Here is a 55,282-nt window from a genome sequence, read left to right as displayed (position 1 = left end):
GTTGAAGGCGGCGCGCGAGGCCAGGCCGGTCAGCGCGGACGGCATCATGTCGCTCATCTGCTGCAGCCAGCGGGCCGGGGCGAGCGAGGACCGGTCCTTGATCAGGCGCATCGCGTCGCGTACCGCCATCAGGCGTTCCAGCGGGTCGGCCACCTGGGTGGCCAGCGTGGTGATCATGATCGTCACCTGGTTCCCGGTCCGCCGGTCCCCGGGGGTGCGCAGCGAGAACGGCACCCCGGCGACGAGCGGCTGGTCGGGCAGCGCGTCGCGCTTGAGCAGCCACTGGCGCAGCGCCCCGGCGCACAGGGCCATGACCACGTCGTTGACGGTGACGCCGAGGGCGTTCTTGACGAGCTTGACGTCCTCCAGCGGCAGGGTGGTGAAGGCGAACCGGCGGTGCGCGCTGATCCTGCCGCTGAACGGGGTGCGGGGGACGACCATGCGGGGCATCGCGGGCACCTCGGCGGCGGTGCCGGCCACCAGGCCGACCAGGTGGCGGGTGGCCCGCGAGATCGTCCGGGCGCCGGGCATCTGGGAGACCAGGGGGATCTCGTCCAGGTGCGGGATCGCGCCGGCCAGGAAGCGCACCGTGTTCGCCGGGTTGGTCACGGCCTTGGCGATCCCCCTGGCGAGCATCTCCCGGGTGTCGATCGCTCCCTCCCCCTCACCCGGCTCGCCCGGCGCCGGCGACCCGGGCTCCGCGGGCTCCGCGGGGCCGGCGAGTTCGGGAGGCTCGGGGGAGGTGTCCAGCAGGCCGGCCAGCACGTCGGCACCGGTGACGCCGTCGACCGCGGCGTGGTGGACCTTCATGTACAGGGCCGTGCGGCCTCCGGCCAGGCCGTGGATGAGGTACATCTCCCACAGCGGCAGCCGCCGGTCCAGCCGGCGGGCGTGCAGCCTGGCCACCTGCTCCCCGAGCTGCTCGTCGCTGCCGGGCGCGGGCAGCGCGAGCTCACGCACGTGGTAGTCCAGGTCGACCGCGGGTTCCTCGGTCCAGTAGGGGTGGTCCAGGCCGAGCGGGACCGGCACCAGCCGCATCCGGAAGGGGGCCGCCAGGTGGAGCCTGCGGGCCAGCAACGCCACCAGGTCGGCGCGCGACAGCCCGCCCGACAGGATCGCCAGCCCCCCGATGTTCGCGACGTTCGTCGAGGTCTCGAAATTCAGGAACTGCGTGTCCACCGCGTTGAGCTGCCGCACCGTCTACCTCCGGGAAGTCGTCCTCCCATCCTGCTCCCGTGAGGTCGTCAGGGCCAATCCGGCGAGCGCGAGGAGGACGATCACCGACACCATGACCAGTGACAGCGGGATGAGAGCGAACACGACGAGAACGGCCATGATCTCACCGATCAACTGCGACACCGGGAAGCCCTGCCCGGATCCTCCGGTCGTTACACCGCGTTCCAGCGTCCGAGCTTCAGCGCGAGATGGAGTTCTAACCTGTGGGTCCCGTTCTTGAGGTCGCGGTCGGCCAGTTGCTCGATCCTGGCGAGCCGGTAGTAGAGACTGGTGCGGTGCAGGTGGAGCAGCCGGGCGGTCTCCTGGGCGTCTCCCCCGCTGTCGAGGTAGGTCTCCAGGGTGACGACGAGGCCGGGGTGCTCGCGCAACGCGTCCAGCGGGCCGCCTGACCGGTCGGGCGGGTCGGTGAGCTGCTCGGACAGCAGCCGGTACACGCCCAGGTGCGGCCAGCGGGCCACGGGCCCCAGCGCCGGTTCGGCCGCCGCGGCCCTCGCCGCGACGAGCGCCTCGCGGTGCGCGCGGGCGGCCCACTCCAGCCCGGGGTGGGGGGCGCTGACCCCGGCGCCCGCGCCGGTCCGCGCGGCCAGCCGCTCCCCCAGCGCCACCGCGTCCTCGCCCCGGTTGAGCAGCAGCACGGCGTGCCGGTCCAGCATCGTGAAGGCCGGCGGGCGGAGCGTCCTGGCCAGCTCCGCGCCGACCGCCTCGCGCAGGCCCGTCGGCTCCCCCCGGAGCACGAGGACGCGCAGCGGCCCCTCGCCGAGGACGCCGGCCGCGCGCCGCACCCCGATCTCGCCGCCGATGAGGTGGGCCAGGGTGTGCGAGCTGCCGCCGTCGTCGAGCAGGGCGGCGATCGCGGCGGCGTCGCGGACGGTCCTGGCCCGCTCCTGCGGGCTCAGCGGGCCGTCGCCCTCGATGACCCAGAGGTAGCCGACCCGGCGGTCCTGGTGGAGCAGCGGCACGCAGAGCCGGCCGACCATGCCCAGGGCGGCGTTCTCCGGGACCCGGACCGGCTCGCGCGCCCCGATCACGCCGTGCGCCTCCTGCCAGGCGTTCACCTCGGCCGGGACCGACCGCGACAGGATGGCGTGCGCCCTGACCGGGTCGGCGTCGCCGTGGTGGGCGCTGTGCGCGACGACCCGGCCCTCCAGGTCGTCCACGGACATGCCCCGGCCCACCGCAGCCGCCAGCGACTCCAGCAGTTCCTGAACATCGTCCGCGATCATGCGTTAATCCTACAGATGTAGGAAGGATCTCCACCGGCGGGACGATGACTGACCACCTCGTGCACCGTAACGTCACAGTATTCGTTCGCGGAAGCACACCCGTGAAAGTCCGGGATCGCACCCGTGAGAGCCGCCCCGCGGCCCGGTGAGAGGAGACCCCTTGGTGGAGCGCAGCCGCGTCGCCCCGTGGGCCCCGCCCCGGGCACAGCTGCGCCTGGCCGAGCTGGAGTCGGAGGTGTCCGGCCTGGGCCTGGACGCGGTGACCCGGCTGGTCGACGCGGTGCTGGCCGAGCACCGGGGCCGCCTCGACGAGGACGGCGTGGTCCTGTACGCGGGCACCAACACGATGAGCGAGCGGGCCAGGGCCGCCCACGAGATCTCCATGGGCTGCCGCCCGTCGATGGGCTGGCCGGGGGACAAGTACCAGACCGGCCTGGACGAGCTGGACGTGCTGGAGGTGCTCGTCCCGCTCCAGGTCGCCGCGCTGATGGGCGGCGAGTTCGCCGAGGTGCGGCTGCAGAGCGCCACCCTGGCCAACCTGGCCTGCTACAGCGCGTTCACCGCCCCCGGCGACACGATCGCGGTGCTGCCCGAGGACGCCGGGGGCCACGTCCAGCACGCGCGGGCCGTCGCCGGCATCCGGGGGCTGCGGGTCGCCGACCTGCCCTACGACGCCGACCGGCTCGACGTCGACCACGACGCCCTGCCGGCCTTCCTGCGCGAGCACCGGCCCGCGCTGGTGGTGGTCGGGGCGGGCCTGATGCTGTTCCCGTACGACGTCGGGCGGGTCCGGGCGGCCTGCGACGAGGTCGGCGCCCTGCTGGTGTACGACGCCTCGCACGTGGCGGGCCTGATCGCGGGCGGCCGGTTCCAGCGCCCGCTGGACGAGGGCGCGCACCTGCTGACCATGTCCACCTACACCTCCTTCGGCGGCCCCCCGGGCGCGGCCGTGGTGACGCGGGACGAGGAGCTCGCCCGCCAGGTGTCGGCGGCGGCCTACCCGGGCCTGACCGCCAACTACGACGCCTCCCGCCTCGCGCCGCTGGCCGTCGTTGCCGCCGAGCACGCCGCCGGCGGTCCGGCCTACGCCGACCGCTGCCTCGTCAACGCCCGGTCGCTGGCCTCGGCGCTGGACGCGGAGGGTTTCGACGTCTTCGCCGCCGACCTGGGCTGGACCGCCTCGCACCACGTGGCGGTGGACGCCGCCGCGTTCGGCGGCGGGGACGCGGCCGCCAGGCTGCTGGCCGAGGGCGGCGTCTACCTCAGCGGCATCGGCCTGCCCGGCAGGCCCCGCACCGAGCCCATGCGGGGCCTGCGGATCGGCACCCAGGAGGTGACCCGGCGGGGTTTCCGCCCGGACTCCATGGGCGCGATCGCGGTCCTGATGCGCCGCCTGCTGATCGACGGCCAGGACCCCGCCCGGGTGCTCCGGGACGCGATCGCCCTGCGCCACGCCACCCCGTGATCCCGGACCGGCCCGCTCGACCCCCGGAGGTCCGCCTCCCGGCGGGCCGGTCCGCCTTCCCCGTCCTGCTCCGTACGGCGGGCCGGCCCGCGTCCCCCTGACGGACCGGCCCGCTCCCCCGACCCCGGCCCGCGTCCCCCTGACGGACCGGCCCGCTCCCCCGACCCCGGCCCCGGTCGCACGGGGCGGGACCGGGACGGCTCAGAACGCCCGGTGGTACTGGTCGGGCCAGCGGGCGGCGGCCGGGGCCAGCTCGCGGGCGGCGAGGTTGGGCCAGTAGGGGTTGCGCAGCAGCTCGCGGCCGAGCAGGACGGCGTCGGCGCGGCCGGAGGTGATGATCTCCTCGGCCTGCCGGGGGTCGGTGATCTCCCCGACGGCCGCGACCGGCAGGTCGGTCTCGGCCCTCACGCGGGCCGCGAACGGCACCTGGTAGCCGGGGCCGGTGGGGATGCGCACCTTCGGCACGTTGCCGCCGGAGGAGACGTCGAGGAGGTCGACGCCGTGGGCGAGCAGGTCCTTGGCGAGGCGGACGGTGTCGTCGACGCCCCAGCCCTCGCGGTCGTCGGCGGGGTCCTCGGCCAGCCAGTCGGTGGCCGAGACGCGGAAGAGGACGGGGAGCTCCTCGGGCCAGACCGCGCGCACCGCGTCGACGACCCGCAGCGCGAACCGTACCCGGTTCTCGTAGGAGCCCCCGTAGGCGTCGGTCCGACGGTTGCTGAACGGGGAGAGGAACTCGCCGATCAGGTAGCCGTGCGCGCCGTGGATCTCGGCCACCTGGAAGCCCGCGGCCAGGGCCCGCCGCGCCGAGGCGGCGAAGGCCTCCACGAGCCGGTCGATGCCGTCGGCGTCCAGCTCCGCGGGCAGGTGGTGGCCGTCGGCGAAGGGGATCGGGCTCGGGGCGACCGGCTGCCAGCCGTGCTCACCGGGGCCGGTGGGCCCGCCGCCCTGCCACGGGCGGCGGGTGGACGCCTTGCGCCCGGCGTGCGCGAGCTGGACGGCGGGCACGGCGCCGTGCCCGGTCAGGAAACGGGCGATGCGGGCGAACGCCTCCTGCTGGCGGTCGTTCCACAGGCCGAGGTCGGCCGGGCTGATACGGCCCTCCGGCGTCACCGCGGTGGCCTCGGTCATGACGAGCCCGGCACCGCCCACCGCGCGGGCGCCCAGGTGGGTCAGGTGCCAGTCGGTCGGCACCCCCTGCTCGGGCCCCTCCTCCGCCGCGCAGTACTGGCACATCGGAGACATCCAGATCCGGTTGGGGACGGTGAGGCTGCGCAACGTCAGGGGCTCGAACAGGGCGCTCACGGCCGTACTCCTTCTCACGCGGGGGCGTCGGGGGCGATGCGAGACGGTGCGGGGCGGGCGCCCCGGTGCACACTCATACGATAAACGACGTACTACGACAGATGTCAAACTACGATCACTCTCGTACAATCAGGACGACCCGTGAGAAGGGAGATCCCGTGCCGACCGCCCCCGTCAGGGTCCTGGAACACCCCGCCCCGGAGGAGATCACGCTGGAGGGCGTGCTGCACGCCCTGTCCGACCCGACGCGCCTGCGGATCGTGCGTTTCCTGTGGCGGCTGGAGGAGGACGAGGGGGCCCCCTGCTCGGCGATCGAACTGGAGATCACCAAGTCGACCACCACCCATCACTTCCGGGTGCTGCGCGAGGCGGGCGTGATCAGTCAGGTCTACCGCGGCACCGCCAAGATGAACGCGCTGCGCCGCCGCGACCTGGGCGCGCTCTTCCCCGGTCTGCTCGACGCGATCCTCGCCGCCGACGCGGCCCGGCACGAGCGCGAGGACGTGCCCGCGCGCTCCCCCGCGTGACCCCGGCCGAGCTCCCGGCGCCTGTCCGGGGCCGGTACCGCCGCGCCCCGGAGACCACCGAGGGGGCCGGCGGCGCGCCGCCGGCCCCCTCGGCATGGACCGGTGGGCGGCTCAGTCCGTCCGCGCGAACGGTCCCGGCCGCTCGTCGGTCCAGCCGATCGTCCGGTACGAGGTGGAGTGGCTGATCTCCACCTGCCGCCCGTCCGCGAGCCTGGTCACGTACGTCTGTATTTTGGTGAGGGGCAGGCCGTTGCCGGGATCGACCACGAGACGGAAATCGCTGAACACGCCGGGCCCCACCTCGGCCCGGTAGCCGAGCGCCTGCCCGCGCCGGCCCAGCGGGTCCGTGACCTCCCCCTCGGCGCGCATGCCGGGCAGGGACGCGAGGACCCGGTAGGCGGAGGCACGAGCCTCGGGTGACACCGGCAGGGTGCTGATGATGTCCATGCAGGCCGCTCGCACGAGGCGGTCCATGTCCTTCTCCCAGCCCGGCGCGACATCCGGGTCCGCCGTCAGTTCCCGGGTGATGCGCTCCTCCAGGTAGGCCCGGAGCCTGTCCGCCGCAGAGCTGATTCGACTTCACGCCCGGCGACGACGGTACCGGCGGGACGACGACCGGGGGGCGCGCCCGGGGCCCGCGCGCCCTGCCGTGGCCCGCGCCCTGCCGTGAGGGCGCCGATGGCTCACGCGCGCCGGATCGGGGCGAGGCGGCGGGCGGATCGTCGGTGGCACGCAGTACGGTCCTGCCATGTGCCGGAGTATCAAGACCCTTCGTGAGCCCTACGTCAGCGACGTGACCGAGGAGGACGTACGAGCGGCGGCGCTCCAGTACGTCCGGAAGATCTCGGGATTCCGCTCCCCGTCGGCGCGCAACGCCGAGGCCTTCGACAGAGCCGTGGAGGAGGTGGCCGCCGCCACCCGGACCCTCCTCGGCGACCTGCGGCTGAAGCAGGCCTCCCGGGGCTGACCGGGGCTGACCGGGGCTGACCGGGGCTGACCGGGCGGGTGGAGCCGGGTGGGCGGTGCCCGATGAGCGGGTCCTTACGGGGCCCGGGTGGGCGGTGCCCGGTGAGCGGCGCCCGATGAGGATGAGCGGGTCCCATGAGCGGGGGCCGGGTGAACAGGGCCGGGTGAACAGGGCCGGGTGAACGACGCCGGATGAGCGGGGCCGCTCATCCGGGCGTCCCGGTCAGTCGCGCGTGTTCGAGGAGCTGAGGAGCCGGCTCACGAACATGACCACCACGCCCACCAGGCCGATGATCAGCGCCCACTTGAGGAGCGTGAAGAGGAAGCCCAGAACCGAGCCCAGCAGGAGGAAGGCGATCACCACGGCCGCCACGATCAACAGAATTCGTCCCATGCCCTCCACGCTAGGCCCCGCCGCCGTCCGGCGGCAGGGCCTGGCACCGATGTCAGGGACAAGCCAGGGTTCTCCCCCAGGGAGGTCCCGGGCTCACCGGCGGCCGGAGGTCAGCCGAGTTCCGGCCGGCCGCCGACGAGCGGCAGCCGTACCGAGGTCCGGCCGGGCTCGACCGAGACGCCGGTGCCCGGGGGCAGCCGCAGGGTGAAGTCGCGGTCGGTGGAGAGCAGCACGACGCCGATGCGGTGACCGGCCTTGAACACGTGGTCGTTCGGCTGGAGGTCGAAGCGGAAGTCGTAGGAGCGGCCCTCGGTCAGCAGTTCGGTGCGGGCGGCGGAGTGGCGGTTGCGGACGTCGATCCAGCCCCTTGTGACGATCTTGTAGGGGGCGGTCACGGTGATGTGCTTGGCCAGCAGCGCGCACCCGGTGTCGCCGGGCACGCCCTGGCCGTAGCAGACCTGGGGCTCGTCGTAGACGACGGTGCCGGAGGCGCGGGTGTCGGTGCCGTAGTCCACCAGCAGCGCCGTCAGGTAGGGCGAGCGCCCGCCCTCGAACGCGGCCCTGACCGAGATCTCGGGCGTACCGGACAGGCGCGTGTCCCGGGTCAGCGGGGCCGAGAGGTAGGCCAGGCGGTTGGGGTCGGTGGCCTCGGCGTTCTCGGTGAGCTGCTCGGCGGTGCGGGTGTTCTGGTCGACGAAGGACTCGACGGTCCGGCCCGGGGAGCGGCGGAGGCCGAGGGTGCCGTTGCGGCCGCCGGAGCCGGGGGCCAGGTGGAAGCGGACGTCCCGGGTGCCGGGCAGCGGCCACGAGGCGTGCTGCGCCCACTGCTCGGGCCCGTACTCCACGTCGGCCTGCGGCTCGTTCATGATGCCGTTGCGCAGGCCGTACAGGTGGAAGTCGAACCACCGGTGCAGTTGGCGCAGCCACTCGGCGTTGCGCCCGGCGTAGGAGAACGGGTTGAAGTGGCCGCCCTGGTGGAGCCAGATCTTGCGGGGCACGTTCCGCTTCGCCAGCGCGTCCCACCACTGCACGGCCTGCTTGGTCTTGACGTTCCAGTCGTTGAGGCCGTGCACCAGGAAGACGGCCGCGCGGACCTTGCGCACGTCGCCGAGGTAGTTGCGCCGGTCCCAGAAGTCGGAGTAGTCGCCGGTGACGCGGTCCTGGTCGCGTTCGATCGCGTCGACGAACGCGCCGCAGGCCTTCTGCGCGTCCGCGCGGGTCAGCACGTAGCGGGCCAGCACGTCGGCGTCCTCGCCCTGGTAGCCGCCGGGAGCCAGCACGCCACCGCCTGCGCGGTAGTAGTCGTACCAGGAGGAGATGGCCGCGATCGGCACGATCGCCTTGAGTCCCTTGACGCCGGTGGCGGCGACCGCGTTGGGCAGCGTGCCGTTGTAGGAGACGCCGATCATGCCGACGTTCCCGGTGGACCAGCCGGCCTTGACCTCCTTGCCCTCGGCGTCGAAGGCGCGGGCGCGGCCGTTGAGCCAGTCGATCGCGGCCTTGGGGCCGGCGGTCTCGTTCGGCAGGCCGGTCGTGGGGCAGCCGGTCGCCCGCCCGGAGCCGAGGTTCTCCACCAGCGCGACCGCGTAGCCGCGCGGCACGAAGTAGTTGTCGTAGTAGCCGCGGAAGGGCGCCGCCGCGCGGGCCACGTCGAGGCCCTCGACGCCGAACATCTCGTCGCGCAGGTCGTCGAACTTGTTGCGCCGGTACTCCATGCCCGCCGGGTCGGAGCCGTCGAGGTCGACGACGTGGTTGGGCACGTCGTTGCCGCCCGCGTAGTAGGGGCTCGCCTCCATGACGACCGGGACCTTGAGACCGGAGGCGGTCTCCTTGGGCCGCATGATGTCGACCGCGACCCGGTCGGGCAGCCCGTCGGCGTCGCTGTCGACCCCGGCGACCTCCACGAACACCGTCTCGGTCAGCGCGTCGGCGCGAGAGTAGACCGGCTGGGTCTCGTTGCCGCGGACCGGGGACGCCGCGGCGGCCCGCGCGTCCGCGGGAGACGTGGCCGCGGGCGGCGTCGCGGCAGGTGCGGCGGGTGGCGGATCGGCGGGTGACGCGGCGGCGGGCGACGCGACGACCGGGAACACCGCGAGCGGCAGGGCCGCCACCGTCGCGACGACGATCGTCTTCCATCTGTTCATCAGGAAGGCTCCGAGAAGGTAGCTGGAAGTCTGACTACTCCGGTCAATCTCCTTCGAAGCAATCTTGACCTGCAAGATCGAAGATATAACGAATGAGCGGCTATCTCGCGTTACGCGCCCGTTCCGGTGCGTACTCGGGGAACCGTTCGCCCGCCCCGGCGCGCGGCCCGTGGGTCGCACCACGCGTCGTCGCCCCGGGCGGGGGTGAGGCTAGCCTTGGGCCATGACCTCCCCCACCGTCCACGAAGCCGCTCAGATCGTCACGGTCACCTCGGAAGAGGGTCTCCGTCAGGTCGTCGGCGACGTCTCCGAGCTCGTGCTGCGCAAGGACATCGGCCACCTCGACGAGCACGCGCGCGCCTTCGTCGCGGCCTCGCCGTTCGTGCTGCTGGCCACCTCGGGCCCCGACGGCACCTGCGACGTCTCCCCGCGCGGGGAGGAGCCCGGCGGGGTGCTGGTCCTCGACGACCGCACGCTGGTCATCCCCGACCGGCCCGGCAACCGCAGGCTCGACAGCCTGCGCAACATCGTCGCGAACCCGAACGTCGGGCTGCTGTTCATGGTGCCGGGCACCGAGGAGACCCTGCGCGTCAACGGGCGCGCACAGGTGGTCAGCCGGGCCCCGTACATGGAACGTCTGAGCGTCAGGGGCAAGGTGCCGGCGCTGGCGATCAGCGTCGAGGTGCGCGAGTGCTTCTTCCACTGCTCCAAGGCCTTCCGGCGCTCGTCGCTCTGGCGGCCCGAGCGGTGGCCGGACCGCGAGTCGCTGCCCACCCTCGGTCAGATCATGAAGGAGCAGCTGAACCTGGACGTCCCGGCCGAGGCGATCGACGACAACCTGGGCGCCGACGCTCGCGACAACCTGTACTGACGGCACGAAGACGGGCGGACGGCACCGATGGAAGTGGCATACGTCCCGGATCACCTGATGTTGTCGGTGGTGGTCGGTTCGCGGGCGTACGGGCTTGAGGTCGACGGCTCCGACGTCGACCGGCGCGGCGTCTTCGTGGCGCCGACGCGGTTGTTCTGGCGGCTGGACAAACCGCCCACGCACGTCGAGGGGCCGCTGCCCGAGCAGTTCTCCTGGGAGGTCGAGCGGTTCTGCGGGCTCGCGCTGGCGGCCAACCCCACGGTCCTGGAATGCCTGTGGTCGCCGATCGTCGAGCACGTCACCCCGGCGGGCGGGGAACTGCTCGCCCTGCGGGACGCCTTCCTCTCCGCGCGCGCCGGACGGACCTTCGTCGGGTACGCCGACGACCAGTTCCGGCGCCTGGACCCGGAGCGCCCCCGGTGGAAGCAGGCCATGCACATGATCCGCCTGCTGCTCAGCGGCCTGCACCTGGTCCGCCACGGCGAGCCGCTGGTCCGGATGGACGCCCACCGCGACCGGCTTCTCGCCGTGCGGCGGGGCGAGCTGGCCTGGGACGAGGTCGAGCGCTGGCGCTCCGAGCTGGTCGCCGGATTCGACGGCGCGGGCGCGCTGCCCGCCGAGCCCCGCCGGGACCGCGTGGAGGAGTTCCTGACGCGCACCAGGGGGGCGGCGCTGTGACCGTCGTCCTGCCCTCCTGGCTGCCGGAGATCCCCGCCGGGCAGGCGTACAGGTACGCCTTCGCCACCGTCAGCGGGGCGCACCTGTACGGTTTCCCGTCGGCCGACTCCGACGTCGACCTGCGCGGCGCGCACCTGCTGCCGCTGGAGGAGGTCGTCGGCCTGCGCACGGGCCCGGAGACCCTCACCCGCTCCTGGGTGCGCGACGGCGTCGAGGTGGACCTGGTCACCCACGACCTGGCCAAGTTCTGCCGCCTGCTGCTGCGCCGCAACGGGTACGTGCTGGAGCAGGTGCTCTCCCCGCTGGTGGTGTCCACCTCCCCGCTGCACCGGGAGATGACCGCCCTGGCCCCGGGCTGCGTCACCCGCCACCACGCCGGCCACTACCTCGGCTTCGCCCGCACCCAGTGGCGGTCGTTCGAGCGCTCCGGCGAGCTCAAGCCGCTGCTCTACACCTTCCGCGTGCTGCTCACCGGGATCCACCTGATGCGCTCCGGGGAGCTGGAGGCCGATCTCACCCGGCTCCCCGGCGGCCCGCCGTACCTGGGTGACCTGGTGGCCGCCAAGCGCTTCGCCGAGCACGGCCGCCCGCCCGCGGACGCGCCGGGCCCCGAGCGGCTGGCCGGCGACGTCGCCGGGCTGACCCTCGCGCTGGAGGAGGCCAGGGACGCCTCGCGTCTTCCCGAGACCGCGCCGGCGGCGGGGGCGGTGCACGACCTCGTCGTCCGCGCCCGCCTGTCGGCCGGGCTCCCGACCGCCTGACGCCCGCCGCGGCGACCGCGCCGGGGCCGCGCCCGCGGGTCAGAGTCTCGGGGAGGGCGACTCCCCCGACCGTGGCTCCCCGGGCTTCCCCGGCTCCCTGATCGGCGGGGAGCCCCTGCCCGCCCTGCCGCCGTGCAGCAGCTCCCACCAGCTCTCCAGCATGGGCACGTCGACGGTGTCGACGCGCTCGCCGGGCCGGGGGACGGCGATGCGGACGCCGCGGGCCTTGGCCTCGTGCCACAGGCGGTCGACCGGCTCGGCCCAGGGGTGGGTGGCGAGGGTGAACGTCGCCCAGTGGACCGGCAGGAGCAGCCTGCCGCCCAGGTCGAGGTGGGCGTTGACCGCCTCCTCCGGGTCCATGTGGATGTCGGGCCAGGCGGCGTTGTAGGCGCCGATCGGCATGAGCGTGAGGTCGAACGGGCCGTGCGCGGCCCCTATGCCGGCGTAGCCGTCGAAGTATCCGGAGTCTCCCGCGTAGAAGACCCTCTTCTCCCTGCCCGCGATCACCCAGGAGCCCCACAGGGTGACGTTGCGGTCGAGGGTGCGGCCGGAGAAGTGCCGGGCGGCGGTGGCGACGAACCGCAGGCCCGCGACGGCCGCCTCCTCCTCCCAGTCGAGCTCGACGATCCGCGAGGCGGGCACGCCCCACCGCTCCAGATGGGCGCCGATCCCCAGCGGCACCAGGAACGGGGCGGTCTGCAGGGCGGTGAGCCGGCGGACCGTGGCGCGGTCGAGGTGGTCGTAGTGGTCGTGCGAGATCACGATCGCGTCGAGCGGCGGGAGACCGGCGAGCGGCACCGGCACCGGGTGCAGGCGGCGCGGGCCGGCGAGCTGGGTGGGCGAGGCCCGCCTGCTCCACACCGGGTCGACGAGCACCCGGCGGCCCTCGATCTCCAGCAGCGCGGTGGCGTGGCCGTACCAGACGACGCTCAGGCCCGTCGGGGACGGCCCGCCGGCCGGGGTGGTCACCACCGGGATCGGCGCGGCCGGGCAGCGCTCGGCGCGGTTGAGGAACATGTTCCAGAAGACCTGGCGCGCGCTCTGGGGCGAGGGCACGAAGGTGCCGGGCGTGGAGTTGCGGAAGACGCCGTCGTGGAACTGCGGCGAACGGCGCATCCGCTCCAGGCGCTCGCCCTGGGGCCTGCCGCCGAGCTCGGCCGGGATGTCCTTCAGCACCCACCCGGCGGCGGCCAGCGCCGCCCCGCCCGCGAGGAGCCGCCCGATCGACCTTCCGCCCGTCCTGCCACCCGTCATGCCGCCACGCTCCTGGAGTCGTCCGTGCCTGCTGAACGATCCCGTACGGCGGGGTGTTCCCGTCACGCTCCCGGCGTGACCGGCCCCGGGCGGCCGTTCCACGAGGTGACGCTCCGCGAGACCTGCGCCTGGCCGCCATCCGGCGAGGCGAGGCCGCTACCGGACCGTCGTCCTCCGGCGAGGCGAGGCGAGGCGAGACCGTGACCGGGCCGTCATCGTCCGGCGAGGCGAGGCGAGGCCGTGACCGGGTCGTCATCCGGCGAGGTGGCGTTCGACGGTGGCGACCTTGGCCTCCAGGCGGCCGGCCGTCCCCTCGCGGATGTCGGCCTTGAGGACGAGGCTGACCCGCCCGGCACGGGCCTCCACGGCCGCGACCGCGTCCCTGACGACGGCCATGACCTCGTCCCAGTCCTCGCCCTCGATCGTGGTGAACATGGCGTCGGTCCTGTTCGGCAGGCCGGAGGCGCGCACGACGCGCACCGCCTCGGAGACGAGCTCCCCGACGTCCTCCCCCGTCCCGATCGGGGTCACGCTGAACGCCACGAGCACCGACATGCCGCACCTCTTCCGAATCCCGGGGACCTTCCCGGGGCACCCTAGCCTCGGGCCGGACCGGCGGGCGATCCGGCGGGCCGTTCGCGCCGCTCCGGGCCGGAGGCGGCGGTGACGCCGTCCCCGACGCGGGCGGTGCCGGGGCGGGTGACCCGCATGATCACGCCGAACCTGTTGCGGTGCTCGGCGATCAGCCATTTCTGCAGCTCGGGGAGGCGCTCGCGGCCGAGCGGGTCCCAGCTCGGCACGACGCACCTGACGCAGGGACCCGTACGCTCACCGGTGACCGCGAGCTCGACCTCTCCCACGGTGAGCGTGGTGCCGGTCTCCCAGTCCTCCTCGTCGAAGGCCGGGGCGTCGAGATCGAGGTGCAGGTTGGGCCGGAACCTCTCCACCTCCACCGGCATGCCGAGCTCCTGGCCCAGCGCGGCGAGGGAGGCCTCGAAGGTGACCAGCACGGTCAGGGCGCGGTCGTGCTGCCCGTCGGCGGCGCGCAGGCTCAGCGGCGTGTTCAGCGACTCCGCCAGCGCGTCCGCCAGCCCGGGGGCCTCCCACGCCCAGACGGTCCCGTCCGGCGCGGTCAGCGTCGGCGCCGCCCCGGTCCAGGGAAGGGCTTCCACGCCTCCGGCGGAGGCTTCCGCGCCCCCGGGAAGGGGCTCTCCGCTTCCGGGAGGGGCTTCCCCGGCCCCGGGGGGGCCGTTCGTGTACGCGGCGTGCCAGTGGAGCATCTCCGGACGGTGCCGTACGGTCAGCACCTTGCCCGCGTGACTCTCCCGCTCGTCGACCAGGGCGTAGGCCCGGTCGCCGATCAGCCCCCGTCCGTCGAAGCCTCCCCGGCGGAGCTCCTCGCCCCGCAATGACTTGACCGGCCACCGGAAAATACGCCGGACAGTCCCAAAATAAGACGCCATACGCTAAAAGTAGCGATCATTAAGTCATGAGGGGACAAATGCCACGCACTGTGATGGAGGCCGAGGCCGTTCAGGCCGAGCTGAGACCCCTGCTCGACCTGGTCGGCCCCGGCCCGAGGAACCCGGCCAGGGTGGCGGGAGTGGACGTCGCCTACGACGGCGACCGGCTCGCGGCCGCGGTCACCGTACTGGACGGCACGACGCTGGAGGTCGTCGAGGAGGTCGCCGTCAGCGGGAGGACGACCTTCGACTACGTCCCGGGGCTGCTGGCCTTCCGCGAGGTGCCCTCCCTGCTGGAGGCCCTCGACCGGTTGTCGGCCGCCCCCGACCTGGTCGTCTGCGACGGGTACGGCCTGGCGCACCCGCGCCGTTTCGGCCTGGCCTGCCATCTCGGCGTACTCACCGGGCTGCCCACCATCGGGGTCGGCAAGACCGCCTTCGTCGGCGTCCACACCGATCCCGCGACCGCGCGCGGCTCCTGGACCGACCTGACGCTGGACGGCGACGTCGTCGGCCGCGTGCTGCGCACCCGGGACGGGGTCAAGCCCGTCTTCGTCTCGGTGGGTCACCGCGTCGACCTCGACACCGCCTGCCACAACGTGCTGAACCTCACTCCCCGTCACCGCCTGCCGGAGACCACCCGTGCCGCCGACGGTCTCTCCCGCAGGACACTGGCCGAAAACCGTCGTATGGGATTGGTTGAATCCGCTCGACACGATGAAACGGGGTGAACATGAGCGACGACGAGTGGGCCGACGACGCCGGCGCCTGGCGCGACACCAACCTGACGCAGATCCGCCTGCGGCTGGCGCGCGGGTTCGACCCGGGCCGGCGGTTGCCGTGGCTGGGCACGACGCCCATGCACCAGGCCGCCAAGGAGGGCGCCGTCCAGGTGATCGAGCTGCTGCTGGCCTCGGGCGCGGAGGTGGACGCCGTCGACCCCGACGGCGCCACCCCGCTCTGGGAGGCCGTGCGCCACGGCTGGGACGACGCCGTGCGCGCCCTGCTCGCCGCGGGGGCCGACCCGTGGCGGCCGTGCATCGCGGGCCGCTCCCCCGGCGTCCAGGCGCTCTTCACCGAGATGGCCGACCTGTTCGCCGGCCTGCCCGGCGCCCCGGGGGTCAGCCCCCGCCTGCGCGACCTCCAGGACACCGTCGACGCGATGATGTTCTCGTACGAGGACTACAACGAGGGGCTCTGCGTCGCCTTCGTCGGCGAGGTGAGTGAGGAGGAGGTCGTCCGCCGCCTGGGGGTCGCGCCGGAGCTGTACCCGCCGATGGAGCTCGCCGAGCTGTGGCGCGCCGAGCAGGACGCCCCGGTGGAGACCCTGCGGGTGGCCAGTCCGCCCGGTGGCGGGGTGGTGCTCTTCCAGTCCGACGGCATCCTGCCGGTGCACGACGCGGTCGGGCGGGCGGTCACCTCGGGCGGCGGGGTGCTGGCCGGATCGTTCCCGTTCGCCAGCCCGTCGGTCGACATCTGGCGGGACGGCTTCCACACCGGGCGCCCCTCGGTGCACGAGCAGCTCTCCGACGACAGCATCGTCGAGCTGTGGATGTGCCGCTTCGGCGACTGCGGGGCCCACCCCTCCACCTCGACCGAACGCGCCCTTGGCCTGATGTCGCTGCTCACCTCCACCTACATCACCGAGGAGTGGCTGTGGAGCACCCCGATGCGGCTCGTCCCCTTCGCCCCGGGCTGAGCCGGCGAGACCGGGCGAGGGCCGGGCGACTGCCGGAGGACAGCCGGAAGGACAGCCAGCGACTGCCGGAGGACGGCCCGGCGCGACGGGCGGGGCGATGAGGCGGCGAGACGGCGGCCAGGAGACGACGAGGCGACGGCGGGACGGCGGCGGGACGGCGGCGAGGTGACCGCCGGGGGCGGCTCGGTGCCGGGCGCGCTGAAGTCGCCCGGAATGGGTAGAGTCGCACGACCATGAGAGAGCACACGATCACCACCCTGTGGGAAGAGGTGCCCGACGACGCCGACGACCTCGCCGTGGTGCGCGGCGGGTTCCGGGTCTACCGGTGCCTGTGCGGCACCCGGCTGGCCGACCGGGCCGCCGCCGAGCTGCACGCCTCGGAGACCGGCCGGTGCACCACCTGCCTGGGCGACGCCGTCGAGGACATCGTGCCCGGCTTCTCCCAGCCGTGCACGTCCTGCGCCGGGACCGGGCGGCGCGGGGTCCAGCTGACCTGGCAGCTCGCCCACCTGCAGGCCCAGGCCGTGATCGGCGACGAGCTCGTGCGCGGGCTGATCGCCCGTTTCACCGGGCCTTTCCGGCTCTCCCAGGTCGCCGACCTGGTGCGCGACACCCTCGACCTCCCGCCGGGACGTCTGCCGGTCGGGCCGCGGGTCCGCGACGTGCTGCGCGGCCTGGAGGCCAGGGGCGAGCTCGTGCTGGTCTCCGCCCCGAACGAGCTGCTCCGCGGCACCACGGTCGTTCGCTACCGCGACCCCCACTGGGAACACGTCACCGGCTGAGCCGAACCCTTGACCCTCCGTCGGACGATCTCGCCCCGCCGGCCGTGACCTGCGGCGCCGTCCGGGGAAGGGACCGGGGAGGACCGCGTCGCGGGGGCGCGCGAGACGGCGACGTCCCCGGGCGGCGGCCGCGAGAGAAAGGTGAGGGCCATGAAGGTGTTCCAGATCGGCGCCGCCGGAGGTGTGGGCCGCCGGCTCGCCCGCCTGCTGACCGCCCGCGGTGACGAGGTCACCGGCATGCTCCGCGACCCCGCCCAGGCGGAGACCGTACGCGCGACCGGCGCCACACCGCTCGCCGGGGACCTCGTCGAGGACTCGGTGGACGAGCTGGCACGCAAGCTCAGGGGGCATGACGCCGTGGTCTTCTCCGCCGGAGCCCACGGCACCGGCATGGACCTCACGACCGCGATCGACGGCGAGGGGCTGGAGAAGGCCGCCGAGGCGGCCGCGCGTGCCGGGGTGTCGCGTTTCGTGCTCGTGTCGGTGTTCCCGGACGCGGGGCGCGGCCGTGAGCCCGTGGAGGGCTTCGAGCACTACATGAGGGTCAAGAAGACCGCCGACGTCCACCTCACCCGCACGGGCCTCGACTGGGTCGTCGTCCGCCCGGGCACGCTCCTGGACGCCCCCGGGACCGGCCGCGTCAGCGCCGGCCCGGCGATCGAGTACGGCGACGTGCCCCGTGACGACGTCGCGGCGTTCATCGGCGCGGTCCTGCACGAGCCGGCCCTGAACCACGTCGTCGTCGAACTCACCACGGGCGAGACCCCGGTGGCCGAGGCGGTCACCGGCCTCGCGGCCCTGACGGGCCGGCGCTCCTCCTAGGCCGGCCCGCGCCCGTCCCCCCGCCGTCTCGGTTGCCCCCGGCCGTCTCGGTTACCCTCGGCCCCATGACGACGCACACCTATGACGTCACGGTCGAGTGGACGGGAAACCTGGGCTCGGGCACCGACGACTACCGGTCCTTCAGCCGCGATCACGAGGTGATGGCGGGCGGCAAGGCCCCGATCGCCGCCTCCTCCGACCCGGCCTTCCGCGGCGACCCCGCGCGCTGGAACCCCGAGGAACTGCTCGTGACCTCCGTCGCACAGTGCCACATGCTCTGGTACCTGCACCTGTGCGCCACCGGCGGTGTGGTCGTCGTCGACTACGAGGACCACGCCCACGGGGTCATGACGATGGACGAGAGCGGCGGGGGCGGCCGGTTCACCGAGATCGTGCTGCGCCCCGAGGTGACGGTCGCCGACCCGTCGATGGCGGAGAAGGCCCGCGCGCTGCACGGCGACGTCCACGCCCTGTGCTTCATCGCCCGCTCGGTGAACTTCCCCGTCACCCACCTGCCCGTGATCCGCGTCCAGAACAGCTAGACCCGCCTCGGCTCCGCCCGGGAGCCGGTCCGGCGGATGGCGCCGCCCGGCCGGGCGGGTGGCGCCGGCGGCCCTCAGCCCCGCCCGGCGCCACCCGCGTTCATCATCCGCCGAACGGCGGCGTCCACCAGCTCGCGGCTCTCCTCCTCGGTGAAGATGCCGGGCAGCGTCAGCCGCTCCAGGACGAGCCAGTTCAGCGCGAGGTAGAGGAGCAGCACCGAGGTCGAGTCGCCGGGCAGGCCCGAGGCCGCGTGGTGGGCGATGTTGGCATCGATGTCCTCGCGGATACGCCTGGTCAGCACGGCCCGCAGCTCGGGGCGCCGGGTGGACTCCAGCCGGAGCTCCAGCAGGGCCAGGTAGCCGGAGCCGAAGGCGGAGATCCGGGCCAGCACCTCGTGCATGAGCTCGGCGTAGCGCGCCTCGTCCTGCACGCCCTCCCGGCTCCGCGTGATCGTGGCGTCGTCCGGCAGCAGCCGCTCGTAGATGCGCCCGCCGGCCTGCGTGAACAGGTCGTCGCGGTTGGCGAAGTAGTTGGAGGCCGTCCCCGGGGGCACGGCCGCCTCGGCGTCCACGGCGCGGAAGGTCAACCCCCGGGCCCCCTCCCTGGCCAGCACCTCGATGGCCGCGTCGATCAGCGCCTGCCGTCGCTCGGGATTCTTTCGCACTTGACGCCACTCCAGATGTAGTACTACGGTCAAACCACTTCAAGCAGAGTACTACATCTGAGGTTGGTTTACATGCGAAAGCTCGTGTACTACGTCGCCGTCTCGATCGACGGCTACATCGCAGGCCCCGGCGGCGAGTTCGACTTCTACCCGCTGTCGGACGAGATGGCCTCCTGGATCAACGCCCGCTATCCCGAGACGCTCCCCACCCATGTCCGCAGGCACGCCGGCATCGACGACGTGCCCAACAAGGTCTTCGACACGCTGGTGATGGGCCGCGGCACCTACGAGCCCGCCCTGTCCGCCTCCATCACCAGCCCCTACTCCCACCTGCGCCAGTACGTCGTCTCCCGCACCCTGACGATCGACGACCCGACGGTCGAGGTGGAGGCCGGCGACCCGGTCGAGCTCGTCCGCCGGCTGAAGGCCGAGGACACCGGCATGGACATCTATCTCTGCGGTGGCGGCAGGCTCGCCGGCTCCCTGCTCCCGGAGATCGACGAGATCATCCTCAAGGGCTACCCCGTGGTGGCGGGCGCGGGCATCCCGGCGTTCTCCGGAGGATTCCTCCCCACCCTCTTCACCCCCGTCCGACGCGAGTCCTTCGACAACGGCGCCCAGGTCACCTGGCTCACCAGGACCTGAGACCTCCGGCGGGCCGCGTGCGCGCCGGCCCCGGACCGAGGGGTCCCGCCGGCCTCCTCAGACGGTCGGGTGCATCCACACGGTTCCGGTGGCGCCCGCGCCGTCCGGCACCACGAGGTCATCGGCGCCGTCACGGTTGAAGTCGGCGGCGCCGGGGATGCCCGGCCGTCCGTCGGCGGCCGTCCCGAGCGGCTCCTGGAACGTCCCGTCACCGTTGCCGGCCATCGGGTCACGTCAGGCCGCGTCAGGCCGCGTCAGGCCGCGTCAGGCCGCATCCCTGGCGGGCGAGCCGGACGGCTCGCGGGCACGGATCCCTCGGACGAACAGGGAACCGACGAGGCTCAGCACGCCGACGCATCCGGCGGCGGCGAAGGCCAGCCGCAGCCCGGCGGCGTCGGGGAGCCCGGCGGGGTCGAGGCTGCCGTGCGTGGCGATGGTGACGAACACGGCCGTGCCGAACGCGCCCGCGACCTGCTGGAGGGTGGACAGGATCGCGCTGCCGTGGGAGTACAGCCGGCTGGGCAGGGCGCCGAGGGAGTCGGTCATCAGCGGAGTGATCATCAGGCCGAGCCCGGCCATCAGCAGCATGTGGATGCCGACGACCAGGGCCAGCGGCGAGCCCGCTCCGAGAGCGGCGAACAGCCACAGGGCCGCCGCGATCGCGGCGGCGCCCGGGATGACGAGCCGCCGCGCGCCGACCCGGTCGTAGAGGGCGCCCACCGGCCGCCCGAGCAGCCCCAGGACCAGCCCGCCGGGCAGCAGGGCCAGGCCGCTGACGAAGGGGCTGGCTCCCAGAACGGTCTGCAGGTACAGCGGGAGCAGGATCGCCGAGGCGCCCAGGAAGCACATGAAGACCAGCGCGGAGACCGTGAGGGCGACGGTGAAGTCCCGGTACCCGAACGGCCGCAGGTCGAGCAGCGCGCGGTCGGCGCGCTGCAGCCTGATCTGGCGCCACGCGAACACCGCCAGCGCCACGATCCCGACGGCGATCGACGTCCAGGCGAGAACGGGCCCGCTCTGACCCGACTCGCCGATCGTGGACAGCCCGTACAGCACGCCGCTGAACCCGACCGCGGACAGCAGCATCGACAGCAGGTCCAGGGGCACCCGCCGGGTGTCCGTCGGCAGGCGCAACAGGCTCGTCCCGAGGACCAGGGCCACCGCCGCGAGCGGCAGGACCAGCCAGAACATCCACCGCCAGTCCAGCGTGGACAGCACCGCCCCGCCGATGGTCGGCCCGACCGCCGGCGCCACGGCGATGACGATCGTGATGGTGCCCATGGTCGCGCCCCGGCGCTCGACCGGGACCAGCCGCATCACCGTGGTCATCAGCAGCGGGATCATCACGGCGGTCCCGGCGGCCTGCAGGACCCGGGCCGCCATCAGCACCTCGAAGCCCGGGGCGAGCGCCCCCAGCAGGGTGCCGAGGGTGAACAGGGTCATCGCGGCCGCGAAGATCTGGCGGGGCCGGAACCGCACGAGCAGGTAGCCCGTGGTGGGGATGACCACGGCCATCGTGAGGAGGAAACCGCTGGTCAGCCACTGCACCGTGGTGGTGGCCACACCCAGGTCCCGGGCCAGGTCACGCAGCGCGACGCTCAGGATCGTCTCGTTGAGGATCATGACGAAGGCCGACATGACCAGGATCCCGAGCACCAGGGAGGTGCGGGACCCGCCCGGTGGCCCGGGGACGGCCGGGACGGCCGGGGCGGCCGCGGGCGGGCCGGCCACGGACTCGGCGGACGAGGGAGCACTGGACACGTTGACATCTCCTGGGATCGCATGGGCGGGGCGGGGGCGTCCGGCCGGGCCGGTCCGTCGACATCCGCGGGCATCGTGGTGAGGGGGCGTCGTCGCCCCCTCCGGGACGCGACACGTTCCCGTGCGCACGCCGAGGCCGGACGGATCGGCCGGACACGACCGGCCGGACACGGCCTCGACGACGTGTTCGGGCACGACCGGCCGGACACGGCCACGACGTCGTGGCCGGACACGGCCGATCAGATGTGACCACGACGTCGTGGTCAGGCACGATCGATCAGGCGTGACCACGGAATCGTGGCCGGGAACGACCCGTCAGGCGTGGCCACGCCCGGCGTGCAACAGCTCGAGGTCGACCGCCTCGACCAGGGGCGTGGGGGCCGAGGCGCACAGGCCGTCGACCAGCAGGTCCAGGTGCCGGTGCGCGTACGGGGACGACAACCGGGCGTCGACGCCCGGTATCGGCCGGGTGAGCTGGCAGAGGGCGAGGAACACGTCGCCGACACCGATGTCGGGACGCAGCAGGCCCCGGCTCTGGCCGTCGGCGATCATCCGGCGCAGCGCGGCCAGGATCCTGTCGTTGGCCTCGGCGAACCTCGGGACCTCCTTGTCCACCCACTGGCTCAGCACCGTCCCGACCGCGCTGATCCGGCTGTCGGCGCCGCGGTGCATGAACGCCCTCAGGGCCGTGACCGGGTCCGGCTCCGTGGCCAGCAGCTCCTCGGCCGCCGCCGCGTTCCTTTCCACGACCGCGAGGATCACGGCGCGGACGAGCTCGTCCCGGTCGAGGAAGTGCCGGTAGACCGTGGCGTTGCCCACCCCGGCCCGCCGAGCGATCTTGTCCAGGGGGGCGTCGGGCCCGTCCTCGATCAACACCTCCAGCGCGGCCTCCAGGATGCTCGCCCGATTGCGCTGTGCGTCCGCGCGACGAGGCCGGACCTGGGCGCCGCCCGTGGTGGCGACACCGTCCATACCCGACCTCCACCCGTAACGGGGACTCGCTCCCCGGTTAGTAGAGCACATCTCCAACCGGGGAGCAAATCCCCGCATCGGCCGCCGGCGTCCCCCGGTGCGCCCGGTGCGCCCGGTGCCCGCGGTGCCCGCGGCGACTCCGGCGCCCCCGGCGACCCGCACGGATGGCCCCCGCGGCGACGCCTTCCGGCCGTCGTCGCGGGGCCGTGTCCCCCGTCATCACGGGGCCGTGCGCGTCCCGTCGTCACGGAGCCGTGCGCCCCGGTGCCGGGGTGAGCGAGATCGGTCCGGCGGACAGGTGCCGGCCGCGGGGGGCGGGGTCGACGAGGACGCCGTCGTGGACCACCACCCGGCCGCCGACCAGGACGGTCCGCGGCCTGCCGGTGAGGGTCATGCCCTCGTACGGCGTGTAGTCCGTCGCCATGTGCAGGTCGCCGGCGCTCACCCGCCACCGGGCGGCCGGGTCCCAGATCGCGATGTCGGCGTCCGAGCCCGGCATCAGCGTGCCCTTGCGCGGGTACAGGCCGTTGGTCCTGGCCGGGTTGGCGGCGGTCAGCTCGACGAACCGGGTGGCGGGCAGCCCCGCACCGGCGACGTACTCGGAGAAGATCACCGGTAGCCGGGTCTCCACCCCGGGCAGGCCGTTGGGCATGGCCCGCACGTCGGCGCGCCGCGACTCCTTCTGCGCCACGTCGTAGCAGCAGTGGTCGCTGCCGATCGTGGTGATCTCCCCGGTGAACAGGTGGCGTCCCAGCGCGTCGACGGCCCGGCGGGAGCGGAGCGGCGGGCAGCAGACGAACCGCTCCGGGGCGGGGCCGTCGTAGTTGCCGTCGTCCAGCACCAGGTGGTGGGCGACCGACTCGGTGAACGCCGGTACGCCGCGCCGCCTGGCCGCCGCCACCAGTTCGACCGCCTCGGCGGTGGACTGGTGCACGAAGTACACCGGTGCCGACAGCGACTCGGCGATGGCCAGCACCTCGGCCACCGAGGCGGTCTCGGCCAGTTCGGGACGGGTCGCGGCCATGTGCCCGGCGCCGATCCTGCCGGAGGCCGCGCACCGCTCCTGGGTGTCCTCGATGATGTGGTTGGCCTCGCAGTGGATCACCACCATGCCGCCCAGGTCGCGCAGCGTCCTCATGGTCCGCAGGATGGTGTCCTCGCCCGCCATGGTCTCGCCGCGATAGGTGGTGAACATCTTCACCGTGGGCATGCCGTCCGCGACCAGCGCGCCGAGCTGGCCGGGCACGGTCTCGTCCCACTCCACGACGCAGGCGTGCAGGGCGCTGTCGCACAACCCCTGCGACGCCTTGGCCCGCTGGGCGTACGCCGCGTCGGCGGGCGCCTGGCCGGGCCGCGGGATGGCGAAGTCCACGATCGTGGTGGTGCCGCCGAACACCGCCGCGGTCGTGCACCGCGCGTAATCGTCGAGCGAGGTGAAGTCGCCGGAGGTGAAGCCGACGTGGCAGTGCGGGTCCACCCCGCCGGGCATGACCAGCCGCCCGGTCGCGTCGACCTCGGTCGCGCCGCCCGGCGCGGGCGTGCCCGGCTCGGCCAGGGCGACGACGACGCCGCCCGCCACGAACACGTCGGCGGGGGCGGACCAGCCCGCCTCGACCACCGTGCCGCCCCGTACCACCAGCTCGGCGTGCCTCATCCGGCCGCGCCCCGCGTCCGGCCGGACGCGGGGCCGGACGCGGGCCCGGACGCCAGATGGGCGCGCCAGCCGCCGGCCGCGCTGATGTCGACGACCCCCGGCAGGGTCAGCGACGCGTCGCGCATCCGCATGGACAGCGATCCGCCGCCGTCGGAGAGCTCGATCACACCCAGCTCCAGTTCCTCGGGCTCGTTCGGCAGCAGGTGCTCGCGCAGGATCCGGTAGCTCACCTCGTACAGCTCGCCGGGCACGGCGTACCCGGCGAGCCCTGTGGAGTCAGCCGGGTACAGGCCGGGGAACTCGTCGCGCACCGAGTAGAACCGGTAGCGGGGGGCGGTCTCGGCGGGGCCGACGAACACCGCGCCGCTCAGCGCGGTGTTCAGGCTGCCGCCCGACATCGCCTGGCCGTTGACGAACATCCGCAGACTCTCCACGGGTCCTCCTTCAGTACTGGGGTTCGGCCGCGTGGCGGGCACGCTCGGCGGCGGGGTCGGGGATCGGGACGGCCGCCAGCAGCGACCGGGTGTAGGGGTGCTGCGGCGCCCCGTACACCTGCTCCCGGGTGCCGATCTCGGCGATCCGTCCCTGCTCCATGACCGCGATCCGGTCGCAGAGGTAGTAGACGACCGCCAGGTCGTGCGCGATGAACAGGATCGACAGGTTCAGCCGCAGCCGCAGGTCCCGGAGCAGGTTGAGCACCTGGGCCTGGACCGAGACGTCCAGGGAGGAGATCGGCTCGTCGCAGATGAGCAGACGGGGCTCGACCGCCAGGGCCCTGGCGATGGCGATGCGCTGGCGCTGCCCGCCCGAGAACGACCGGGGGTGGCGGTCCAGGTGCTCGGCGGACATGCTCACCGTCTCCAGCAGGGCCGCCGCGCGCTCCCTGCGCCGGCGCCGGTCCGGTTCGAGGCCGTGCACGGCGAGCGGCTCCTCCAGCAGCTCGGCCACGGTCATCCGGGGGTTCAGCGACGAGTACGGGTCCTGGAACACCATCTGCATCTCACGGCGGAGGGAGCGCAGTTCCCGGCGTCCGGCCGCCAGCACGTCGCGCCCGCCGAGCTCCACCCGGCCGGAGTCGGGTTCGGTCAGCCGCGCCACGCACCGCGCGGTGGTGGACTTGCCGGAGCCCGACTCCCCCACCAGGCCGAGCACCTCGCCCGGCATCACGTCGAAGGAGACGTCGTCCAGCACCCGCCCGCCCCCGAACGACTTGACCAGGTTCCGCACCCGCAGCAGGGGCTCGCTCACGACGGTTCCACCGCTTCCTCCTCGGCCGTCCCCACCGCGGGGCCGACGGTGGCCAGCGGCCTGGACAGGTCGCCCCCGATCCGGGGCACGGCCGCGAGCAGCGCCCTGGTGTAGGGGTGCCGGGGCGCCGCGTAGATCTCCTCGACCGGGCCGCTCTCCACCGCCAGGCCGTGGCGCATCACCACCACCCGTTCGGCGAACCCGGCCACGATGCCCAGGTCGTGGGTGATCAGCAGGACCGCCATGTCCCGCTCGTCGGCCAGCTCGTGCAGCAGCCGCAGCACCTGCGCCTGGACCCGCACGTCGAGGGCGGTGGTCGGCTCGTCGGCGATGAGCAGCGCGGGTTCCGCGACGATCGCGATGGCGATCACCACCCGCTGCCGCATCCCGCCGGAGAACTGGTGGGGGTAGTCGTCGAAGCGCCGCCCGGCGTCGCGCACCCCCAGCCGGGAGAGCAGCTCGACGCCGCGCCGCCTGGCGACCTTCTTGGACACCCCCCGGATGACCAGCGGCTGGGTGATCTGCCAGCCGATCGTCATCACCGGGTTGAGCGAGGCCAGCGGGTCCTGGAAGACCAGGCCGGCCCGCGAGCCCCGGACCTCGCGCATCCGGCGCGGCGGCAGCGTCAGCAGGTCGGTGCCGTCCAGTTCGATCCGCCCGGTCAGCGTGGCGTCGGCGTCCAGCCGCAGCACGGCTCGCGCGGTGACCGACTTGCCGGACCCGGACTCGCCGACCAGCGCGACCTTCGCGCCGCGGGCCAGTTCCAGGTCGACGCCGTGCACGACCTCGACCGGCCCCTCGGGCCCGGGAAAACTCACCCGCAGATCTCGTACGGCGAGCAGTGGTGTGTCCGTCATCGGCCGGCCCCCTCGCGGATCGTCGGGTCGTTGCGCACCCGCAGCCAGTCGCCCAGCAGGTTGAAGGAGATCGCGGTCAGCATGATGGCCAGGCCCGGGAAGGCCACCGCCCACCAGCCGCCGGTCAGGTCGCCGGCCGCCGCGGCGATCATCGCCCCCCATTCGGGGGACGGCACCTGCGCGCCGACGCCGACGAAGGACAGGCCGGAGATGACCAGCATCACCGCGGCGACGTCCAGCGTGGTCTGCACGTACAGGGTGTTCAGCGCGTTGGGCAGGATGTGCCGGAGGACCAGACGAGTCCGGGAGACCCCGAGCATCCTGGCGGCGTCGACGTACTCCGCGTCCTTGACGTCGCGGACCAGCGTGCGCACCAGCCGCGCGTAGCCGGGCCACCAGGTGAGGGAGAGGGCGATCACCGCGGACCGCAGGCCCGAGCCGAGCGCGGCGGCCAGGCCGAGGGCCAGGATGATCGACGGGAGCGAGAGGCCGATGTCGGTGACGCGCATCAGCACCTCGTCGACGACCTTCCCGCCGAGCGCCGCGACCGTGCCGACCACGGTCCCGATCAACGCCGCGGTGACGATCACGATCATCGTGGCGGGCAGGGTGATCCGCGCGCCGGACAGCACCCGGCTGAGCACGTCTCGGCCGCTGACGTCGGTGCCGAACCAGTGGTCGCCCGAGGGGGGCAGCAGGGACCTGGACAGGTCGACCGCGTAGGGGTCGTGCGGTGCGATCAGCGGCCCGACGGCGGCGAGGAGCACCATCGCCACGGCCACCGTCACCGCGGCGCGCTCGACGACCGGGACGCGGGGCAGGACGCGGCGGCGCGCGCCGGCGTGCTCCTTGGCGCCGGCGCTCACGGCTTCACCCCCGCGAGGGCGGGTACGGCCGGCTCGCCCGTGCGGCGCCTCGTCCTGCGCAGCCGCGGGTTGAGCCAGAGCTGGACCAGGTCCACGGCGATGTTCGCCACCACGAAGACCACTCCGATCACGAGAACCGTGCCGATCACGGTGTAGAGGTCGTTCTGCAGGACGGCGGCGACGGCGTGGGCGCCGATGCCCGTCCTGCCGAAGATGGATTCCACCAGGACCGTGGAGCCGAGCATCCAGCCGAGCTGCATGCCGAGGATCGTGCTGGCCGGGACCATGGCGTTGCGCAGGCCGTGCCGCACCACCACGCGCAGCTCCGAGGCGCCGGTCGCGCGGGCCAGCGTGATGTAGTCGGAGTCCAGAGTGGTGATCATCGAGGAGCGCACCGTGCGGGCCACCACCGCGACGAACGAGGCGGCCAGCGTGAGCGCGGGGAGCACCAGGTGCAGCAGGGCGTCGCCGAAGGCCGCCGGGTTCCCGCCGAGCAGCGCATCCAGCGAGGTCATCCCGGTGATCCTCGGCACGTCCTGGCCGAAGGCGAGCTGGCCGGTCAGCGGCAGCAGCCTGAGCTGAGCGGCGAAGACGAGCTGGAGCATGAGGCCCAGCCAGAAGACCGGGACCGCCGCGCCCAGCAGGGCGACGAGCCGGGCCGCGACGTCGGACGGCCCGCCCCGGCGGTAGGCGGCGTACACGCCAAGCGGTACCGCCACCACGACGTTGATCGCCATGGCGGCGAGCACGAGTTCCACCGAGGAGGGCAGCATGGCCGCGATGTCGTCGAGCACCGGCCGCTGGGTGAACACCGAGACGCCCAGGTCGCCGTGGAGCAGCCGGTCCAGGTACCCCGTGAACTGCTCCCACAGGGGCCGGTCGAGACCGAGCTCGGTCCGCGCCCGTGCGACCTGTTCGGCGGTCGCGTTACGCCCCGCGGCGGTCCTGGCCGGGTCGCCGGGCAGTACCTGGGTCATCAGAAAGGTGACGACGGCCAGGCCCGCCAGGACGACGACGCTGGTCACGAGCCGCCGGAGCAGGAAACGAGCCATGGGATACCTCCCCTCAGTGGTGATCTCCGATGATGGGCGGGCCCGGCGCGGAGGCTCCGCGCAGGGCCCGGCGGGTCAGCCGACCTGCACCTGGTAGACGTCCACGGTCTGGTGGTGCGCGGGGTCGTAGGCGTAGCCGGTGAGCCCCTTGCGGTGAACCGTCACGTACTGCGGGTTGGACATGTTGATCGACGGGTGATCGGCCGCGATGGTCTGCTGGGCCTCCTTGTAGAGGGCGCAGCGGGCGCCCTCGTCGGTCAGCCTCTGGGCGTCCTCGACCAGCTTGTCGACCTTCGGGTTGTCGTAGCCGCCGCTGTTCTGCCCGTTGTTGATGAACGCCGAGTTGAACTGCAGGTGCAGCACGGAGTCCGGGTCCGGGTAGGGCGGGAAGCCGTAGATCATTCCGAGGTCGGGCGTGGTCTCGTTGCTCTTGAGCATCTCGACGTACTGCGGGTAGGTGACCGCCGACAGGTCGACCTTCACGCCGATCTTGGCGAGGTCGGACTGGAGCAGCGTGGCCGCCTGCTCCATCTCGGCGGTGGCCTTGAGGTAGCTCATCGTCAGCGTGACGTCCTTCAGGCCGGCGGCGTCCAGGATGCCCTTGGCCTTCTGGAGGTCGTGGCCCGCCTGAGCGACCGTCGGGTCGGCGCAGGCCATGGTGCCGGCCAGCACTCCGGCGGCCTTCTTGCCCGCGCCCTTGAGGATGGCCGACTGGTGCTGGTCGTAGTCGTAGGCGTAGGTGAGGGCCTCGCGCAGCGCCTTGTCGGCCGTCGGCGCGTCCTTCATCTTGAAGAAGGTGTAGAGCTGCACGTTGGTATCGGCCTTGTCCACCACGTGGCCGGCGCTCTCGAGGCCGGCCCAGTCGTTGGGGGCGATGTCCATCGCGATGTCCACGTCACCGTTGCTCAGCGCCGTCTTCTGGGTCGCCGCCTGCGGCAGGTAGCGGATCACCACGTCCTTGGCCTGCTTGGTGAAGCCGCCCCAGTAGGCGTCGTGCCGGGTGAACTTGGCCTCCTGGTTGGGGGTGTACCCGACCAGCTTGTACGGCCCGGACCCGGCGTCGTTGGACGCCAGCCACCGGCGGCCGTCGTCGGAGCCGGCGTTGGCCTGGACGAGCTTGGAGTTCAGCAGGTAGACCCGTGACAGCGCGCCCAGGAACGGGGCGTAGGACTGCTTCAGGACGACCTTCAGGTGGGTGTCGTCGACGACCTCGGCGGAGTCGTAGGCGGTAAGCAGCGACGCGACGCCCATCTGCAGCTTGGCGATCCGGTCCATCGTGTACTTCACGTCGGCGGCGGTCAGCTTGGTGCCGTCGTGGAAGGTCACGTCGTCGCGGAGCGTCAGGTCGAGGGTCTCGCCGTCCTTGGAGAACTTCCACTCGGTCGCCACGGAGGGGGCGAGCACGCCCCCCTTGCCGTACTCGACCAGGGTGTCGTAGGCGGGGACGGACACCTCGTCGACGGTCGAGTTGTCGGCCTGGACCGGGTCGAAGGTGGCCGGCGGCTCGTTCTCGGCGATGATCAGTGTCTGCGTGCGGGCGCCGGAGCCGCCGGCGGCACCGGAGCCGCCCGAGCCGCCCTGGCCGCAGGCCGCCAGGGCCAGCGCGCCGACGAGCAGTACGGAGGTCAGGGCCGGCGTTCCCCTGCGGACACGTGCCACCGGGGTGGCGGGGGGTCGGTGCATGTCGTCTATCCTTCGCTCTTGAGTCGGGCGGCCCTGGCCGGCGTGGGCCGCCAGCCGTCGCCGTCCACGATCACGCCGTAGGACCGCTCCGCGGCCTCGGCGCTGACGTAGCCGTTGAGCACGTCGGCCACCACCGCGGCCGGGTCGCGGTCGAGGGGGTCGCCGTAGCCGCCGCCTCCGGCGGTCCGGTTCACGAACCGGTCGCCGGCCTTCATGTCGGCCCGGTACATGCCGACCCGCTTGGCCTCGTCGGTGCCCGGCCACAGCACCATCTCGCTGGGCTCGGGTTCCTGGCCGCCGTCCAGCGCCCAGGGCCGGGTCTTGCTCTTCTTCTTCATCGACAGCACCTCGCCGTCGGCGAGGTAGCGGACCTGCCGCAGCACGCCGACGCCACCGCGGAACCGGCCGGCGCCGCCGGAGTCGGGGATCAGCTCCAGCCGCTCGTGGAACACGGTGGACTTGTGCTCCAGCACCTCGACGGGGGTGTTGCGGACGACGCTCTGGGAGGGGTGCTGCTGGGCGTTCGCGCCGTCGCGGTCCTTGCGCGCGCCCCAGCCGATGCCCTCGTTGTTGCTGATCACGAAGTCCGCGCCGGTGCGCGGGTCGCGGCCGAGCGCCATGAAGCCGGGCTCGTCACCTCCGGAGGAGGCCGGGATCGAGTCCATCACCTGGGCCAGGGCCTTGTGGATCAGCTCGAAGGCGACGATGGCGCTCCACTGGGTGAAGGTCGCGACCGGGTAGACGGCGTGGAAGAAGTTGCCGGGGTCGGCCTTGACCTCCAGTGCCCGGTAGTGGCCGGCGTTGGAGGGCTCCCCTGGCGTGGTCAGTTCCTTGAAGATGGCCTTGCCCAGGCTCTCGGTGGAGCCGATCGGCAGGTTGACCGGGCCCACCACCGCGCCGTCGGAGCCGTTGAAGTCGACCTCCATCCGGTCGCCGTCGATGGTGACCTTGACCTCCATCCGGATCAGGTCCTCGGTGATGCCGTCGTCGTCGCAGTAGTCGAAGGCCGTCCAGGTGCCGTTGGGCAGCGCGGCCATGGCCTTGCGGGCGACCCGCTCGCCGTGCTCGATGATCTGCCTGATGGCCTGGTCGACGGTCTCGCCGCCGAACTTCTCCCAGACCTGCCCCAGCCGGTTCTCGCCCGTGCGCAGGGCGGCGAGCTGGGCGTGGAAGTCGCCGATGGTCAGGTCGGGCAGCCGGGAGTTGAACCGGATGAGCTCGACGATGTCGCGGACCACCTCCCCGCGGCTCACGATCTTGGTGCCGGGGAAGATGAGGCCTTCCTGGTGCATGTCGGTGGAGTCCAGGACGTATCCCGGGGACTTGGCGCCGAGGTCCATCCAGTGCGCGCGCACCGCGAGGAAGGCCGCGGGGCCCTCGTGCCCGTCACGGAAGACCGGCGCGAAGAGCATCGCGTCGTAGGAGTGCGCGCCGCTCCAGTAGGGGTAGTTCAGCAGGTAGACGTCGCCGGGCGCGACGTTCTCCCGGCCGACGTACTCCACGCCCTTGACGATGGCGTGGTCGTTGGCCCCGAGGAACGAGGTGATCCCCGCGGCCTCGGCGGTCAGCTCCAGGTCGGCGTTGTAGATCGAGATCCCGAAGTCGAGCACCTCGTAGATCACCGGGTTGAAGGCCGCCCGCACCAGGGTGCGGCGCATCTGCTCGCCCACCGAGACCAGGTAGTTGCGGATCACCTCGACGGTCGCGCCGTCCAGGGGTTCGGAGCTGTTCGACGGGCTGTTCACGGGGTCGTTCACGGGGTTCCTCCGGTACCGGTCACCAGCAGCTGTCCGTAGGTGTCGACGGTGAGCCGCTGGTCACCGAAGATCACCGTCGTCGAGGTGCCCTCCTCGACGATCGCCGGGCCGCTCACCTCGTGGCCGGGCGCCAGGGTGGTCCGGTCGTAGACCGTGAACACGGCGGTCTCGCCGCCGGCGACGTCGAAGGCGGGCCGCTCGCCGACCGCCTCGGGCCCGCCGGGCCCGGCGGGCGCCGGCTCGCGCAGCGCCGGCTTGGCCAGCCGTCCCACCGCCCGCACCCGCAGGGTGAGGATCTGCCCGGTGTCGGCCATCGCGTGGCCGTAGCGCGCCTCGTGCTGGGCGTTGAACCGGGCCAGCACGTCCGCGGCGGTGTCGCCGGGGTGCAGGTCGATGCCTAGGCTGTGCTCCTGGCCGTGGTAGCGGATGTCCAGCCTGCGGATCAGGGTGCGGTCCTCGGGCTTGATGCCCTGCGCGGACAGCACCTCGTCGCCCTGTGCCTCCAGGTCGGTGAACTCGCCCTCCAGGGCGGCCAGGCTGTCGTCGCCGAGGGAGCGCAGCACGGTGGCGGCGAACTCGTACTCCAGGTCGGACATCAGCATGCCGAAGGCGGAGAACGCGGCGGGCACCTGCGGGACGATCGTGGTGGCGATGCCCATCTCCCTGGCCAGCATCGGGCCGAGCAGCGGTCCGGCGCCGCCGATGGCCAGCAGCGCGAACTCGCGCGGGTCCAGCGCCCGCTCCACGGTGATCTCGCGCAGCGCGCCGACCATCCGGGCCAGCAGCACCCGGAAGACGCTGGCCGCGGCCTGGTCCACGCCCACCCCGAGGGGAACGGCGAGCCTGGTCTCGATCGCGGCGCGGGCCGCCTCCGCGTCGATGCTCATGTCGCCGCCGAGGAACGCGGCGGGGTCCAGGTAGCCGAGCACCAGCGCGGCGTCGGTGAGGGTCGGCTCGGTGCCGCCCGCGCCGTAGGCCACCGGCCCCGGCACGGCGCCCGCGCTGTGCGGGCCGACCTTGAGCAGCCCCTCGTCGATCCAGGCGATCGAGCCGCCGCCCGCGCCCACGGTACGGATGTCGAAGATCGGGATGAGCAGCGGGAAGCCGTCGATGCCGGCCTCGTGCACCTCGCCCGGCTCGCCGTCCTCGATGACGCAGCAGTCCACGCTGGTGCCGCCGACGTCGAAGGAGATCAGCTTGGGCAGCCGCTGCTCGCGGGCCAGGAAGGAGGCGCCCACCACTCCCCCGGCGGGGCCGGACAGCACGGTCATCAGCGGGGCGCGGCGGGCCAGTTCCGCGGTCATCGCGCCGCCGCCCGAGCGCATGATGTGCAGCGGGTGGGTGAGCCCGGCCTCGGTCAGCCTGGCCTCCAGCGTGCCGATGTAGTCGCTCAGCACCGGCCGGATGTAGGCGTCCAGGGTGACGGTGCTGGTCCGCTCGTACTCGCGGTACTCGCGGGTGATGTCGGTGGAGACCGAGATCGACACGTCCGGGTAGAGCTCGCGCAGGATGCGCGCGGCCCGCCGCTCGTGCTCGGGGTTGGCGTAGGAGTGCAGGAAGCAGACGGCCAGCGAGGCCAGTCCCTGCTCCTCGACCAGGACGCGGCCGGCCTCGCGCACGGCGTCCTCGTCCAGGTCCTGCACCACGTCGCCCTGCGCGTCGATCCGGCAGGGGACGCCGATCCTCCGGCGGCGCGGCACCAGGGGCGGCGGCGGGGCGTAGGAGAAGTCGTACATGTACTGGCCGGGGACGTTGGCCCGGGCGATCTCCAGCAGGTCCCTGAAGCCCTCGTTGGTGATGATGCCCAGCTCCGCGCCGCGGCGCTGCAGGATCGCGTTCAGGCCGAGCGTGGTGCCGTGGACGAACGCCTCCACCCCGTCCAGCCGGGTGGCGAGCCCTCCCACGGCGTCCAGGACGCCCTGCTCGGGGGCACCGGGGGTGGTCGAGGCCTTGTGCAGCCGGATCTCCCCGGTCTCCTCGTCGTAGGCGATCGCGTCGACGAACGTGCCGCCGATGTCCACGGCGAAGCGGGTACGGCCGGCCGGGGTGTCGGGGGAGTTCACAGGGAGCCTCCAGGGACCTGCTGCGGGGCGGGGACGACCGGCAGGTCGTCGCGGACGATCCGGCCGGCCTGCATGACGAAGGGGATGCGGCGCAGCGCGGAGACGTCGCTCAGCGGATCGCGCTCGGTGACGATCAGGTCGGCGAGGTGGCCCTCCTCGACGGCGCCGGCCTGACCGGCCAGCCCGACCAGGCGCGCGGCCTCGGACGTGCCGGCCCGTACCGCCTGGAGGGGGCTGAGGCCCGCGTCGGTGAGGAACTCCATCTCGCGGACCGCCACGACGGTGTCCTCGATGGGCTCGCCCGGCGGGTAGTCGGTGCCGGCGAGCATGGTGATGCCGGGCGCGCCGGGGTCGTCCGGGTCGGCGATGCCGGCCGCGACCGCCCGCCGGATGCTGGCCAGGTGGCCGGGACCGACCTCCGCCGCCCGCTCGATCTGCCAGGGCGTGAAGTCGTGCTCGGCCATCCACTCGGGGCAGCGGGTGACGCACAGGGTCGGGGTGAGGAACACCCGCCGGTCGGCCATCAGCCTGGCCGTGTCGTCGTCCAGCTCGTAGGCGTGCTCGTAGCCGCGGACCCCGGCGGCGAGCGCCTCGCGGATCGCCGAGGCGGCGCCGGCGTGCGCGGTCACGTAACTGCCGTGCTCCTCGGCGGCGCGGACCACGGCCCGCATCTCCTCGGCGGTCATCTGCGCGCCGGTGAACGACTCCCCCTGGTGGGCGATGCCGCCGGTGATGAAGATCTTGATCAGGTCGGCGCCCGCGTCCAGCTCCTGCCGGGCCGCGTGCAGGAAGGCGTCGTGCCCGTCGGCGTAGGAGCAGTCGGCGCCCTTGCCGTGGCCGCCGGTGGTGGAGATGGCCCGGCCCGCTCCGACGATCCGCGGCGCGGCCACCCAGCCCTGGTCCGCGGCGGTGCGCACCAGCAGGTCGGCGCGGTTCTGCTCGTGCACGCAGCGGATCGTGGTGACCCCCGCGACGAGGGCGTCCTGTGCCCGCGACAGCGCGCGCAGCGCGCTCAGCCCGGGGTTCTCCGACTCGTCGGTGGCGGAGAAGGGGTAGAGCACCGACAGGTGGGTGTGCACCGAGATCAGGCCGGGCATCAGGTACCTGCCGCCCAGCCCGACGGTCCGCGCTCCCGGGGGCGGGGCGTCCGCCGTGATCTTCTCGATGCGGCCGGCCGCGACGAGCACGTTGACGTTCTCGCGGATCCGTCCCGATCGGACGTCCACGACGTGCCCACCGGTCAGCCAGAGGGTCTCGGGCTCCGGCGTGGGCCGCAGCCGGGGTGATGTCAGCACCGCTTGCTCCTTCTGTCCTGGTGGTCTTCCTGGTTCGGGTCGTTGTCTTCCTGACCCCGCCGCTCCGTCGGCCGCTCCGTCGGCCGGTCCGTCGGCCGGTCCGTCGGCCGGCCCATCAGCCGGCCCGGGCCGAGGTCGGAGACGTCGACCGGCGGCGGTTCTCCCTCGATCAGGCAGCGCAGCGTCTCCCCCCACAGCGGGGCGAAGCTGAAGGCGTAGGTGCCTCCGGCCACGTAGAACCCGGGGGCGCCGGGTACCTCGCCGATCACCGGCATCTCGTCGGGCGTGGCCGCGAGCGGCCCGGCCCACATCCGCAGCAGCCGCAGGTCCCGGATGAACGGCAGGATCCGGACCGCCAGCGCGACGTTGCCCACCAGGCTGCCCAGGCTGGTGGCGCTGCGGCCGTCCAGGTCCATGCTCAGGGCCGGCCAGCCGCCGCCGATCAGCAGGTTGCCCGCGGTGACCTGCTTCACCGACAGTCCCTCGCCGATGTGCTGGACCAGGTGGGACATGGTGGCCGGGGAGCGCACGGTGGCGTGCATCTGGATCGCCACGGGGGTCATCCGCAGCGCGATCCCGGCCAGGGCCGCGATCTCCGCCAGCCAGGGGCCGGCGACGTCGACCACCACGGGGGTGTCCACCACCAGCTCGGTGGCGCCGTGCCCGGCGACCACCCGCCAGCCGTCGCCGTTGCGGGTGATCCGCCGGACCGGCGCGAACGCCACGGTCCGGCCGCCGTGCCTGGCCGCCGAGTCCAGGTAGGCGGGGGTGACCTTCAGCGGGTTGGCGTAGCCGTCCAGGTCGCACCAGGTGGCGGCGGCCACGGTCGGGCCGAGCAGGGGCAGCGCGGCCCGCGCGGCGTCCCCGTCGAGGATCTCCGTACGGATCCCGGCGGCGGCCTCCCAGCCGTGCTTGTCACGCAGTTCCCGGCACTGCTCCTCGGTCTCGGCGACGGTGAAGCCACCGGTGCGGCGCAGCTCCACCGAGGTCCCCAGCTCCTCCTCCAGCGTCTCCCAGCGGTCGCTCGCGGCGCGCTGCAGCGGCAGGAACCGCGCGCTGTCCAGCGGGACGATCTGGCCGGGGCGCCTGGTGTGCACGGCCTGCATGTGCAGGTTGCCGGCGGTGGTGCCGGAGCCCTCCCTGCCGGGGGCCCCGCGTTCGAGGACGAGCACCCGGTGGCCGCCGCGGGCCAGGTGGCCGGCCGCCGCGGCGCCGAGCACCCCCGCTCCCACGATCACCGCGTCCGCGGTCCGCGTGCTCATGCGTCGCCTTTCTGCGATTCCGGTCCGGCCAGCTCCAGCAGCGTGGCGAGCGGGACGGGGCGCACCGGCAGCCGGGAGGGGAAGATCTCCACCCGGGCCCCGCCGTCGCCCGCGCCCGCACCGGACGTGACGGACCGGACCAGTCCCGCGACCGCGAACCCGCACTCCCGGCCCTGGCAGGGGCCCATTCCCGCGCGGGTCCAGGCCTTGGTCGCGTTGAGGTCGCCGTCGGCGCTTCCCTGGGCGACAGTGCGGATCTCCCGCGCGCGGACCGCCTCGCAGCGGCAGACCACGGTGTCGGCGGGCAGTGCGGGAGCCAGGGTGGCGAGCAGCGCCTCCGGGCCGGGGTAGAGGGAGTCGGTCAGCGCGATGAAACGTTCCAGACGGCGCCTGGCCGACATGGTCCGCCGGGCCTCGGACGCCGGTACGGTCACGCCGGTCTCACGGGCCAGGATGTCGTGCGCGGCGGCGAGCCCCCGGGCCTTCGCCGCGTGCACCCCGCCGATCCCCGCGGCCTCGCCCACCACGTACACGTCCGCCCGGGAGGCGCGCCCCGCCGCGTCGGTCACCGGCACCGCGTCCCCGCTCGCCGCGTCGATCCGCACCTCGCAGCCCAGCATGCGGGCCAGGTCGGTCTGGGGGCGGAAGCCGTAGCCGACGCAGAGCGCGTCCACCTCGACGGTGCGGACCGGGCGCGTGGGCCCGGCCGCGGCGGCGAGGGTCACCGAGGAGACCCGGTCGCGGCCGTCGGCGCGGAGCACGACGGTCTCCTGCCAGATCGGCACCCGGGCGCGGGCCAGCCGCGCGGTGTAGGAGGCCAGCTCGCGCAGTCGCGCGGGATGGCCGAGCGTGCCCAGGGCCCGCAGGCTCGGCCGGTAGGGCCTGCCCGCCTCGGCGATGCCCGCCACGCTCACGCCGAGGTCGAGCAGCGAGCAGGCGACCGGCAGCAGGAACGGTCCCGAACCGGCCAGGACGACCCGGTCCCCGATGCTGGTGTGGTCGCTGGCGGCCAGGTGCTGGGCGAAGCCCGGGGTGGTCACCCCGGGGAGCTGCCAGCCGGGGAAGGGGAACGCCCGCTCGAAGGCGCCGGTCGCCAGCACGAGACGGCGGGCGCGCAACCGCACCGGGTGGTCGGCGGCGTCGGAGGCGAGCAGCGTGCGCCCGTCGTCGTCCACCCCCCAGACCAGGTGACCGGTACGGCACTCGACGCCGGCCGCGCGTACCTGGGCGATCAGCCGGCCGCCCTCGGGCCGGTGGTCGCCCCAGTGCCCGGCCACCGCGGGCGCGGGCCGCCGGTAGTACTGCCCGCCCAGTTCCGGCTGCTCGTCGAGGATCGTCACGGTCAGCCCGGCGGAGGCGAGCCGGGCCGCGGCGGTGAGCCCGGCGGGACCGCCGCCGACGATCACGACGTCCCGTTCGACGACCTCGCCGTACCCGGCCGTGTACCCGGCCGTTCCTCGCTCAGCGGTCATGCGGCGCCTCTCCTCCCGCGGTCGTCTCGACCCGCATCCCGGCGTAGATCTTGGTGATGCAGGCGCGGACCCACGGACGGCCGTCCACGGTCACCTCGCACTCGAAACACACGCCCATCCCGCAGAACGGGCCGCGCGGGTCGCCGCCCACCGGGTTGCGCCGCAGGCCCCACCGCCGCTCGCCGACGAGGACCGCGGCGAGACTGATGCCGTCGACGGCCCGCACGGGGTCACCGTCGACGATGATCTCCGTTTGGGGGGGCCGGCCCGGTCCGGCGTGCCGGTCGGCGGGGGCGGGATTCCTCGTCATCACCCGGCCCGCCCCGGGACGGTGCCCGCGTCGTCGCCGGTCTCCGTATCGTCGTCGCCGGTCTCCGCGGCGTCACCGGTGAGGGCGTCGACCAGGCCGGACTCCTTCAGCACGGCGCCGATCGCGTCGAGCCTGGCCGGGTCCGTGATCGGCAGGAGCGGCGGCCGGACGTGCCCGCCCGGCTGGCCGAGCATCGCCATGGCGGCCTTGAGCTGGGCGATGGGCGTGCCGTACACGCCGCTGTAGTCGGGATTGATCAGCCGGGAGGACAGGCCCGCGTACCGGTCGACCCAGCCGCGCGCCGCCTCGCGGTCCCCCGCCGCGACCGCCTCGTAGTAGGGGACGGCGAACGGGGCGCCCATGCCGCCGCCGTCGATGTTCCCGTCACCGCCCAGCTCCAGCAGCACGGCGAGGCCCCGCCGGTGCAGGAAACTGCCGAACACCCGGACCCGGTCGCTCACCTCCTCCACGGTGGCGAGCATCCGCAGCCAGTCGCCGGTGCTGTCCTTGACGGCCACCACGTTGTCCAGGCCGGCCAGTGCGGACATCAGCCCGGGGTGGGCGGAGATGTCGACGGCCACCCCGCGCGGCCAGTTGTAGACCATGAACGGCAGTTCCGTCGCGGAGCTGACCTGCCGGTAGAAGGCGAGGATGTCCTCGGGCCCCGGGTGCGCGTACGGCGGGGGCGTGGCGAGCACGCCGTCCGCGCCCGCCTCGGCGGCGTGCCGGGCGAACCCGATGGCCTCCGCGGGGGTGTAGGCCGTGACACCGACGATCACCGGAACCCTGCCGGAGAGCTCGGACACCGCGATCTCGGCGACCCGGCGGCGTTCGTCCGCGCTCTGGCTGAACCACTCACCGGTGCTGCCGTTGACCAGGACCCCGTGCACGCCCTGGGCGGCGTAGAGCCGCAGCAGCGCGCGCCAGGCGTCCTCGTCCAGCGCGCCTTCGCTGGTGAAAGGGGTGGGCGCGGCCGGCCAGTAGCCGTGCCAGGTGACGTCGTCGCGGTCCATGGGGCTCCCGGAGATCAATGATGTAGTCATTTTTTGGGATCGCTTGCATTAGGTTGCAGCACCCGGGAGATTCAGGTCAAGGCCAAAATCTGTTTTTAACCTGCACGAATTCTGCGGCGCCCCACCAAGAGGCCATGATCTTGTGGCAAAATTTCCCTCCGGATGGGATCGATCCCAGAAAGAAGGACGATGGCGATCACGCTGAAGGACGTCGCCGCCGCGGCCGGGGTGTCACGCAGCACGGCCTCCCGTGCCCTGAGCGGCTCACCGCTGATCGCCTCGGAGACCCGGGTGGCGGTGAAGGAGGTCGCGGACCGGATGGGCTACCGCCTCAACCGCGTGGCCGGCGCACTGCGCTCCAAGCAGTCCCACGTCGTGGGACTGGTGCTGAACAACCTCATCAACGCCTCCTTCCACACCATCGCCGAGGTCGTGCAGCGCCGCGCCGCGGCCGAGGGTTACCAGGTGATGCTCTGCATCACCGACGCGGACCCGCGGCGGGAGGAGTCCTTCCTGCGGACCCTCGCCGCGCACGGGGTGGACGGGCTGATCATGGTGGGCACGGGCCGGAACACGGCCATGGCCAACGCGCTGCTCGCCGAGGGCATCGGCGTCGTCAACGTCATCCGCGCCGCCGCCGAGAGCGCCGCGCCGTCGGTCCTCGCCTCCGACCGCGAGGGCGCCCACGCGGCCACCTCGCACCTGCTCGACCTGGGCCACGAGCGGATCGGCTTCATCGGCGGCCTGATGAGCGCCAACTCCGGCCTGGAGCGGTTCGCCGGCTACGAGCAGGCACTGAGGGAACGCGGCCGTCAGGTCGAGGACTCCCTCGTCGAGCGCGGGCCGTTCGACTCCGCCTTCGGCTCCGAGGCGACGGAGCGGCTGCTGCGCCGCAACCCGGGGATGACGGCACTGTTCGCCGCCAACCACGAGGCCGTGTTCGGCATGCTGCCCACCCTCGTCGGCGCCGGCGTCGTCATCCCCCGGCAGCTCTCGCTGATCTGCTACGAGGACATCCCCTGGCTACGCTGGTGGCAGCCGCCCATCACCGTCGTCGACAACGGGGCCGGAGAGCTCGGTGATCTCGCCATGAACCTGCTGCTCCAGCAGATCGAACGGACCGGCCGGTCGGCGGCCCTGGTGCAGGCCGGGCGGACGGGCCGGGCCTACCGGGTGGGCGCCCAGCTCATCCAGCGCTCGTCCTGCGCGAGGCCGTCCGCCGGGTAGGTCCCGCGTCGGACTCGGCCTGCATCCGACTCGGCCGGCGTCGGACTCAACCGGCGCGCTGCGAGGCGGCGGCCTCCGGGCGCAGGTCGGCGAGACCCAGCCGGTGGGCCGGCTCCTCCGGCAGCACGACCCGGCGGGTGGGGGTGAGGTCCGGCCCGGCGTGGAACAGCTCGCCGGGCTCCATCGGACGCCACCCGGGATGGTCGTCCATGCGTTCACTGGCGACCACGGACGCGGAGACGCCCGCCAGGTCGCGGGAGCGGACGCGCATCCGGTCGCCGTCGCCGCTGTGGTCGAGGTGCCGGACGCCGTGCTGTCCACCGGCGGCACGCCGCAGCACGTAGAGCTCGTGGGTGTCGGGGTAGCGCAGCGCCCACAGGTCCCGCGGCGTGATGAGGACCAGGTTGAGCGCGTAGACGGGCAGGTTCCCGGCGACCCAGCGCGCGGCGCTCTCGATGCCGGCGGCGACGTCGCCGCCGTGCGCCCCGATCTCACGGGTGATCAGCGCGAAGAAGCGCTCCGAGTCGGTCTCCCCCCGAACCCGTTCCCAGTCCTTCCCCAGCTCCGCGTCGAGGTCGTCCAGGCCCTCGATCACCCCGTTGTGGGCGAAGAGCCGCCCCTCCTGCAGGAAGGGATGCGTGTTGCGCGTCTCCAGGCCGCCGGTGGAGGCGAAACGGATGTGCGCCAGGAACGTGGCGGATTCCACCTCCCTGGCCTCCTCGGCGAAACGCCGGTCCTCGTAGGCCGCGATGGGCGCCTTGTGCACGTGCGGGGTGCCGTCGGCGTCGAAGTGGCCCAGCCCGGTCCCGTCGGGGTCGCGGTGGCTCTGGCGGGCCAGGCTGTCGGGGGCGTCCAGCAGCCAGAAGGTGGCACGCGTACGCCGGGGCGCGCTGCTCAGGCCGAACAGACGGCACATCTCGACCCTCCTTCTTCCGTCGCCCCCGCTCCGGCCCTCGCCCGGCCCGGAACCGTCAGCCGTGGCGCCGCGACCTCCGCGCCTCGGCGCCGTGCGCGAAGCCTCCGGCGTCATCGGCGGTGCGGTGCGGTCCGCCCCGGCCCTCCAGGCGGGGCAGGACCCTGCGCAGGTCCTCCATCAGCAGATCGGCCAGGTCGTGGCTGAAACCGTTGCGGACGACGACGCGCAGTACCGCCAGATCCGTGCGGTTCTCGGGAAAGGTGTAGGCGGGCACCAGCCAGCCGCGCTCGCGCAGCGCGGCGGAGACGTCGAAGACCGTGAAGTCGCCGGCCCCCTCGCGTACCCGGAAGGCGAACACCGGGGTCTGGCCGCCGTCGGTGATCGGCTCGAAGGGGCCCAGCCGGGCGATCTCCCCGGCCAGGCGGGTCGCCCGTCCCGGCAGGTCCGCTGCACCCGGCGGTAGCCGTCGAAGCCCAGCCGCAGGAAGTTGTAGTACTGCGCGACCACCTGGGCGCCCGGCCGGGAGAAGTTCAGCGCGAAGGTCGGCATGTCCCCGCCGAGGTAGTTGACGTGGAAGACCAGGTCGTCGGGGAGCGCCTGGGAGTCACGCCACAGCACCCAGCCCACCCCTGGCATCACCAGCCCGTACTTGTGCCCGGAGGTGTTGATCGACGCCACCCGCGGCACCCGGAAGTCCCAGAGCAGGTCGGGGTCGAGGAAGGGCGCGATCATCGCGCCGGAGGCGCCGTCCACGTGGATCGGCACGTCGAGCCCGGTGCGGGCCTGCAGGTCGTCCAGGGCCGCGGCGATGTCCGCGACGGGCTCGTAGCTGCCGTCGTAGGTGGAGCCCAGGACGGCCACGACCCCGATGGTGTTCTCGTCGCACGACTCGACGGCGGTCTGCGGGCTCAGGTGGTACCGATCGCCCTCCATGGGCACGTAGCGGGGTTCGACGTCGAAGTAGTCGGCGAACTTGTCCCAGCAGATCTGCACGTTGACGCCCATGACGAGGTTGGGCCGGTCGTCGGGCCGCCCCTCCGAGCGACGCCGTCGCCGCCAGCGCCGCTTGAGCGCCAGGCCGCCCAGCATGGCCGCCTCGCTCGACCCGGTCGTCGAGCAGCCCGTCGCGCGGTGGGGGGCCTCGGCGTGCCAGAGCCTGGCGAGGATGTCCACGCACCGCGTCTCCAGCTCGGCGGTCTGCGGATACTCGTCCTTGTCGATCATGTTCTTCTCGACGCACTCGGCCATCAGCCTCAGCGCCTGCGGCTCCGCCCAGGTGCTCACGAACGTCGCGAGGTTCAGCCGCGCGTTGCCGTCCAGCATCAACTCGTCGTGCACCAGCTGGTAGGCCGTGTCCGGCTCCATCTCCCCGGCCGGCATGGCGTGGCGCGGGACCCTGAGGGGCTCCCGGCTGAAGATCGGATTGATCTCCAGGTCCCTGCTTCCGCGCCCGGTGCGGCCGGGCCGTCTCAGAGGCATCGTCCACGTCCTTCCCGGGCGGATCAAGCATGTGAGCTGGGCTTTTCTCCTGAATGGGGTACCCCGCCACCGCCGCGCGACACCCCCGCCGCGGTCGCCCCGCCGAGGTCTCGCCATCCGGCCGGGGATCCGATCGTGGAGACGTGCCCGGCCGCGCGTGATCCGTCACCGGCCGTCACACACGCGGCCGGACCCTCTGCTCGCCGCGCTCCCAGCGCGCCCAGGTCGCCGGCGTCACGCCGAGCGCCTGCGCCGCCGCCTCCTGGCTCATCCCCCGCCGCATCCGCGCCCTCACCAGCTCGGGACGCTCCTTACGACTCCGTTGCCCGCCCACGACACCCTCCGCGGTAGCCGAACGACCACTCAATGTGATCACGGAAGGGCGCCGTTCACCACCCCGCGTCGGGATGCGGCGACGTTCGCGTGCCGGTCACGGTCCTTCGGTCAGGCTCGGCCGCGCGTCACGCCCGCGCCGTGGTCCGGGAGGTACTCCAGGAGGCCGGGCTGGAGGATGAGGCCATCGGTGACGCGGAGGTCGTCGCGGCGGAGCTGGCCGCCAACGCCGAGAGGCACGCCCGTCCCCCGTACGAGTTGCGCGTCGTCAGCCTGGACGGTGTCCCCGCCTGGTGCGAGGTCGTCGACGGCGGCCCCGACCTCCGCGAGGTCCGTATCATCCTCGATCTCCTCGATTCCGTGGAGGAGATCGGCCTGCCCCTGTTCGCCGAGAACGGACGCGGCCTGCTCCTGGCCCACCGGCTCTCCCAGCGGTCTGCTCCTGGCCCACCGGCTCTCCCAGGGGCGGTACCGCGTCCACCCCACCGCGACCCACGGCACCGGCGCCCCCGGCAAGGCCGTCGTCTTCGCCCTGCCCACACGCTGAGGTGACCGCCCGGCCTTTCCTTGGTTCAGGGGTTCCAGCGGTGACGGTGAACCGGCAGTGCGCGACGATTCCGGCCCCTTTTCGCGACCTCGAGGAAGGCGTGACCGGCAAGAACCTCACCGGCTTCCTCTACGCCCTGAGGGTCGTCACTCCCCTCCCGAATCATGGCCATTCACCCGGAATGCGCCATTCAAATGACAGCAATACAATGGCCGCCACCTCGGTCACGCGAACTCCCGGTGGCCCTGACATGGAAAGGGGAATGTCGATGAGGCGCTCTGCCGCTGCCCTGGTCCTTGTTCCGGCTCTTGCCCTGAGCGGGTGCACGGGCGGCAAGACCTTCGACAACCCCACTACGGCCCGGATCACTCAGGGGAATCACGAAGCACTCGATGTCTCGATTCTCCGGGTCGCGGAATCCGACTTCCAAGCTTTTTCCTCACCGGAGGCACTGGCGAAGGACCAGTCGATCGTCACCGCAGGCGTGGTCGACGGATGGCAGGAAGGGCCGGCCCTGGCCACCTACCCCAACGGGCCACTTGAGCACCGGGTTTTTCTCAGGATAAAAGTCACCGACCCCTTGAAGGGGGTCGGAGAGAAGAAAATGGTCTTTGTCGATCTGTTCCGAGGCGCTGTGGTCAGGGACGACTTCAGGAAGCCCGAGGAGTGGCTGCCCAGAAAATCCCTGGAGGACTTCGAGAAGTCCATCCCCACCGGCACCAGGGCCGTGGTCTTCGCAGACGAGCGCATCCCCCGCGAAGATCCCGTCGTGAAGAACGGAGACGCCGTCCCCGATGACGCCGTACTCACCGGTCCGCCTCCCCAGGGTCTTGTGTTCGAAGATCAGACGCGCGTCCGGCAGAAAAGCGCGGGCGATCAGACCCTCGTGGGCGGAATCGAGCCTTTGGACGTCGCGGGCACGCGCTCGGGATGGACGGAGCCCAAGAACATGGACGACTTGATCTCACGTCTCAAGAGCCACGGTTTCTCAGAGTGAATTCGACGGGCGTGCTCTGCCCGTCGAGCCGGCCGGACAGACGACCACTCGTCGTTGTCCTGTCGTACAAGCCGTCACCGTCTCGTCAGGGGACGATCCACTCAGAGGCCGCTCACAGGACAATACGATCAAGAGCGAAGGTGTCGACGGGGAACGACGACGGACGGTGTCGGCTCTCGGAGCTCCTCCACGTGCGGGTCGCACCGCCGGCTGGCGGACGGCGCCGGAAATCCGGTCGACGTGTCGTCCGGCGGCGCACTAGGGTGCGTGCCATGGAGTGCTTCGCCGCCTGGCGTACCCGCCACTGAGGGTCGGCTCGCCGTCTGTGTCAGACCGTGAGCGGGCCGACCGATGCCCTTTTTCGTTCAGGCATCACGCCCTCAGTCTGAAAGGCACACTTCCATGCTCATCCGTCCGTTCGCCCGGCACGACCTGGCGCGGCTCACCGAGCTGACCATCGAGACGTTCCGGCCCTTCTACGAGGACTCCTTCCGTCCCCTGGTGGGCGAGGTCGTCTTCGCCAACCAGCACGGCGACTGGCGCGGCGACTACCGCCGGGAGGTCGCCGGGCTCCACGCCCCGGACCGGCACATGTACGTCGCGGTCGCCGAGATCGGTGACGCCGTCGCCGGTTACGTGGCCTGGAGCGTCGATGTGGCCCGCGGGAACGGGACCGTCTCACACCTCGCCGTCTCGGCCGGGCACCGCCGGCACCGCACGGGCACCGCGCTGTGCGAGCACGCCTTCGACCGGATGCGGGCCCTCGGGGCCGAGGTGGTCGAGATCGGCACCGGGGGCGACCCCTTCCACGCACCCGCCAGGGCCCTCTACGAGAAGCTCGGGTGCGTCCCGCTTCCCGTCGTCGTCTACTACAGGAGGCTCTGACCGTACTCTTCCGAACGGCAGGCCGGGCCCGCCCCGCGCGCGCCCGGCCTCGCCGGTCAGGTGGGCGGGGCCAGGTAGGTGACCATCGAGGGCTGGTCGGCCGGGACGGTGCCGGTGTAGCAGGCGACGTTGCGGATGCTCGCGTACGTGGCGTAGAGCTGCGAGGGATGGGACAGGTTGCAGAACGCGGGGCCGGGACCGACCGCCGTGACCTGCGTGTTGTCCGTGTACACGTTGACGGTTCCGGAGACGACGACCTGCTTCTTCCCGGTCCCCGGGTGGTTGATCCCGATGCCCGTGCCGTGGGAGTTGTGGTTGACGGCCGAGGGGACGGGCACGTAGGGGCCCGCGGTGGCGGGCGCGTTGTCGAAGGTGTAGGCCGCCTCGTACTGCGGGTACGTCGCGAGGACGGCGTGCGCGCGGTGGTAGGTCAGGCTCCACCCGGTGTCGAGCGGCGCGTCGGCCGCGTCGTGGCACCTCACCGTGATCCTCTGCTCGGCGGCCGTCGGCGTCCACCCGGCCACCTTGCAGCGGGCCGGTACGGCCGGGTTCACCGCCGTGACCTGGATGTTGCCGGCGTGTCCCGTCGTGCCGAGGCCCGGCAGGAGGACCTGCCACGTTCCCGGGGACGTCGCCGACCTCACGACGGAGTTCACGGCGGTCGCCGCCGAGGAGTTGAACCGCCCGGCCACGGCGGAGCCGTCCCAGTGCACGTATCCGTACGCCTGGCGCGCGGGCAGGATCTGGGCGCTGTGCCCGAAGGCGACGTAGAACGGGACCAGGACCCGGCCCCCGCCGTGGCGGTGGCACCGTACCGCCACGATCTCGTCGGCGCCGGACCGCCGCCACCCGCCGGCCTGGCACCAGTCGGGGGACGCCGACACCGCCGTGACGTGCGCGACTCCCCCGGAGGCGAGGCCGATCCGCGGGAACCTCACCAGCACCTCGCCGGGCTCCCCGAAGGACGACTCGACCCGGTACTCGGACGGCCACGAACCTCGCTGGCGCTGGACGGTCGTGGTGGAGGGGCCGTTGACGACGAGGGCGATCCCCCACGGGCCGGGAGGCCCGGCCGCCCGGACGCCGCCGGCCGCCGGGGTGGCCCCGGCCCCAAGGACGGCCGCGAGCACGGCCATGACGCAGAGGGTTCGCGTGATCGCTTGCCGCACGTGTCGCATGTCGTCCTTCGTCCGCTCCGGGGTGGGATGACCGCGGGCATCCGGGACGAGGTGATCCCGGCGGCCTGGCGCGGGGGGCGGGGCCGTCGGCTCCGCAGCCCTTGATAACCCGGGGTGCGGGCTCTGAGAAGACCCAACCTCACCTCACGGGCGGGACGGCTCCCCGGCGGCCAGGGGGCTCGGCTCCGCCTCGCGCGCGACGATTCCCGAGGCGAGGAGGTACTGGGCGGCGATGTAGGTGGCCATGACCACGAGGTCGATCAGCGGGGGCCGGGGAAGGTCCGCCAGGCCGAAGGCGATCAGCGCGTCGGAGACCAGGAACAGCGCACCGCCCGCCCCGATCCGCGGGCCGAGGCCGGCGGCGGTGACCGCGGTCGCGGTCAGCAGCAGCGAGTACCCGGCCACCGGCAGCCGCAGGTCCCCCAGGCCGGGCCACAGGAGCGCCACCAGGCCCGCCCACAGGACGGCGTAGAGCACCGGGATCAGCGGGCGGCGGCGCAGCGCGGCGAGCGCCCCCCGCCGGACGAGGAAGGTCACGTAACACACGTGCGCGGCGGCGAACAGGGCCATCCCGGCGAGGAAGAGGCCGTCCACGTCCAGGGCCACGTCGCCGCCCCAGGACAGCAGGAGCGCCGCCACCAGCGGGAGCGGCCCTCGCCGGGCCAGCACCCAGGCCGCCAGCGCCGGCATCAGCAGCGCCTTCGTCACCGAGGCCGGCGGGCCGCCCCCGGCGGCGAGCAGCACCAGGTGGGACGCGGAGCAGACCCAGAAGGCGGCGAGCGCCGCGCGGGAGAACCGGTCGGCCCGTAGAACGTCGTTCCGCACACGTGGATCGTAGGGCCCCCCGCCCGGCCGGGACCACGCGCCCCCGGGTCCCGGCCGGGCCTCCCCGGTCCGCGCTCCCCCGGATCCCGGCAGAGCTCCCCGAGCCCCGCCTTCGGATCCCGGCCGGGCGTCCCCCGATCCCGGCCGGGTCTCAGGTCCCGCCGTGGTGCCGGTCCCCGCAGCCGGCGTACTCGTCGCGGCGCCACAGCATCGCGGCCAGCATCAGGGGGAACATCGCCACGTGAGCGAGCGTCATCAAGCCCCCGGAGTCGATGACGCCCGCCCACAGCAGCGGGAAGAGCGGCACGACCGGGACGAACATGGCGGCGCACATCTCCAGCGTGGGGATCCAGCCGTGACCCCGGTAGCGCATCCAGACCGCCATGCCGACCGACATGTCGAACGCCATCAGCAGGTAGGCGAGCTCGGGCTGCCGGTCGTGGGAGAAGCCGAGACCGGCGGCGCGCAGGAGCAGGCCCAGGACGAACATCCCGACGAACATCGCGATGATCATCTCGACGTAGTGCCGGGCGAACCGGCCCCACCGGACGCGGCCGCCCGCCGGGCGGTGCCCCGTCCCGGCCCGGCCGTCGTCCCGTGCCGTCGCGCCCGGTCCGTGGGGGGGTGCTGTCTCATTCATGGGCCAACCTTCCCGCGCGGCCGGGCAGGCGCCAAGGAACGCCGGCCGTCAGGTCCGGAAACCTGTGACACCTGTCCTTTCAGCCCCGCCGGCGCGTGAGCCCCTCCCCTGGCCTGGGAGGACACCGTCTGGAAGATCCCATCTCGCCCCCATAGCACGACGTTATGGGATTTTGTGAGGTATTCGACTGGCCCTTCCGATGTCAGCTTTGCTGTAGCCCCCACCTACAGGGCTCCTTGCATCCCTCCTACCCCCCAAGGGACATCGAGAGGAGTCACCCCGCGTGAACTCGAAGCTCAAGGTCGGCGCCGTGGCCGTACTGGCCGTCGCCGCCATGACCACCCCCTCCGCGGTGAACGCCGCCACCGCGCCGGTGGACAACGCCGGACGTGCCGTCGCCGCGGAGCCGCCGGTGTACGCGCCGCCGAGCGCCGAGGCGCGCGCCCAGGCGGTCGCGACCGCCAACGCGACCCTGGCCGCCAGGGCGGACCTCACGCTCAAGGGAGCGAACGAGAAGTTCGACCTGGCCGCCAACGTCTCGGGCGTCAAGGGTCTGCAGTACCTGACCTACTCGCGCAGCTACCGCGGCCTGCGGGTGCACGGCGGTGAGGTGGTCGTGTCCACCGACCGGTTCGGCGAGCAGGTCGGCTCGGTGAACTCGGGTCTGCAGAGCAGGATCACGATCGATGTCACCAGCAAGGTGGACGCCGCCACCGCGTCGGCCACCGCCCGCGCCCAGCTCCCGACCGTGGAGAGCGTGGCCACCCCCGAGCTGGTCGTGCACGCGACCACCGAGACGCCCAGGCTGGCCTGGGAGGTGGTCGTCAACGGCGCCACCCAGGAGGCCCCGAGCGTCCTGCACGTCTTCGTGGACGCGCTCGACGGGTCGATCGTCGAGTCCTACGACGACGTCCGCGCCGGCACCGGCAACAGCTACTACAACGGCAACCCGGTGACCATCCAGACGTCGGGGTCGAGCGGCTCGTACTCGATGACCGACACCACCCGTCCCGGCCTGCGCTGCGGCGGCCAGAACGGCGCCGTCTACACCAAGTCGACCGACAACTGGGGCAACGGCTCCGGCACCAACCTGGAGACCGCCTGCGTCGACGCGATGTACGCGGCGCAGAAGCAGTGGGACATGCTCCGCAACTGGCTGGGCCGCAACGGTGTCACCGGCACGGGCCGCACCTACCCGTCCCGGGTCGGCCTGACCGCCGTCAACGCCTACTGGAACGGCAGCTACACCAGCTTCGGCCGCAACTCGGCCAACACCCGGCAGGCCACCCCGATGGACGTGGTCGGCCACGAGTACGGCCACGCCATCTTCCAGAACTCCGGAAGCGGCGGCGGCGGCAGCGGCAACGAGTCCGGTGGCCTGAACGAGTCGACCGGCGACATCTACGGCGCGCTGACCGAGCACTACGCCAACCAGCCCGCCACCCTCGACCCGCCGGACTACCTGGTGGGCGAGGAGGTCAACCTGTCCGGTTCGGGAGAGATCCGCAACATGTACAACCCCTCCGCCAAGGGGCACCCGAACTGCTACAGCTCCTCCATCCCCTCCACCCCGGTGCACTCGGCGGCGGGCCCGCAGAACCACTGGTTCTACCTGCTCGCCGAGGGCACCAACCCGGTGGGCAAGCCGGCCAGCACGGTCTGCTCGGGCCCGTCGACCCTGACCGGCATCGGCATCCAGAAGGCCGGCCAGATCTTCCAGTCCGGGCTGAACACCAAGACGGCCCCGTGGACGCACGCCAAGGCGCGCCGGGCCACCGTGGCCGCCGCCAAGTCGCTCTTCCCCGGAAGCTGCGTCGAGGTCAACGCGGTCAAGGCCGCCTGGAGCGCGGTGAACGTCCCGGCCACCAGCGGCGAGGTGTCGTGCCCGTGACACCGGGCGGCACCCGGTCCTGAGATCCTCCGGGCACGGGCTCCTCGCCCCGGGACCCCGGCGCCGGGAGACGATCTCGGCGCCGGGGGACCCCGGGGGAAGGCCCTGGCACCGTGGGCGGGAGCATCCGGGGCGGACCGGTGCGGCGGGCGGCGAGGTGGCCGCCCGCCGTATCCTTTTCCGTCACCCACCCCTATCCGTACGTCCGGAAGGGTAGGGAGGGGCTGCCGGGCACGGAGCCGCGGGCACGCGGAACGAGGGGGTCACGATGGTCCACGGTCGATCACCCCTGCCGCCGGTGCCGCCCCGGGCCGTCGTCCCCGCGCGCGCGGCCGGGTGAGCGGCGGACCGGACGGCACGGCCAGCGCCCGGGAACGCGAGGGCGCGGACCCGTGCCGGTGGAAGGCCCTGACCGTCTGCCTGGTCGCCGGGTTCATGACCCTGCTCGACGTCAGCATCGTCAACGTGGCCCTGCCCTCCATCCGTACCGGGCTGGACGCCTCGCAGAGCGCACTGCAGTGGGTGGTGTCGGGGTACGCGCTCACCTTCGGGCTGGCGCTGATCCCCGCCGGGCGGTTCGGCGACATGTACGGCCGGCGCAACGCGTTCGTCTTCGGCGTCGTCCTGTTCACCCTGGCCAGCGCGGCCGCGGGGATCGCCGGCGAGGCGGCCTGGCTGGTGGTGGCCAGGCTCGTGCAGGGGCTGGCGGGCGGGGTGATCAACCCTCAGGTCAGCGGCCTGATCCAGCAGCTCTTCCGGGGGGCCGAGCGGGGCAGGGCGTTCGGCATGCTGGGCACCGTCATCGGCGTGTCGACCGCGGTCGGCCCGATGCTCGGCGGGGCGCTCATCCATCTCGGCGGCGGCGCCGACGGATGGCGGCTCGTCTTCTACGTCAACGTGCCCATCGGCGTCCTGGCCGTGGTGCTGGCGTACCGCTACATCCGGCCGCGCGCGCCGCAGGAGCGCGTCCGGGAGAGCGTCGACCCGGTGGGCGTGCTGCTGCTGGCGTCCGGGATCACGCTGGTGCTCCTGCCGCTCGTCGAGGGACAGGAGTGGCACGGCGCCGGCAGGTGGGCCTCGGGGGCGGCCGGGCTCGTCGTGCTCGCGGGTTTCACCGCCTGGGAGCGCCGCTACGGGCGGCACTCGACGCCGGTCGTCGACCTGTCGCTGTTCCGCAGGCGCTCCTACGCGCTGGGCGTGCTGCTCGGAACGCTCTACTTCGCCGGTTTCACCGCGATCTTCTTCATCCTGACCCTGTACCTGCAGAACGGGCTGCGTTACTCGCCCCTGGAGGCGGGGCTGACGACCACGCCGTTCGCGGCCGGGTCGGCCGTGGCCGCCGCGCTGGGCGGCAGGCTCGTCACCCGGCTGGGCCGCCCGCTGGTCGTGGCGGGCCTGCTGCTGGTCTCGGCCGCGCTGGGCGTCACGGCGCTCGCGGTGCGGCTGGTCCCGGGCGAGCACGTGGCCTGGGCGATCGCGCTGCCGCTGCTGGCCGCCGGCCTGGGCAGCGGGCTGGTGATCTCCCCCAACCAGACGCTGACGTTGTCGGAGGTGCCACCCGCCACGGGGGGAGCCGCCGGCGGGGTGCTGCAGACCGGTCAGCGGATGGGCGCGGCCCTCGGGATCGCGGCGATCGGCTCGGTGTTCTTCGCCGAGGTCGCCGCCTCCGGAGGTGACCACGCCACGGCGTTCCGGCACTCGTTGCTGGTCACCGTGGCCTTCGTGCTGGTGGCGCTGGCCGTGGCCGTCACCGACGTGGTCCTCGATCGGCGGATCCGGCCGGGCGTCTCCTGAAGGCCCCTCACCTCCCGGGAGCACCCGGCCCGCGACCCCGTCAGGCGGGCGCGTACGTCAGGCAGTCGATGTCCTTCTGCGCGTACCCCACGACGATGCCGGAAGCCTGGCAGGCGAACTGGACGTTGTGCTGGCAGTTGGACATCTTGCAGGCGCCGACGTGCCCGGTGGCGGACGGGTCGCCCCCCTTGGTCGAGACCTTGAAGAAGGTCTCGCACTCGGCGTGGGTGCTGTTACCGACCGTGATGGCCAGCGCGTGGCAGGAGTGTTCGGTGTTGTACGCGCACGCGTCGACCTGACACTCGTTGACTTCGGGCATCTGCATGATGAGGCCTCCTGAGACTGGTACCGGTCCCGGACCCGGCCGGCCGCCCCTCGGGCTCTGCCGCCCGGTGGTCCGTCCGGCACACCGTCCGGCGGTCCGTCCGGCGGTCCGGCGTGTCCCGGTTGGTGTTTCGCCCTCCGGCCCCGTCCGTCGTACCCGATCACGGGCCCCGACGTCCACGGCCGGACGTGACGCGGCTCGTGCCCGCTCGTGGGCACGGCTACCTGGTCTCATACCTCGGCCGGATCCCCCTCATGCTCACGCCCGCGCCAAGTCTTCCCCCCGGCGCGGCCAGGGCGCTCACCGGCGGGGACCTACCCGCGCGAGTCGCTCAGCACCCGGAACGTGATGCCGGCGCGCTCGAGGCGGCCGATCAGCGCGTCGCCCATCGCCACGGCGGTGGTCACCTGGCCGGAGACCTCCGGGAGGTCGTCGGTCGCCAGGCAGAGCGCCGCCTCGCCGAGCATCGTGGCGGTCTCGGTGTAGCCGGGGTCGCCCCCCGCGACCTCGGTGACGACACGCGCCCCGCCGCCCAGGCCCAGGAAGGTGACCTTGAACCAGTTCCCGGCCCGGCGCTCCGGGGTGGGCCCCGCGCCCTGCGGGAAGCGGTTCAGCAGCAGGGACCGGGCCGCGGGCACCTGGGCGAGCAGGGCGAGCGTGCCCATGCCCGCGGCGAGGCCGAGCGCGGCCGGCAGCCCCTTGACCGCCACGTGGTGACGGTAGGTGAAGTCGGGACCGTACCGCTCCAGCGCGCGGGCCGAGCGGGCGACGATCTGCGGGTCGAGCGTGGGGAGCGGCAGGGCCCAGCCCCCGACGTACCGGACCCGCCCCGGGCCGCCGCGCGCCCTCCTGGCGGCGGGGGGCGTCGCGGGACCCGCCCCGGGATCCGTCGCGGGACTGGGCGTGGGTGCCGTCGCCGGGTCCGCCGCGGGACCCGTCACGAGGCTGGCCGCGAACCGGGGTTCCCGCCGGCGTTCGAGCTCGCCCCGGATCAGCGCGGCCTCGGTGGCCTCGCGCAACCGGGAGGCCGCCAGGACGGCGGAGTGCACGGTGCCGCCCGAGACGGCACCCGAGGCCCGGACGAACCCGCTGACCTCCAGCGGCACACCATCGGGCAGGTGCCCGACCGTGAAGTAGGCGCCCAGGTCGTGCGGGATCGAGTCGAACCCGCAGGCGTGCACGAGCTTGGCCCCGGTCCGCCTGGCCTGGTCGTGGTGCCGGATGAACATCCGGTCGACGAACTCGGGCTCGCCGGTGATGTCGGCGTAGTGGGTACCCGCCTCGGCGCAGGCGGCCACGAGCGGCTCGCCGTGGGAGAGGTAGGGGCCCACGGTGGTCGCGACGACCCTGGCCTGCCGGGCGATCCCCGCCAGGGAGGCGGGATCGGTCGCGTCGGCGTGCAGCAACGGCAGCTCGGGCAGGCCGATCCGCTCCCTGACCGCCTCGAGCCTGGCCCGGTTGCGCCCGGCCAGGGCCCAGCGAAGGCCGGGACCCGCGGCGCGCGCGAGGTACTCCGCGGTGAGCGCCCCGGTGAAGCCGGTGGCGCCGAACAGCACGATGTCGTACGGACGGTCGTCAGGCATGCGCGCGGGCCCCTCGTCTTGAGATCACGTACGGCCACCCTAGCCACTCCTTCCTCGCCGCATCGGGACCGGAGGGGGCCGGAGGCGGATCACGCCATGCGGGAACGCGCCTTACGACCGGTGTTGCTAGGTTCTCTGACAGGTCGCCCTCCGACTAGGCGGAGGGCACGCGCAGGAAGGGCGGGCACGGTGGAGGTCGAGCAGACGGCACTGCCCGGAATAGGACTACGGCACGAGTTCACCACGCGGTCGGGAAGGCGTATAGGGCTCGTCTCCCACCGCAACGGCCGCCGCGACCTGGTGATCTACGACCGTCACGACCCCGACCGGGCGTGCGAGACCGTCAAGCTGAACGACGAGGAGGCCGACGCGCTCGCCGAGCTGCTCGGCGCACCGCGTATCGTGCAGCGCCTCAACGACCTGCACCGCGAGGTCGAGGGGCTGGTCAGCCTGCAGTTGCCGATCGTCTCCGGCTCGCCGTACGCCGGCCGCCCGATGGGTGACGCGCGCGTGCGCACCCGCACCGGGGCCTCCATCGTGGCCGTGGTGCGCGAGGGGCAGGTGTTCGCCAGCCCCGCCCCCGACTTCGAGCTGGCCGAGGCCGACGTGGTGGTCGTGGTGGGCAGCCCGGAGAGCACCTCCGCCGTCTCCGACATCCTGTCCGGCGGGTAGGTCACCGGGTGCACACGGCGATTCTCTTTCTTGAGCTCGGCGCCGTCCTCCTCGGGCTGGGCATCCTCGGTGCCCTGGCCCTGAGGGTCGGCATCTCCCCCATCCCCCTCTATCTCATCGCCGGTCTGGCCTTCGGCACCGGCGGCATCCTCCCCCTGGCCACCAGCGAGGAGTTCATCTCGGTCGGCGCCGAGCTGGGCGTCATCCTGCTGCTCCTCACCCTCGGTCTGGAGTACAACGCCGACGAGCTCGTGACGAGCCTGAAGGGCAACGCCCGCGCCGGCGTCGTCGACCTGGTCCTCAACGCGGCGCCGGGCGCGATCGCCGCCCTGCTGCTGGGCTGGGGGCCGGTGGCGGCCATCGCCATGGCCGGCGTCACCTACGCGACCTCCTCCGGCATCACCGCGAAGGTCCTGTCCGACCTGGGCTGGATCGGTAACCGCGAGACGCCGGTGGTGCTGTCGCTGCTGGTCTTCGAGGACCTCACGATGGCGATCTACCTGCCGGTCCTGACCGCGGTGCTGGCCGGGCTGAGCCTCGCCGGCGGCGCGATCACCGTGGCGATCGCGCTGGCCGCGGTCAGCGTCGTCCTGCTGGTCGCGCTCCGCTACGGCAGGGTCATCGAGGCGTTCGTCTCCAGCCCCAACTCCGAGGTGCTGCTGCTGAAGGTCATCGGGCTGGCGCTGCTGGTCGCCGGGGTGGCCCAGCAGCTCCAGGTCTCGGCCGCGGTCGGCGCCTTCCTGGTGGGCATCGCCCTCTCGGGCGAGCTGGCCGAGGACGCCCAGGCGCTGCTCACCCCGATCCGCGACCTGTTCGCCGCGGTGTTCTTCGTCTTCTTCGGCCTGCAGACCGACCCGACGAAGATCCTTCCGGTCGCCGGGCTGGCCGCGCTGCTCGCGCTGATCAGCATGATCACCAAGTTGCTCACCGGCGCCTACGCGGCCCGGCGGGCGGGGATCGCCAAGGCGGGACAGGCGCGGGCCGGTATCGCGCTCATCCCCCGGGGCGAGTTCAACATCGTGATCGCGGGCTTGGCGGTGGCCGCCGGGGTCCACCCCGACCTCGGACCGCTGGCCGCCACGTACGTGCTCATCCTGGCCGCCTTCGGCCCGCTGGCCGCCCGCCTGGTGCAGCCCTTCATCACCGCCATCGCCAAACGGGCCTGACCCGGCCCGCTCCCCCGCCCCCCGTTCACCACGGTCCTGTCCCCGGCGTTACCGGCGTTCCCGGTGTGCTGGGCGATCCGCTGAAGATCGCGGGTCTGGCGCGTGACGTGCACACCGGCA

Annotated in this window: 56 protein-coding genes (1 of these 56 cut by a window edge); 20 read left to right on the top strand and 36 right to left on the bottom strand. The window is 73.0% G+C overall.

Annotation, left to right across the window (positions count from 1 at the left end; translation table 11 throughout):
* Together AB0G16_RS28770 and AB0G16_RS28765 are read right to left on the bottom strand one after the other, a co-directional pair.
* On the bottom strand, window positions 1–1,197 hold the 5' portion of the coding sequence (locus AB0G16_RS28770) for a wax ester/triacylglycerol synthase family O-acyltransferase (RefSeq protein WP_362811609.1). Its footprint begins 279 nt before the window's first position; 1,197 of the gene's 1,476 nt are visible here — the first part of the coding sequence; it begins with the start codon at window positions 1,195–1,197; its stop codon lies beyond the left edge, outside the window.
* Between the two features lie 191 nt (window positions 1,198–1,388).
* Window positions 1,389–2,459, bottom strand: coding sequence for a helix-turn-helix domain-containing protein (locus AB0G16_RS28765; RefSeq protein ID WP_362811606.1), 1,071 nt, complete (start codon window positions 2,457–2,459; stop codon window positions 1,389–1,391).
* Window positions 2,460–2,622: 163 nt separating this feature from the next.
* Between AB0G16_RS28765 and AB0G16_RS28760 the strand changes: the two genes are divergently transcribed.
* Window positions 2,623–3,924 (top strand): aminotransferase class I/II-fold pyridoxal phosphate-dependent enzyme, encoded by a 1,302-nt coding sequence (locus tag AB0G16_RS28760; protein WP_362811617.1) that lies wholly within the window; start codon window positions 2,623–2,625, stop codon window positions 3,922–3,924.
* 201 nt (window positions 3,925–4,125) lie between these two features.
* Here AB0G16_RS28760 and AB0G16_RS28755 read toward each other — a convergent pair whose 3' ends face one another.
* Window positions 4,126–5,226 (bottom strand): NADH:flavin oxidoreductase/NADH oxidase, encoded by a 1,101-nt coding sequence (locus AB0G16_RS28755; protein WP_362811604.1) that lies wholly within the window; start codon window positions 5,224–5,226, stop codon window positions 4,126–4,128.
* 158 nt (window positions 5,227–5,384) lie between these two features.
* On the opposite strand from AB0G16_RS28755, the gene AB0G16_RS28750 reads away from it, so the two are divergent.
* A complete protein-coding gene (locus tag AB0G16_RS28750; RefSeq protein WP_362811602.1) occupies window positions 5,385–5,753 on the top strand; it encodes a helix-turn-helix domain-containing protein in 369 nt (122 codons plus the stop codon).
* Between the two features lie 111 nt (window positions 5,754–5,864).
* On the opposite strand, the gene AB0G16_RS28745 is transcribed toward AB0G16_RS28750, so the two are convergent.
* Window positions 5,865–6,227, bottom strand: a complete 363-nt coding sequence (locus AB0G16_RS28745; RefSeq protein ID WP_362811600.1) for a hypothetical protein — start codon at window positions 6,225–6,227, stop codon at window positions 5,865–5,867.
* 274 nt (window positions 6,228–6,501) lie between these two features.
* Between AB0G16_RS28745 and AB0G16_RS28740 the strand changes: the two genes are divergently transcribed.
* The gene (locus tag AB0G16_RS28740; RefSeq protein WP_362811597.1) at window positions 6,502–6,720 is read left to right on the top strand and encodes a DUF2277 domain-containing protein; all 219 of its coding nucleotides are present in this window, start codon (window positions 6,502–6,504) and stop codon (window positions 6,718–6,720) included.
* Window positions 6,721–6,942: 222 nt separating this feature from the next.
* On the opposite strand, the gene AB0G16_RS28735 is transcribed toward AB0G16_RS28740, so the two are convergent.
* Both AB0G16_RS28735 and AB0G16_RS28730 read right to left on the bottom strand, forming a co-directional pair.
* Window positions 6,943–7,113: a hypothetical protein gene (locus tag AB0G16_RS28735; RefSeq protein ID WP_362811594.1), complete on the bottom strand. Its 171-nt coding sequence runs from the start codon at window positions 7,111–7,113 to the stop codon at window positions 6,943–6,945.
* Window positions 7,114–7,223: 110 nt separating this feature from the next.
* Window positions 7,224–9,257, bottom strand: a complete 2,034-nt coding sequence (locus AB0G16_RS28730) for a Xaa-Pro dipeptidyl-peptidase (protein WP_362811591.1) — start codon at window positions 9,255–9,257, stop codon at window positions 7,224–7,226.
* Between the two features lie 223 nt (window positions 9,258–9,480).
* On the opposite strand from AB0G16_RS28730, the gene AB0G16_RS28725 reads away from it, so the two are divergent.
* From AB0G16_RS28725 to AB0G16_RS28715, 3 genes are read left to right on the top strand one after another with little or no spacing between them, the layout of a single operon-like run.
* Window positions 9,481–10,128, top strand: coding sequence for a pyridoxamine 5'-phosphate oxidase family protein (locus AB0G16_RS28725; RefSeq protein WP_362811588.1), 648 nt, complete (start codon window positions 9,481–9,483; stop codon window positions 10,126–10,128).
* A 27-nt stretch (window positions 10,129–10,155) separates the two neighbouring features.
* Window positions 10,156–10,806 (top strand): nucleotidyltransferase domain-containing protein, encoded by a 651-nt coding sequence (locus tag AB0G16_RS28720; RefSeq protein WP_362811585.1) that lies wholly within the window; start codon window positions 10,156–10,158, stop codon window positions 10,804–10,806.
* The gene (locus AB0G16_RS28715; RefSeq protein ID WP_362811582.1) at window positions 10,803–11,567 is read left to right on the top strand and encodes a nucleotidyltransferase domain-containing protein; all 765 of its coding nucleotides are present in this window, start codon (window positions 10,803–10,805) and stop codon (window positions 11,565–11,567) included. The genes AB0G16_RS28720 and AB0G16_RS28715 overlap by 4 nt, the downstream gene beginning before the upstream one ends.
* Window positions 11,568–11,606: 39 nt before the next feature.
* Here the strand turns inward: AB0G16_RS28715 and AB0G16_RS28710 are convergent, their stop codons facing one another.
* The 3 genes from AB0G16_RS28710 to AB0G16_RS28700 all read right to left on the bottom strand — a co-directional run bounded on the left by AB0G16_RS28710 (window position 11,607) and on the right by AB0G16_RS28700 (window position 14,284).
* Entirely contained in the window at window positions 11,607–12,821 is a 1,215-nt protein-coding gene (locus tag AB0G16_RS28710; RefSeq protein ID WP_362811579.1) for an MBL fold metallo-hydrolase, read from the bottom strand.
* Window positions 12,822–13,073: 252 nt separating this feature from the next.
* A complete protein-coding gene (locus AB0G16_RS28705; RefSeq protein WP_362811614.1) occupies window positions 13,074–13,370 on the bottom strand; it encodes a thiamine-binding protein in 297 nt (98 codons plus the stop codon).
* 47 nt (window positions 13,371–13,417) lie between these two features.
* Window positions 13,418–14,284 (bottom strand): MOSC domain-containing protein, encoded by an 867-nt coding sequence (locus tag AB0G16_RS28700; RefSeq protein WP_362811576.1) that lies wholly within the window; start codon window positions 14,282–14,284, stop codon window positions 13,418–13,420.
* Window positions 14,285–14,322: 38 nt separating this feature from the next.
* On the opposite strand from AB0G16_RS28700, the gene AB0G16_RS28695 reads away from it, so the two are divergent.
* From AB0G16_RS28695 to AB0G16_RS28675, 5 genes are all read left to right on the top strand, one after another.
* Window positions 14,323–15,015, top strand: a complete 693-nt coding sequence (locus AB0G16_RS28695) for an endonuclease V (RefSeq protein ID WP_362811573.1) — start codon at window positions 14,323–14,325, stop codon at window positions 15,013–15,015.
* Window positions 15,016–15,017: 2 nt separating this feature from the next.
* Window positions 15,018–15,983, top strand: a complete 966-nt coding sequence (locus AB0G16_RS28690; RefSeq protein WP_362811570.1) for an ankyrin repeat domain-containing protein — start codon at window positions 15,018–15,020, stop codon at window positions 15,981–15,983.
* A gap of 233 nt (window positions 15,984–16,216) precedes the next feature.
* On the top strand, window positions 16,217–16,765 hold the full coding sequence (locus tag AB0G16_RS28685) for a hypothetical protein (protein WP_362811567.1): 549 nt from the start codon (window positions 16,217–16,219) through the stop codon (window positions 16,763–16,765).
* Between the two features lie 150 nt (window positions 16,766–16,915).
* Window positions 16,916–17,587, top strand: coding sequence for an NAD(P)H-binding protein (locus AB0G16_RS28680; protein ID WP_362811564.1), 672 nt, complete (start codon window positions 16,916–16,918; stop codon window positions 17,585–17,587).
* 65 nt (window positions 17,588–17,652) lie between these two features.
* Window positions 17,653–18,129, top strand: a complete 477-nt coding sequence (locus AB0G16_RS28675; protein WP_362811561.1) for an OsmC family protein — start codon at window positions 17,653–17,655, stop codon at window positions 18,127–18,129.
* 74 nt (window positions 18,130–18,203) lie between these two features.
* On the opposite strand, the gene AB0G16_RS28670 is transcribed toward AB0G16_RS28675, so the two are convergent.
* A complete protein-coding gene (locus AB0G16_RS28670) occupies window positions 18,204–18,794 on the bottom strand; it encodes a TetR family transcriptional regulator (protein WP_362811558.1) in 591 nt (196 codons plus the stop codon).
* A 72-nt stretch (window positions 18,795–18,866) separates the two neighbouring features.
* Here AB0G16_RS28670 and AB0G16_RS28665 point away from each other — a divergent pair, with 72 nt between their 5' ends.
* Entirely contained in the window at window positions 18,867–19,439 is a 573-nt protein-coding gene (locus AB0G16_RS28665) for a dihydrofolate reductase family protein (RefSeq protein ID WP_362811556.1), read from the top strand.
* 57 nt (window positions 19,440–19,496) lie between these two features.
* Here AB0G16_RS28665 and AB0G16_RS28660 read toward each other — a convergent pair whose 3' ends face one another.
* The 17 genes from AB0G16_RS28660 to AB0G16_RS28580 all read right to left on the bottom strand — a co-directional run bounded on the left by AB0G16_RS28660 (window position 19,497) and on the right by AB0G16_RS28580 (window position 38,704).
* Window positions 19,497–19,664 (bottom strand): hypothetical protein, encoded by a 168-nt coding sequence (locus tag AB0G16_RS28660; RefSeq protein WP_362811553.1) that lies wholly within the window; start codon window positions 19,662–19,664, stop codon window positions 19,497–19,499.
* A 39-nt stretch (window positions 19,665–19,703) separates the two neighbouring features.
* Entirely contained in the window at window positions 19,704–21,200 is a 1,497-nt protein-coding gene (locus tag AB0G16_RS28655) for a DHA2 family efflux MFS transporter permease subunit (protein WP_362811551.1), read from the bottom strand.
* 315 nt (window positions 21,201–21,515) lie between these two features.
* Window positions 21,516–22,172: a TetR/AcrR family transcriptional regulator gene (locus AB0G16_RS28650; protein ID WP_362811548.1), complete on the bottom strand. Its 657-nt coding sequence runs from the start codon at window positions 22,170–22,172 to the stop codon at window positions 21,516–21,518.
* 244 nt (window positions 22,173–22,416) lie between these two features.
* Complete coding sequence (gene hydA / locus AB0G16_RS28645; RefSeq protein ID WP_362811545.1) at window positions 22,417–23,826, bottom strand: dihydropyrimidinase; 1,410 nt, start codon at window positions 23,824–23,826, stop codon at window positions 22,417–22,419.
* Entirely contained in the window at window positions 23,823–24,260 is a 438-nt protein-coding gene (locus tag AB0G16_RS28640; RefSeq protein WP_362811542.1) for a gamma-glutamylcyclotransferase, read from the bottom strand. Before AB0G16_RS28640 ends, hydA begins: the two co-directional genes overlap by 4 nt.
* 10 nt (window positions 24,261–24,270) lie before the next feature.
* On the bottom strand, window positions 24,271–25,074 hold the full coding sequence (locus tag AB0G16_RS28635; protein ID WP_362811539.1) for an ATP-binding cassette domain-containing protein: 804 nt from the start codon (window positions 25,072–25,074) through the stop codon (window positions 24,271–24,273).
* The gene (locus AB0G16_RS28630; protein WP_362811536.1) at window positions 25,071–25,931 is read right to left on the bottom strand and encodes an ABC transporter ATP-binding protein; all 861 of its coding nucleotides are present in this window, start codon (window positions 25,929–25,931) and stop codon (window positions 25,071–25,073) included. Before AB0G16_RS28630 ends, AB0G16_RS28635 begins: the two co-directional genes overlap by 4 nt.
* The gene (locus AB0G16_RS28625) at window positions 25,928–26,797 is read right to left on the bottom strand and encodes an ABC transporter permease (protein ID WP_362811533.1); all 870 of its coding nucleotides are present in this window, start codon (window positions 26,795–26,797) and stop codon (window positions 25,928–25,930) included. The genes AB0G16_RS28630 and AB0G16_RS28625 overlap by 4 nt, the downstream gene beginning before the upstream one ends.
* Window positions 26,794–27,849 carry an ABC transporter permease gene (locus AB0G16_RS28620; RefSeq protein ID WP_362811530.1) on the bottom strand — a complete coding sequence of 352 codons (1,056 nt, stop codon included), beginning with the start codon at window positions 27,847–27,849 and terminating at the stop codon, window positions 26,794–26,796. The genes AB0G16_RS28625 and AB0G16_RS28620 overlap by 4 nt, the downstream gene beginning before the upstream one ends.
* A gap of 75 nt (window positions 27,850–27,924) precedes the next feature.
* The gene (locus AB0G16_RS28615) at window positions 27,925–29,532 is read right to left on the bottom strand and encodes an ABC transporter substrate-binding protein (RefSeq protein ID WP_362811527.1); all 1,608 of its coding nucleotides are present in this window, start codon (window positions 29,530–29,532) and stop codon (window positions 27,925–27,927) included.
* A 5-nt stretch (window positions 29,533–29,537) separates the two neighbouring features.
* Window positions 29,538–31,289 carry a hydantoinase B/oxoprolinase family protein gene (locus AB0G16_RS28610; RefSeq protein WP_362811524.1) on the bottom strand — a complete coding sequence of 584 codons (1,752 nt, stop codon included), beginning with the start codon at window positions 31,287–31,289 and terminating at the stop codon, window positions 29,538–29,540.
* Window positions 31,286–33,352 (bottom strand): hydantoinase/oxoprolinase family protein, encoded by a 2,067-nt coding sequence (locus AB0G16_RS28605; RefSeq protein WP_362811521.1) that lies wholly within the window; start codon window positions 33,350–33,352, stop codon window positions 31,286–31,288. Before AB0G16_RS28605 ends, AB0G16_RS28610 begins: the two co-directional genes overlap by 4 nt.
* Window positions 33,349–34,647: an amidohydrolase family protein gene (locus tag AB0G16_RS28600; RefSeq protein ID WP_362811518.1), complete on the bottom strand. Its 1,299-nt coding sequence runs from the start codon at window positions 34,645–34,647 to the stop codon at window positions 33,349–33,351. Before AB0G16_RS28600 ends, AB0G16_RS28605 begins: the two co-directional genes overlap by 4 nt.
* Window positions 34,641–35,909: an FAD-binding oxidoreductase gene (locus AB0G16_RS28595; protein ID WP_362811515.1), complete on the bottom strand. Its 1,269-nt coding sequence runs from the start codon at window positions 35,907–35,909 to the stop codon at window positions 34,641–34,643. The genes AB0G16_RS28600 and AB0G16_RS28595 overlap by 7 nt, the downstream gene beginning before the upstream one ends.
* Complete coding sequence (locus AB0G16_RS28590; RefSeq protein ID WP_362811512.1) at window positions 35,906–37,381, bottom strand: FAD-dependent oxidoreductase; 1,476 nt, start codon at window positions 37,379–37,381, stop codon at window positions 35,906–35,908. The genes AB0G16_RS28595 and AB0G16_RS28590 overlap by 4 nt, the downstream gene beginning before the upstream one ends.
* Entirely contained in the window at window positions 37,371–37,691 is a 321-nt protein-coding gene (locus tag AB0G16_RS28585; protein WP_362811509.1) for a (2Fe-2S)-binding protein, read from the bottom strand. The genes AB0G16_RS28590 and AB0G16_RS28585 overlap by 11 nt, the downstream gene beginning before the upstream one ends.
* Entirely contained in the window at window positions 37,691–38,704 is a 1,014-nt protein-coding gene (locus AB0G16_RS28580) for a dihydrodipicolinate synthase family protein (RefSeq protein ID WP_362811506.1), read from the bottom strand. The genes AB0G16_RS28585 and AB0G16_RS28580 overlap by 1 nt, the downstream gene beginning before the upstream one ends.
* Window positions 38,705–38,893: 189 nt before the next feature.
* Between AB0G16_RS28580 and AB0G16_RS28575 the strand changes: the two genes are divergently transcribed.
* Window positions 38,894–39,931, top strand: a complete 1,038-nt coding sequence (locus AB0G16_RS28575) for a LacI family DNA-binding transcriptional regulator (protein ID WP_362811503.1) — start codon at window positions 38,894–38,896, stop codon at window positions 39,929–39,931.
* A gap of 46 nt (window positions 39,932–39,977) precedes the next feature.
* Here the strand turns inward: AB0G16_RS28575 and AB0G16_RS28570 are convergent, their stop codons facing one another.
* The 4 genes from AB0G16_RS28570 to AB0G16_RS28555 form a co-directional block, all read right to left on the bottom strand.
* Entirely contained in the window at window positions 39,978–40,847 is an 870-nt protein-coding gene (locus AB0G16_RS28570; protein ID WP_362811501.1) for a class II glutamine amidotransferase, read from the bottom strand.
* Between the two features lie 55 nt (window positions 40,848–40,902).
* Window positions 40,903–41,025, bottom strand: a complete 123-nt coding sequence (locus AB0G16_RS28565) for a hypothetical protein (protein ID WP_362811498.1) — start codon at window positions 41,023–41,025, stop codon at window positions 40,903–40,905.
* A complete protein-coding gene (locus AB0G16_RS28560; RefSeq protein WP_362811495.1) occupies window positions 41,025–42,326 on the bottom strand; it encodes a glutamate decarboxylase in 1,302 nt (433 codons plus the stop codon). The genes AB0G16_RS28565 and AB0G16_RS28560 overlap by 1 nt, the downstream gene beginning before the upstream one ends.
* Before the next feature lie 175 nt (window positions 42,327–42,501).
* Window positions 42,502–42,660: a helix-turn-helix transcriptional regulator gene (locus AB0G16_RS28555; RefSeq protein WP_362811492.1), complete on the bottom strand. Its 159-nt coding sequence runs from the start codon at window positions 42,658–42,660 to the stop codon at window positions 42,502–42,504.
* A gap of 89 nt (window positions 42,661–42,749) precedes the next feature.
* On the opposite strand from AB0G16_RS28555, the gene AB0G16_RS28550 reads away from it, so the two are divergent.
* From AB0G16_RS28550 to AB0G16_RS28540, 3 genes are all read left to right on the top strand, one after another.
* Complete coding sequence (locus AB0G16_RS28550; protein WP_362811489.1) at window positions 42,750–43,211, top strand: ATP-binding protein; 462 nt, start codon at window positions 42,750–42,752, stop codon at window positions 43,209–43,211.
* A gap of 95 nt (window positions 43,212–43,306) precedes the next feature.
* Window positions 43,307–44,203 carry a hypothetical protein gene (locus AB0G16_RS28545; protein WP_362811486.1) on the top strand — a complete coding sequence of 299 codons (897 nt, stop codon included), beginning with the start codon at window positions 43,307–43,309 and terminating at the stop codon, window positions 44,201–44,203.
* Window positions 44,204–44,605: 402 nt separating this feature from the next.
* Window positions 44,606–45,088, top strand: a complete 483-nt coding sequence (locus AB0G16_RS28540) for a GNAT family N-acetyltransferase (RefSeq protein ID WP_362811483.1) — start codon at window positions 44,606–44,608, stop codon at window positions 45,086–45,088.
* A 56-nt stretch (window positions 45,089–45,144) separates the two neighbouring features.
* Here the strand turns inward: AB0G16_RS28540 and AB0G16_RS28535 are convergent, their stop codons facing one another.
* From AB0G16_RS28535 to AB0G16_RS28525, 3 genes are all read right to left on the bottom strand, one after another.
* Window positions 45,145–46,224 carry a hypothetical protein gene (locus AB0G16_RS28535; protein WP_362811480.1) on the bottom strand — a complete coding sequence of 360 codons (1,080 nt, stop codon included), beginning with the start codon at window positions 46,222–46,224 and terminating at the stop codon, window positions 45,145–45,147.
* A 186-nt stretch (window positions 46,225–46,410) separates the two neighbouring features.
* Window positions 46,411–47,091: a lysoplasmalogenase gene (locus AB0G16_RS28530; protein WP_362811477.1), complete on the bottom strand. Its 681-nt coding sequence runs from the start codon at window positions 47,089–47,091 to the stop codon at window positions 46,411–46,413.
* Between the two features lie 151 nt (window positions 47,092–47,242).
* Window positions 47,243–47,731 carry a hypothetical protein gene (locus AB0G16_RS28525; RefSeq protein ID WP_362811474.1) on the bottom strand — a complete coding sequence of 163 codons (489 nt, stop codon included), beginning with the start codon at window positions 47,729–47,731 and terminating at the stop codon, window positions 47,243–47,245.
* A gap of 283 nt (window positions 47,732–48,014) precedes the next feature.
* On the opposite strand from AB0G16_RS28525, the gene AB0G16_RS28520 reads away from it, so the two are divergent.
* Together AB0G16_RS28520 and AB0G16_RS28515 are read left to right on the top strand one after the other, a co-directional pair.
* Entirely contained in the window at window positions 48,015–49,622 is a 1,608-nt protein-coding gene (locus AB0G16_RS28520; protein ID WP_362811471.1) for a M4 family metallopeptidase, read from the top strand.
* Window positions 49,623–49,958: 336 nt separating this feature from the next.
* Entirely contained in the window at window positions 49,959–51,416 is a 1,458-nt protein-coding gene (locus AB0G16_RS28515) for an MFS transporter (protein WP_362811468.1), read from the top strand.
* 40 nt (window positions 51,417–51,456) lie between these two features.
* On the opposite strand, the gene AB0G16_RS28510 is transcribed toward AB0G16_RS28515, so the two are convergent.
* Both AB0G16_RS28510 and AB0G16_RS28505 read right to left on the bottom strand, forming a co-directional pair.
* A complete protein-coding gene (locus AB0G16_RS28510) occupies window positions 51,457–51,741 on the bottom strand; it encodes a DUF1540 domain-containing protein (protein WP_362811465.1) in 285 nt (94 codons plus the stop codon).
* Window positions 51,742–52,055: 314 nt separating this feature from the next.
* Window positions 52,056–53,324 (bottom strand): saccharopine dehydrogenase NADP-binding domain-containing protein, encoded by a 1,269-nt coding sequence (locus AB0G16_RS28505; RefSeq protein WP_362811462.1) that lies wholly within the window; start codon window positions 53,322–53,324, stop codon window positions 52,056–52,058.
* Between the two features lie 189 nt (window positions 53,325–53,513).
* Here AB0G16_RS28505 and AB0G16_RS28500 point away from each other — a divergent pair, with 189 nt between their 5' ends.
* Window positions 53,514–53,996 carry a cation:proton antiporter regulatory subunit gene (locus tag AB0G16_RS28500; RefSeq protein ID WP_362811459.1) on the top strand — a complete coding sequence of 161 codons (483 nt, stop codon included), beginning with the start codon at window positions 53,514–53,516 and terminating at the stop codon, window positions 53,994–53,996.
* A gap of 8 nt (window positions 53,997–54,004) precedes the next feature.
* Window positions 54,005–55,162 (top strand): cation:proton antiporter, encoded by a 1,158-nt coding sequence (locus AB0G16_RS28495; RefSeq protein ID WP_362811456.1) that lies wholly within the window; start codon window positions 54,005–54,007, stop codon window positions 55,160–55,162.
* Window positions 55,163–55,282: the final 120 nt, after the last annotated feature.

The organism is Streptosporangium sp. NPDC023615 (assembly GCF_040640155.1).
Lineage (GTDB): Bacteria > Actinomycetota > Actinomycetes > Streptosporangiales > Streptosporangiaceae > Streptosporangium.
The sequence above is the reverse complement of the archived record's forward strand: the minus strand, read 5'-3'. Positions and strand labels throughout refer to the sequence as shown.

What these genes read in the sequence shown, in the direction of transcription:
- AB0G16_RS28765 (WP_362811606.1), bottom strand. Translation starts at nt 2,459, where the DNA reads ATGATCGCGGACGATGTTCAGGAACTGCTGGAGTCGCTGGCGGCTGCG.
- AB0G16_RS28745 (WP_362811600.1), bottom strand. Translation starts at nt 6,227, where the DNA reads ATGGACCGCCTCGTGCGAGCGGCCTGCATGGACATCATCAGCACCCTG.
- AB0G16_RS28740 (WP_362811597.1), top strand. Translation starts at nt 6,502, where the DNA reads ATGTGCCGGAGTATCAAGACCCTTCGTGAGCCCTACGTCAGCGACGTG.
- AB0G16_RS28735 (WP_362811594.1), bottom strand. Translation starts at nt 7,113, where the DNA reads ATGGGACGAATTCTGTTGATCGTGGCGGCCGTGGTGATCGCCTTCCTC.
- AB0G16_RS28730 (WP_362811591.1), bottom strand. Translation starts at nt 9,257, where the DNA reads ATGAACAGATGGAAGACGATCGTCGTCGCGACGGTGGCGGCCCTGCCG.
- AB0G16_RS28725 (WP_362811588.1), top strand. Translation starts at nt 9,481, where the DNA reads ATGACCTCCCCCACCGTCCACGAAGCCGCTCAGATCGTCACGGTCACC.
- AB0G16_RS28720 (WP_362811585.1), top strand. Translation starts at nt 10,156, where the DNA reads ATGGAAGTGGCATACGTCCCGGATCACCTGATGTTGTCGGTGGTGGTC.
- AB0G16_RS28710 (WP_362811579.1), bottom strand. Translation starts at nt 12,821, where the DNA reads ATGACGGGTGGCAGGACGGGCGGAAGGTCGATCGGGCGGCTCCTCGCG.
- AB0G16_RS28700 (WP_362811576.1), bottom strand. Translation starts at nt 14,284, where the DNA reads ATGGCGTCTTATTTTGGGACTGTCCGGCGTATTTTCCGGTGGCCGGTC.
- AB0G16_RS28695 (WP_362811573.1), top strand. Translation starts at nt 14,323, where the DNA reads ATGCCACGCACTGTGATGGAGGCCGAGGCCGTTCAGGCCGAGCTGAGA.
- AB0G16_RS28690 (WP_362811570.1), top strand. Translation starts at nt 15,018, where the DNA reads ATGAGCGACGACGAGTGGGCCGACGACGCCGGCGCCTGGCGCGACACC.
- AB0G16_RS28685 (WP_362811567.1), top strand. Translation starts at nt 16,217, where the DNA reads ATGAGAGAGCACACGATCACCACCCTGTGGGAAGAGGTGCCCGACGAC.
- AB0G16_RS28680 (WP_362811564.1), top strand. Translation starts at nt 16,916, where the DNA reads ATGAAGGTGTTCCAGATCGGCGCCGCCGGAGGTGTGGGCCGCCGGCTC.
- AB0G16_RS28675 (WP_362811561.1), top strand. Translation starts at nt 17,653, where the DNA reads ATGACGACGCACACCTATGACGTCACGGTCGAGTGGACGGGAAACCTG.
- AB0G16_RS28665 (WP_362811556.1), top strand. Translation starts at nt 18,867, where the DNA reads ATGCGAAAGCTCGTGTACTACGTCGCCGTCTCGATCGACGGCTACATC.
- AB0G16_RS28660 (WP_362811553.1), bottom strand. Translation starts at nt 19,664, where the DNA reads ATGGCCGGCAACGGTGACGGGACGTTCCAGGAGCCGCTCGGGACGGCC.
- AB0G16_RS28650 (WP_362811548.1), bottom strand. Translation starts at nt 22,172, where the DNA reads ATGGACGGTGTCGCCACCACGGGCGGCGCCCAGGTCCGGCCTCGTCGC.
- hydA (WP_362811545.1), bottom strand. Translation starts at nt 23,826, where the DNA reads ATGAGGCACGCCGAGCTGGTGGTACGGGGCGGCACGGTGGTCGAGGCG.
- AB0G16_RS28630 (WP_362811536.1), bottom strand. Translation starts at nt 25,931, where the DNA reads ATGACGGACACACCACTGCTCGCCGTACGAGATCTGCGGGTGAGTTTT.
- AB0G16_RS28620 (WP_362811530.1), bottom strand. Translation starts at nt 27,849, where the DNA reads ATGGCTCGTTTCCTGCTCCGGCGGCTCGTGACCAGCGTCGTCGTCCTG.
- AB0G16_RS28615 (WP_362811527.1), bottom strand. Translation starts at nt 29,532, where the DNA reads ATGCACCGACCCCCCGCCACCCCGGTGGCACGTGTCCGCAGGGGAACG.
- AB0G16_RS28595 (WP_362811515.1), bottom strand. Translation starts at nt 35,909, where the DNA reads ATGAGCACGCGGACCGCGGACGCGGTGATCGTGGGAGCGGGGGTGCTC.
- AB0G16_RS28590 (WP_362811512.1), bottom strand. Translation starts at nt 37,381, where the DNA reads ATGACCGCTGAGCGAGGAACGGCCGGGTACACGGCCGGGTACGGCGAG.
- AB0G16_RS28585 (WP_362811509.1), bottom strand. Translation starts at nt 37,691, where the DNA reads ATGACGAGGAATCCCGCCCCCGCCGACCGGCACGCCGGACCGGGCCGG.
- AB0G16_RS28580 (WP_362811506.1), bottom strand. Translation starts at nt 38,704, where the DNA reads ATGGACCGCGACGACGTCACCTGGCACGGCTACTGGCCGGCCGCGCCC.
- AB0G16_RS28575 (WP_362811503.1), top strand. Translation starts at nt 38,894, where the DNA reads ATGGCGATCACGCTGAAGGACGTCGCCGCCGCGGCCGGGGTGTCACGC.
- AB0G16_RS28570 (WP_362811501.1), bottom strand. Translation starts at nt 40,847, where the DNA reads ATGTGCCGTCTGTTCGGCCTGAGCAGCGCGCCCCGGCGTACGCGTGCC.
- AB0G16_RS28565 (WP_362811498.1), bottom strand. Translation starts at nt 41,025, where the DNA reads ATGGAGGACCTGCGCAGGGTCCTGCCCCGCCTGGAGGGCCGGGGCGGA.
- AB0G16_RS28560 (WP_362811495.1), bottom strand. Translation starts at nt 42,326, where the DNA reads ATGCCTCTGAGACGGCCCGGCCGCACCGGGCGCGGAAGCAGGGACCTG.
- AB0G16_RS28540 (WP_362811483.1), top strand. Translation starts at nt 44,606, where the DNA reads ATGCTCATCCGTCCGTTCGCCCGGCACGACCTGGCGCGGCTCACCGAG.
- AB0G16_RS28535 (WP_362811480.1), bottom strand. Translation starts at nt 46,224, where the DNA reads ATGGCCGTGCTCGCGGCCGTCCTTGGGGCCGGGGCCACCCCGGCGGCC.
- AB0G16_RS28525 (WP_362811474.1), bottom strand. Translation starts at nt 47,731, where the DNA reads ATGAATGAGACAGCACCCCCCCACGGACCGGGCGCGACGGCACGGGAC.
- AB0G16_RS28510 (WP_362811465.1), bottom strand. Translation starts at nt 51,741, where the DNA reads ATGCAGATGCCCGAAGTCAACGAGTGTCAGGTCGACGCGTGCGCGTAC.
- AB0G16_RS28505 (WP_362811462.1), bottom strand. Translation starts at nt 53,324, where the DNA reads ATGCCTGACGACCGTCCGTACGACATCGTGCTGTTCGGCGCCACCGGC.